The sequence below is a fragment of the Luteibaculum oceani genome, from assembly GCF_007995015.1.
GTDB classification, from domain to species: domain Bacteria; phylum Bacteroidota; class Bacteroidia; order Flavobacteriales_D; family Luteibaculaceae; genus Luteibaculum; species Luteibaculum oceani.
In genome coordinates, this window is record NZ_VORB01000008.1 from 115,344 (window position 1) to 164,264 (window position 48,921).

Below are 48,921 nucleotides of genomic sequence, written 5' to 3' on the forward strand. Positions count from 1 at the left end.
AAGATCTCTGGAAAGGTGTTATCCGCATCCGAAAACCATGCCATCCCCTATGCTACCGTTGTAGTTTACAACAATTCAAAGGAGATAATCGGAGGAGGATCCACAAACGAATCTGGCTTTTTTAAAATTCAAACCGAAGAAGTAGGCAGCTACATTGACTTGAGTTTCATTGGCTTCGAAAAACAACGAATTAACACTGGTTTCGACAATCAATACGAGTTAAATCTCGGAACTATAAAACTAAAGTCAACAACTCAACAGCTAGGAGAATTTGAGGTTCAAGCTGAAAAATCGACAACCGAATTTAAGCTGGATAAACGCGTTTTTAATGTTGGCCAGGACATTAGTAGTACTGGGATGAGCGCCATGGAACTACTTAATAATGTACCCTCTGTTCGTGTTAATATAGAAGGACAAATTAGTTTGCGAGGCAACACGGGTGTCCAAATTCTAATAAATGGAAAACCATCTGTTTTGGCAGATGAAGGTGGAAATGCACTGGGAACCCTAACCTCCGACATGATAGAAAAAATAGAGGTTATTACCAATCCCTCTGCAAAATACGATGCTGAGGGAAGTTCGGGTATCATAAATATTGTCCTTAAAAAGGAAGAGAAAAAAGGCCTTAATGGGTCTATTTCGGTTAATACGGGAATTCCAGATAACCACAGCTTGGGATTAAGTTTAAACAAGAGAACTAATAATTTCAATCTCTTTACACAAATGGGCGTGGGGTATCGTTCTCTTCCACGATTTGAGGAAAATATAAATAGAAATATCAGCTCCAATCGAGAGATTTCAAGTGATGGAACTTCTTATCGCAACGAAACCTTTTACAACCTAACCCTTGGTACCGATTATTATATCAACGACCTAAATGTCATTACCCTTTCTGGAAACTTTGCCTATGAAATAGAAGATCAACCATCGGAATATCTATTCACCGATCAAGATCCTGAGAATAATAGTTACGCACAATGGATACGTACTGAAAACACCTCGGCCACCAATCCAAAATACCAATACGACCTCCAATACAAAAAGGAATTTAAGAACAGCGAAGACCACACCCTCCTTTTCTCAGCACAGGGAAACTTCTTTGGAAAAGATTTGGATTCAGAGTTCCAGAATAAAACTTTGGTAGGTTCTACCCAGGATGCAAAACAAAAAAGTAATAGCACCTTTTCTCAGGCCGATTACCTCTTTAAACTGGACTACACAAATCCAATTACCGATCACATAACATTAGAGACTGGCGGACAATACACGCTAAACAATGTTGAAAACGATTTTGAGGTAAGTAACTTTAACGGAAGTGAATTTGTAATCGACTCAAACTTTACCAACAATTTCGATTTTAATCAAAGAGTCTTGGGTGTTTATACCACCAGTAGTTTTGAGAAAGGATTGTGGGGGCTAATGCTTGGATTACGCATTGAGCACACCCTTTTGGATACCTACTTAGAACAAGGCGACTCCACCAACCATCAGAACTATACAAATCTGTTCCCTTCCATCCACAGTTCGTATAAAATATCTGAGCTTTTCTCCATTCAAGCTGGATATAGCAGAAGAATTTATCGACCCCGCCTCTGGGATTTGAATCCGTTTTTGACCATCCGAAACAATTTCAATATCAGAACTGGAAACCCCCAGTTGTTGCCTGAGTTCTCTGATTCATATGAAATTGGGGGGATATTTATTTTCCCTAAAGTTTCATTAAATGCTTCGGTTTATCGGTTAAACACTACACAAATTATTGAACGCGTTTCCAGAGTGGAAAATGAAATTGTTTACACTTCACCATACAACATAGGAACAAAGGAAAGTACGGGCATAGAAATTAACGCTAAGGCGAATATCAGCAACAAAATATCCGTTTCGGGTGATTTTAATTATGGATCTTTTAAACGAAAAGGAAACTTTGCAAATCAAGATTTCGATTTTCAAGCAAACCAATGGAACGCGAGAACCATTACCAAAATAAAACTTCCTCAACAACTAGATTTAGAATTCACACTTAACTACCAGTCGGTAGTAAGAAATTTCCAAGGCCATACCATAGATTATGCCCATTTCGACCTCGGGGCTCGAAAAAAATTCTGGGGAGGTAAAGGTGTTTTAAACTTTGCAATTCGTGATTTGTTTGCATCTAGAATCAGACAGACCATTGTTAGGCAGGGCGACAACAGGCTATTTAGTTTCAGTCAGCGCGGCACATTCTTAACCCTAGGGTTTAGTTACGGTTTTGGCAAAGGCGAAGCAATGACCTATTCGGGTAGAAGAAGATAAAAAGAACAAGCAATTAGGATTTTTAATGAAAAAACTAGAATTTTCCACTGCACTTTCCAGGCTGCGGCTTTTGGCCCTTTTAGAGGGTATCTCATTTTTACTCTTTGCGGTAACCATTCCATTAAAATACGTACAAGAAATTCCTGAACCCAATTACGTGGTTGGAATGATTCATGGGGTGCTATTTATTGGGTACGAATTATTAGTGGTACAAAATTGGTTTTTATTAAAATGGAAGTTTTCCACTGCCTTGTTGGCGGGTTTGGCGGCAATTGTTCCTTTTGGAACATTTGTAGCCGATAGCAAGATTTTTAAAAAATATTCTCAATAAGGGAATTCAAATAAATACAAGTCAACCACTTCCGAGGTAGACATTTATCTGTATTTTCTACAATTGCATTAGTTTTTTACACCTAAACTGAATTTAAAGTACACCCAACAAGGCGCTGTAAATTCAGTCGTCGATAATTAACAATGTAGCAATAAGAAAAGATTAACTTTGCACCAGTGGAAACACTATTTCCTATATCCCAAATGTTAATAGGAATTATCCGTTAAGGAATTAATTATGAGTATAAATCAATTTACCCGCTACAAGTTCTGTAGCGAATCCAATCAAGAGTTTGCCCAAACACTTTTAAAAAGGGTAAACAACTATTTCAAACAAAACAACATAGAGCGCTTCGGTGATAGATCCATGATTGTGAAGTCTATTTTCGCATTCGGAATTTACTTTGCTCTTTTTGCTGCGATCTTGTTTGGAGATTTTAGCATGCCAGTTTTATTCCTTCTATGGAGTTTACTCGGACTTGGTGCTGCAATTATTGGAACAACTGTTTTTCACGATGCGTTACATGGGACTTTTTCTAAGAACAAAACGGTAAATAAGATAATGGAGTTTTCAGCTGCTATCCTAGGGGTTAGCGGTGAAATGTGGAAAATTCAGCACAACAACCTACATCACAACTACACCAATATCGAAAATATGGATACGGATATCGATACGCATAACGTGTTGAGATTCACTCCGAACCAAAAAAGACGATGGTTCCACCGTTTTCAATTGTTTTATGCCCCTGTGCTTTACGGTATAATGACACTTGTATGGATTTCTTTTAAAGACTTTGTAAGCCTAGAAAATTACAAGAAAAGAGGGCTTATTAAAACTAAGCAGAAGTACACCAAAGAAATGTGGAAAAACATTTTTGTTAAGGTGGGGTACTTCGGAACTATGGTAGTTCTGCCCATTTTTGTCCTACCACATGCATTTTGGATTACTATCTTAATGTTTATCACAATGCACTTTGTTTGTGGATTCTTTTTGAGTATAGTTTTTCAAACGGCTCATGTTATGCCACACACCAAGTTCCTAGAAACTGAGATTCCAGAAGTGGAAGAAAACTGGTTAGTTCACCAGCTAATGACCACCTCAAACTTTGCTATGAAAAATAAGGTTTTGTATTGGATAATTGGTGGATTAAACTACCAGGTAGAACATCACCTTTTCCCTAACATTTCGCACATTCACTATCCTAAACTTTCTAAGATTGTGAAACAGACTACAGCGGAGTTTAATATTCCTTACTACTCCCACAAAACATTTGCTGGAGCTATTTACAGACATTTTCAACACCTGTACCAATTAGGTAAAAAACAAGTGGCTATGGTTCCTGTAGGAGCTTAATAACTTTTACCAAACAATATTTAAATGGATTCCAAAATGAATAATTTCGGAGTCCATTTTTTGTTTTATGGCCTTTAAGATTATTCCCTACGACCCAAGGTACCGCAAAGATTTTGAAGCAATAAATCTAGACTGGATTTCTAAGTATTTCGTTGTCGAAGATATCGATAGGGAGGTACTAAGTAAACCCGAAGAATTTATACTAAACAAGGGCGGTAAAATTTTATTTGCCCTTGTTAAAGGTGTTGCCGTAGGTACCGTTGGCATTATGAATACCGAATCAATGTTAGAAATAACAAAGATGGGGGTATTAGAAGAGTTTAGAAACCTCGGTATCGGTAAAGCCCTATTCGAAGAAGCATTAGTAGAATGCAAAGGAATGGGGCACAAGAAAATTGACATTTTCACCAATACCAAATTGCTTAAAGCCTTCCTTTTATACAGGAATTACGGCTTTATTGAAATCCCTTTCGATCAGAACATTTACAAACGATGTGATGCCCGCTTGGAAAAGTATTTCATCGAAGATATAGACAACTCAGATATTCCCTTTTTTCTAGCTGAGTACAAAGCTAGAGTAAAAGATGTGGAAGATCTCATTCCTCAAATTCACCCCTCTTTACTCCAGAAATCGCATCCTGCGAGTAAGATGAAACTTATTGAACATTTTAGACATCTGGTTGCATACGAAATGGAAACTCGTATGGCTGTAGGCTGCTGGTTAAATGGGGATAATCAAAAACGGAATTCCCTTTTAAAATTCCCCCTTCCACAGGGCCAAACCGTAGAGAATGAAATCTCATTCAATTTTGAGGTGTATAAGGCATTGCGATATTTGAATCTCAATTTGCTTAATTCAATAGAAGCAGAGCATTTTTTCACAAGGGCTTTTTATTTTGGCGACCAGCTATATCCTAGCCTCTTATCCTGGTTATTGGAGGCTAAAAATCATAATCGTTACGGGCACATTAAGCGTATTATTAATAGGCAATCATAATTTCTAGTAGATTACTAAGACCTCAACTTAGTTAACACGGTATCACATAGTACAGAGGGGATTACGAATCCAATACACGACCGGGTCCGGTCTTTAAACTATTAAAACCGCTCCTTCCTCCTTTACAAACCACCGAAAAACGTCAACACAAAATCCCTTTTCGAGTAAAATCAATTTTTTATCCAGAAGAATTATCCGTTCGTCTTTAAACTAAAATGCAGGAGATACTTCGCACTTAAATTTGAAGCATGACAAGGTTATTTTTAAGAAAACCAAGGTTATAAGTTGTATAATATAAATCCTTCCCAATGAGTTCGATCATTTTAATCGACGATGACAGAATCGTTAATTACATCAACAGAAAAATCATTGAAATTCAAAATCCAGATATCGTAATTCACGAATTTCTATGTCCTAAAACTGCGCTGGAAAACATTTCGATTGAAGAATCACTCAGAACATCCACCATATTTCTGGATTTAAACATGCCCGTAATGTCAGGGTGGGAATTTCTAGCTGCTATAAAAAACCGAATACCGAAGTTCACCGGTAAGATTTACATTCTCAGTTCCTCAATTGATAGAGATGATAAAGAGTCGGCTAAAAACGATCCTTGGGTAGAAGACTTTTGCTCTAAACCACTGAACCCTGAGCTTATAAAACAAATAACAAGCCCCTCCCCTACTAGTGCCCGACAATATGGTACGCTGTAGGTATCAGTTATTACCCCAAAATAATGACAACTTCCTCCTGCTGTAACAAGGTAATCCCGAGGTAATTTTTGCCAAAATATTTTTGCTAACTGAAGAGGAACCATTATCTACCTAGATTGACTTCCTAAAAAACCAAAAATTATCCTCTCCAACTTGACTTGGATATTTTATCATCGTATTATTGCGATATAACATTATGCCTATGGGTGCTAGTAAAGACATTTTATTCTCTGATCAGCAAAATCAACTTGCCACGGCGGCAAAAGCCCTCTCCCACCCTGCTCGTATAGCCATCCTTCAGCATCTATTCTTACATAAAACCTGTATTAACAATGAACTAGTTAATGATTTAGGGTTAGCGCAGGCCACCGTTAGTCAGCACCTAAAAGAATTAAAAGCATTGGGAATCATAAAGGACACCATCACTGGTAAAAAAATTTGTTACTGTATAGACCTAGAAAATTGGAACGCATTTAAGGAGAAATTCAAGCTCCTGTTCGATCAAAATAACCTAACTAATAATTGTTGCAATGACACTAAATGAATTTAAAACTCACCTGAATTCAACAAACCAAATTGAATTCCATCTACCTAACGGGTCCGTAGTACCCCAGCATTTTCACATTACCGAATTGGGACTTAATACCAAAACCTTTATAGACTGTGGAGGCACCATAAGGAAAGAAAAGAAAATCATTTTTCAACTGTGGTATGCTAACGACACCGACCACCTTCTTACTCCAGAAACATGTTTGGGCATAATTAAAAAGGCAGAAAAGCATCTCCCTATTTCGAATTATGAAATAGAGATAGAATACCAGGGTAACACCAAAGAACTCTACGGTCTGGAATATAAAAATGGAAATTTTTCACTGGCCCCAACCTACACAGACTGCTTGGCCAAAGAGCAGTGTGGTATTACCGACTCTAAGGAACCAACTTCCTGTTGCCCACAAACATCAAATTGCTGTTAGCCATGAATTCAACTTTAAAAAAATCCCTTGACCTAGTCTTAGCAGAGATCGGAAAACTACCAGAGCAAAGAAGGGAGCTATTATCGGACCTTGCAAAGAGAATTGCTGATAAAACGAACACGGAAAATAAGCTAGGCCTAGTATTTGTATGCACACAAAATAGTAGAAGGAGCTTCTTCTCGGAAGTCTGGGCCCAATTAGCCATAGAGCATTTTAAACTTGGTAAATTGTTGCAAGCATTTTCAGCAGGATCCGAAGCAAGCGCCATTCATCCAAACACCATTTCTACCCTTGAATCACAAGGCTATGTAATTGAAATAGGCAATGGAAATAACCCTTTACTGAAAGTTTTCACCGATGAAAGCGCCCCTTTGATTGCAAGCTTCTCAAAGGACTTGAATGACAAAACGCTCCCTAAAGAAAACTTTATCGCCATTATGGTTTGTTCAGATGCCGACAAAAATTGCCCATTTGTTCCCGGAGCTTTATTCCGTCAACCCGTCACCTTCGACGATCCTAAAATTGCAGATGGTACCCCTGAGCAGAAATCAGTTTATGAAGTCCGTAGTTTGGAAATAGCTCGAAACATGTTTTTTCTAATGTCGGAAATAGACAAAAGAATCAATTAACATTTGTTTTGATTAAATCCTCATCCGATTAAATCCAGAATAAAGTTTGCCGCGTAACTGAGACAAACAAATTTTAATCATGAAAAAAGCAATTTTATTATTCGGAATTTTGATCGGTGCAATGGGAACCATCAATGCACAAGACATTACTATCGTAGGTGGTGAGCCAATGTATCCAGCTAAAGATATTGTAAGCAACGCGGTTAACTCTAAGGACCACACTACTTTAGTAGCAGCGGTTAAAGCAGCCGGATTAGTTGAAACGCTTCAATCTGCAGGACCATTTACAGTTTTCGCTCCTACAAACGATGCTTTTGAAAACCTTCCAGAAGGAACGGTAAGCACTTTACTTAAACCAGAGAACAAAGGATTGTTAACTTCTATCCTTACTTACCATGTATTAGCAGGAAACTATACTGCAGAAACTTTAATGAAAGAAATTAAGTTTAGCGGTGGTTCTAAGAAATTTAAGACTGTTGAAGGGTCTAAGATTACTGTTAGCCTAAACGGTAACAACCTAATGATTACTGATGAAAACGGTAACACCAGTAACGTAACTGTAAAGGATGTAATGCAAAGCAATGGTGTAATTCACGTAATTGACGCAGTGATTACTCCTAAAAACTAAAAAAACCTAAATCTTATAAAAAAGTCCTCTTTGAGGGCTTTTTTTTTTGCCCTAACATTTTTGGAAAACTAAATTTGTCCAAAACCAGTCCCGATGAAATATATTATTGCCACTTTAATTAGCCTTTCTTCTGTTTTCGCCTTTGCCCAAAATGGTAAATTTTACGGAAGTGAATTCGACATTGTTGAAGCTACCTCCGTTCATGAAATCCCAGAATTACTGAAGGACAAGGAAACAATAGCAGGTGTTTTTCAAGGAGAAATTGTAAAAACCTGTGCTAAGAAAGGATGTTGGATGACCATTTCACTAAAGGATGGTGAGGACATTAGAGTCACTTTTAAAGATTACGGATTTTTTGTTCCTACCGAAGGAGTTACGGGTAAAAAAGTTTTGTTTACCGGAACGGCACAAAAGAAAGTGATTGATGTGGATACGCAACGTCACTTTGCTGAAGATGCTGGTAAATCTAAAAAGGAGATAAATAAAATTTCTAAAGACAAACTAGAAATTACTTTTGTGGCCTACGGGGTCTACATTATGTAATACACCTCATTATAAAGAATTTAAGGTCCCAATCGGGACCTTTTTTTTTGTCCAAAACATGCCTTTATCACCAATTAACTCAGATTCTCGTTGGATGCTTGGGTTTGGTCGTTTAATGATAGGGGCATTTTTATGACCGCTAGCGATATTTGTACTAAACAATCCACTAATACATTGTATCGACTAATATTATTCACCACAACCCTATTAGTATTTATTTCCTGTACTAAATATACCGACCAGGAAATAGCCTCTCAAGATCCAAATGAATTAAGTATTCCAAGTGACTTTAATTGGACCACGACAACCAATTTAGAAGCCAAGTTAGACTTTGATTTTGCGCTAACTGCTCTGGAGTTGGAGTTGGATTTACTTGATGAAAACGGAAACAGAATTATGTTGTTAACCAAGGAAATTGGAGTTAATTCCATTTCTTTCAATCAAAGAGTCTTGCTGCAGTCTAATAATGCAACGCTGCATATTCCGCAACTCGACGAGTACTATGACATACCCTATGGAAAAAGTAATCATCAGATTTCTTTTCCTGGGGAATTAAGAAACGACTCAGGAAACATAAATAACGACTTCTTCGCCACCAGAAAATCGGGAAAGGATGATGATGACGATGGTGACGATGGTGCTGACGATGATGACGACGACAAGGAAAGGGGGAAAAAGGTAGGTAACCTAAACTTTCCATCATCTGGATTTGCATACAGAGCATTCGAAGATCTTTGGCCTGCGAGAGGTGATTATGACTTTAATGACCTGGTTATAAAATACAACTACACCGCAACGGCAGATAAGAAAAACAACCTTGTAGAAGTAACTTTTAGAATTTCGCTGCCTGCTATTGGCGCTGGTCACCACAATGGTATTGGACTACAGTTATTGAATCTTGAAAACAATCAATATGAGGCTGTAACTGGCGATATTTTCACTTCAGAAAATACAGACATAACCATAGATAATGCACATCCACATATTGCCATTATCAGCGAAAATGTTTTTAAAACCATTCCTTCCTATTACACCAATGTTGGGGACGGGGCGGATGCTACACCACACAGTTTTGAAGTAACCATATACTTTGATAAGAAGGATAAAATTAAAATTCAAAACCTAGTTTTTGACCTGTTCTTATTCCGTACTAATCTAAGAGGATTGGAAATACATTTACCTGGTTTACCTCCAACGTCTGCTGCTGATAACAATCTATTTGGGACGGTAGACGATCTCTCAATATCGAATGGTTATTACAGAAGCGTTGATAATTCACCTTGGGGGATAGAGCTTACCGACGACCAAAATTGGAAACACCCTTTATCTAGAGTGAAAATTTGGGATGCTTACCCCGAATTCACTTCTTGGATTGGATCTGGAGGGAATCAATTCACCGATTGGAATAAAAATCCGGTTAACAGCCTCGTATATCCGTACTAGACTCTGTTAATTTTGAAAATTAAGGAATCAGCTTAATAAATGACAACAACCCATCAGGATTAAAACCTTGGTCATACTTTTTTGAAATAGAAATTACGCACTTGTGGGAGTAAAGTTCTCAACAGTGAAAATTTCAAGTGAATTTCAAGCGCTAATTAATTTAGAATTAGGTCAAACCATATATTTTACAAGGACCTTAGGAGAATTTATTCAAAATTTCCCTAGGGTCTTTTTCTTTTCTAGGGGACATATGTTTTTTTCGGAATTTAACTTTTCAACAATTGAAATTCCATTTTCACCCAAGTTAGGTGTTCCATAAATCCTATTTTAGCCACCTGACAATCCTGAAAAACCCCTTGCTTTCCAACTACAATTAATAACCAAGAATTCATGCCATGATAAGTCAATTAGGAAAGCTAAACTATCTCACAGAGCTGGTTGGAATGAAATCATTTCAAGTTGCGAAATATGCTTGGAATTACTTTTTAAATAAACAATTGCCCGACCAAGATCTCATCATAGAAAACCCAGTTATGGGAAAGGTTTTTTGCCGGGCCGAAACAACCGACTTAATGTATGCCTTTTACTCCTATGAGAAAAAGGTTAAGGATTTAATTAAAAAACACGCCTCGGAGGCGGATATATTTATTGATGTAGGTGCTTGTATAGGAGAATTCAGTGTTTGGGCCGCCCAATTAGGACTAGATTGCTTCGCCTTTGAACCCTCCACTGAAAATTTTTGCATTCTAGAGAAAAACATAGAACTGAACGATTTTACATCAAAAATAAAGCCCTTCAATTTTGCCTTAGGAGCAGAGGATGCGGAAACAGATATAAGAATACACCCCACCAACAAAGGGTACTCTGGTAAATACGTTGCCCATAAGCAAGGCCACTTTGAAACCATACAGATTAAGCCGCTTGACAATTTAGTTGAGCAGCTAGAAATCCCAACAGACTGCAAGTGCATCATAAAGATAGATGCGGAAGGTATGGAACCCGATGTTATAGATGGGGCCAGGCAGTTTTTAAATGCAACCAATGGTGGAGTAATCATTTTTGAGGCACACAATGCTCACAGTTCACCAACGGCAGAGTTAATTAAAAGCATAACCGAAGCGGATGCTTTTATTGTTGACGAATTAAACATGGCCGTTTGTTATTAACTAATTCGAAAAACTGCTAGCTTTTAAATTCCTTCCTGAGTAAAAAATCGAATAAAATTTTTGGCGTAGGTAAATCTTTTACTCAAATTTTCGATTTTCGGCTCGAGTTATGAGTAGTCCAACCACCGCGTATAAGTTTTTTGCAAGAATTGAATCCATGCCCAGTAAAGTCTTTAATCGGCACTTGCTGGTTCCAGAAGAAATAGCGGAAACATTACTATCTGAGCATGATCGATTTATATGCCGCATAAATGCCCTTGAATTTCCGTGTGCCATTCTAAAAAATAAAGGGCTATTTCAAGTTTTAATGAACAAGGAGAATTGCGACCAACTTGCAGCGAGTATTGGCGATGAATTAGAGATTGAAATAAGGCCCGACACCAGTAAGTATGGAATGCCCCTTCCCGAAGAACTAGAGTACTTCCTTGAAGAAGACCCAGAATTCGAAAATTTCTTCGAAAAATTATCGCCAGGAAAGCAGCGTAACCTCATTTACTTAGTAAATAAGCCCAAGAACAAACAATCGCGCTTAAATAAGGCGTTAGCAATAGTTTCTCACCTTAAAGAATTTAAAGGAGCAATAGATTTTAAAGCTTTAAACGAGACCATAAAGTTCTATAACAATAAGCAATCACTTAAATAATTTCCATAGTGGAAAAGCCCAAAAACGCCGCTCTCCTCTTCATTTTTATCACCCTGCTTATCGATGTTATTGGTATAGGGATAATTATACCTGTAATTCCAAGTCTTATAATGGAGTTAACGGGAGCAGGAATAAGCCATGCTTCAGAAATCGGTGGATGGTTGTTATTTAGTTATGCCATCTTTCAATTTTTATTTGCTCCTATTATAGGTGGTCTTAGTGATCAATTTGGTAGGAAACCCGTATTGATTTTATCCCTCGTAGGTTTCGCCATTGACTATGTATTTATGGCCTATGCCCCCACCCTATTTTGGTTGTTTGTTGGACGGGTAGTCGCTGGAATTTTTGGCGCATCGTTTACCACCTGTAGCGCATTTATAGCCGATGTTTCCACCCCCGAAAAATGAGCCCAAAACTTCGGTTTAATCGGAGCAGCTTTTGGTTTGGGTTTTATAATTGGACCAGTTATGGGTGGATTATTAGGTGAATATGGCCCAAGAGTTCCCTTCATTGCTGCAGCTATTTTAACTGGGATAAATGTTCTTTATGGAATCATTGTACTTCCAGAAAGCCTACCAAAAGAGAAAAGAAGAAAATTCGACATAAAAAGAGCCAACCCTGTGGGAAACCTAAAACAACTTAAAAGGTATCCCGTCCTTGCTGGATTAGTTTTTGCCATGTTCTTTGTGTACATCGCATCTCACGCAGTTCAAAGTACTTGGTCCTTTTTTACCATGTATCAATTTGAATGGAGTGAATCAATGATTGGATATAGCTTGGGCTTTGTGGGAATTCTTTCTGCCCTAGTGCAAGGACTACTAATTAGATGGTTAATTCCCAAAATTGGTCAAAACAATGCCATCTATTCGGGTCTATTTCTTTACACCATTGGTCTCATTCTGTTTTCTCTTGCACAAGAAGGCTGGATGATGTTTGTTTTTCTCATACCCTATTGCTTGGGTGGAATATGTGGTCCGGCATTACAGGGAATTATGTCGAGCCAAGTGCCCGACAATGAACAGGGCGAACTACAAGGCGCCTTAACAAGTGTAATGAGTATTACGGCAATTATTGGTCCACCTATGATGACTTGGATATTTGCCACATTCACAAACCCAGACAATTCAGCTCCAATTTTTGGAGGTGCGCCCATGCTCGCTGGGGCTATATTTTGTTTGTTGGGTTTAATCTTGTCAAGGAGAACCTTAAGAAAGGTCGTTGAAGTGAAAAACTAATTTTCAGGTATTCCAACATATTCAAGTTGCACCAATTCTCCGGAGCCGGCTATACCTGAAAACTTAAATTTAAAAGTTCCATCCTCCTTTTCAAGAATTAAGGCTCCTTCTTCTATCATCCAAAACTCCTGGGAAGATATACTCCCATCCCGGTTAATATCGTATTCCACCGCGAGAGTGCAAAAAATTAGTTGCTCTGAATTTTCGACCTGGCAAGTTGTATTACTTGGATTTTGATAAGTAGTATCCACCAACGGTGTCCCAGACGGTACGTATAAAACCATTTCAGCTTTTACACCAAATGGATCGCTTACCAACTCCCCTCCGGCATTAGATGCTTGTGAAAAAAATTGAATTGTATGTTTATCATGGAGAAAAGATTGGGTCGAATCCAAACTGATATTCTCATCGTAATTCACTTTACGAAAGGAAAAATTTAGATCACCCTGAACGATACCTAAACTAATTTTTCCAGCTGGGCGACTTGCGGTGTTCAACCCATCGTCCTTTGAGCATTGAGCGACAAAAATTGAACATATAGCGAAAATGATTGTTGTTCTACAAAAATTCATAGGATATTTAGACTTAAAGACACAGGTATTGTGTTACCACATCACGCTACCTGCACAGAATTCCAACCAAAATAGAAAAAGTTAAGTTATTGAAGCACATAGACTAGCAGTCATTATATGTAAATAATTTATCTACTTTTGCCAACCAACCAACCGATCATGCAGAACAGCAAGACCATTATAGTTTCACTATTCAGTCTATTATGCATTGCATTGTCATGCAAAAAATATACGGTCCCAGTGGACTCCAATCGTTCTACTAATTTTGTAGATGAGATTAGAGCTAGCGATGATTTCAGCTGGGCTACATCGAAAAGTCTCAATCCACAAATAACATTTGAAGGGGATTTTGCGACACAATTTCTGGTTCTTGAAATTTTAGACAAAAACTACAATAGAATTCAGAAATTTTTCAAACCTAGTACAGTAAGTAGCCTTCGTTTGGATAAGCAGATTAGCGCAAGAACTGACAGTGCCTACCTGTTTTGCAACAAAGCAAATATTTTCCTTCCATTTAGTACCGACAACGAAAACATAGTTGTAAGAAATAGTACCGAATTAAGCCGACCATTACCTCAACCCAATGCATCAGAATCTACCTCATCGAGAAAATCATCTTGTAACCCAAGTAATTGCGACCGCATAATCAACTCAAGTAGTGGGGATATTATTGTAGGAAAAAGAGAGGACATATGTATCAACTCTAGCTTTTCTGGTAGCATAAAATTTACCGACCAAGGATCGGTTACCATATGTGCTAATGTTGCCTTAACTAACTTAACGGTTAATGGGAGTAAGGGTGCTATAATCATCATAAACGATGGCGGTAGACTTTCTGCAAGCAATCTTAACATTAACGAAAAGACTAAGATTATCAACCACGGTATTGTGGAGTTGGCAGCCAACCTTAATTTGTCCGCAGAAGTTGAGAACTATGGGAGTTGGACCAATTCCGGCTCTTTAAACCTAAATAGCTCTGGTGAAATTCAGAATTTCGCGAATGCCAGTATGAGTTTTTCTGGAGGAGGTAATGTAATCGGCAATCTTAGTAATGCGGGTAGACTAATCTTTTCGGGGAACGTTAATCTCAATAATTCAGGGAAAATTGAGAACTTTTGTTCCTTGGAAATTGCTGGCAACCTTATATCGAATGGTGAGCTTTATAACAGCAGCTATATAGACATTACCGGCAATTGTATTTACAATAGCGGTTCCCTTATTAATTTTGAAGACAAGGCCATCACTCACAATGGCTCCCTTACCATCAACGGTGGAAAATTCGATATGGGTTCTGGAACAGGAGTTGGAGTATTCGTTGTTGCAAACAACACAACCATTAATTCTGGAATTGATATTTACAAAGGGTTTTTAGACATCTGCGATAACAACGGAATTGAAACCAATAACGCAAGCACTGCGGATAAAGCCCAAATTAAAGAGTGTGCAACAACTGTATTGAAAGATGCCTGTGTTTTAAAAGGAATTGAATCTAGTACAGACCCAGATGGGGATGACGATGATGACGGGGTTAGCAATGGGAATGATGACAAAAAAGGAGATAAAGACGTTGCAGCAATCTTCAACTATCCATCAACTGGCTATGCTTATCGCGCATACGAGGATCTTTGGCCATCGAGAGGAGATTACGATTTCAATGACCTTGTTTTAAAATATAAGGTGGAATTTGAAGCCAACTCCAAAAACGAAATTACTGGTGCAAATTTTGAAATTACCATAAACGCTATCGGCGCTGGGCATCTTAACGGAATTGGTATTCAGTTCCTTGAAAAAACCGGAGACTCCTACACCCGCTACGCTGGGTCTATATATGAAAATCTTCAAGGAGCTTCTATTGATGGTAGTGATCCATCCGTGGCCTTAATTACCAGCAACATTTTCGAATATTTAGGGTCGGAAGTTTATAAGAATGACGGACAAGGACCCGATGGAGACCCTGTAACAATAAACGTTGAAATAGATTTTACCAAAGGTGCCAAAATAGATGCTTCTTCAGTAATCCCGGATATTTTTATGTTCCGATTTGAGAATAGAGGATTAGAGGTGCATTTACCAGGAATTCCTCCTACCAATGCAGCGACCTCCTCATTGTTTAACACCAAGGAGGACCAATCTGAAATAAAGGGATGGTATAGAACAAAGGATAATTTCCCATGGGGAATGGAAATTCATGGAGTTGATGGATTTTTACATCCTAGATCTAGGGTTGCCATTAACGCAGCATATCCTGAATTCACCAATTGGGTAAATTCTGATGGCACGCAAAATACCGATTGGTATCTAAACCCTGTAATTGGTTTGGTTTATTAATCGTATCATAGCTGACATCCATTATCAGCCGAAAATGTTTAACTCCCTCCACACAAATTCAAATTGTCGAAAAATGAAGGCTATCTCTTCTGATATTCGCTAAAATTCCCTCCGATGAATAGCCTTTCACTACTAAACAGTTTAAATTCTGTGGAAGCTACTGCTTTCATGAAGTTAAGCTTGGTTTCCTCGGATGTATATATGATCCTATCCAAAAAGGGAACCATTCTATACGGGAACAAGGGATTCAAAAAACATTTAGGTTACAGTAAAGCGGAGTTTTTAAATAAGAATATTGGAGAATTCTTATCCCCCCAAGATCTTAACGAAAGTGAAAAAGATCTACACCAAGAACTTAAAGAACGCAAATACATAAACGATTGGCGCGCCAGAGTTATCTCCAATACTCAGGAATTAATCTGGTTTTCTTTTACCGCGGTCTGTATAGAAGACAACTGGTTTGTAACGGCCAAAGACATCAATGAGCTCATATACTTCGATCATGAACTCATTAAGGAAAGAGAAAGATTTAAATTTTTTACCGACTCCTCTTTCGAAGGAATTGCCTTGGAAATTGATGGTAAAATTGTGGACTGCAACAAGATGTACACCAAGATCTTCGATGCAGAAGTTTCGGATATTATAAACAAGGAATCCAATCAATTTCTTATTCTAGACCCAAATGAAGACTGGGATTCCTTATTTAATAATCCCTCCGTTACCACCTATGAGGTAGAAGCCAAAACCAAGCACGGTAAAAGAATCTTTATTGAGGTAAATAGAAAATCTGCTTTTCATAAGGGAGCTAGAGGCAAACTTGTGGCGGTAAGAGATATTACCCAAAGAAAAAGTCTAGAGTCTGAGCTCCACCAGCAAAACAATCTGCATAACTCAATTCTAAATTCTAAACACATATTATTTGGAGTACTAGATGCTGAGGGAAAGATTATTGAGCTAAGTAAGGGTTTAAGCGAGTTATTAGAGGTAGAAAACCATAATGCATTAGGTAAATACCTGCATCAAGTTCTCGGTACGGAAATTCCGGAACAAATAGATCCAGAGAGTAATTTACAGCTCATTGATGGAGAAAGGATATTCTTCCTGAAGGAGGATGCACACAAATTTGATTGCGAAATAAGGGTAACCAACCCAGACCGAAAGAATATATATCTAAAGCTAACTCTGGCTCACCTGGGTGGAAAAGCCGCAGGACAATTGGTTGTAATCCGTGATGTTACGGAGCAAAAGGAAAGTATTGTAAAACTGCAACAAACCCAGGAGGAACTTCGAAATACCATCAAATCGGCTAAACTGGCCGCATGGTCTTACGATTTTGAAAAGTGGACCCTTAAGTTAACGCCAGAAAGTAAAAATATCCTCGATCTAGAACAGCTAGAAATGCCCTTCGATGTATTTCTTAATAAAATTCACCCCGAAGACATCGATCACACCGCACAAGAAATGACCAAAGCTCTTGAGGGTAAGGAGTTTAGTTGTGACACAAGGATAGTTTTAGATGGTAAAACCAATTACATTCACCTTCAGGGGTTTGCCAGTAAAAGGGAAGTTAACGCAACCAACAAACCTATAATTAAGGGGATCTTTCAGGATATTACCGAGAGAAAATTACAGGAAATAGAACTACAAGAAGCCAAACAGCAAGCAGAGCAGCATACCCGTGCTAAAAACCTCTTTTTGGCTAATATGAGCCACGAAATCAGAACCCCGCTGAACTCTATCCTTGGTTTTTCCCAAATACTTGAGCAAAAGATTGAGAATCCGGAGGCACAAAAACTTCTCGGTTCAATAAAAACCAGTGGAGACACACTTCTTAAACTCATTAATGATATTTTAGATCTGTCCAAGATCGAAAGCAGTAAAATAGATCTGCACTTGGAGGAATTTTCAATTGAAAAACTGATAGAATACCAAAACAGTTTATTCAAAAACATTGCATTAGAGAAAAACATCTACTTCAACATTGAAAATGAATTAAATCCTTCCGAGGTATTTAAAGGTGATTTCTACAGGATTAATCAAGTACTAATGAACTTGATTAATAACGCCATTAAATTCACCCCAAATGGTGGCGTAACCCTTCAAATTGCCAGCCAGCCAACAGAAGGTAATCTTGCCCGACTTAAATTTAAAATCGTAGATACCGGTATTGGGATAGATCCAAAATCTCAAAAACAGATTTTCAAAACATTTGAGCAAGCAAACTCCGAGATAACTAAAAATTTTGGTGGAACCGGGCTGGGATTAGCTATTGTTCAAGGTCTTGTAGATCTCATGAATGGGGAAATAAGCTTAGAATCTGAAAAAGGAAAAGGGTCAACCTTTTTTGTAGACATCCAAGTTGAAGCTATCGGTTCAAAAATACAGAAGGAGAAAAAGATTCTCGAACAGGCGCTTAACCATATTCCCCCAGGAATAAGAATACTACTTGCCGAGGATAACACCACCAACCAGCTTTTGATGCAAGAGGTATTTGCTCAATTAAACGTTGACTATCAAATTGCCAATGATGGTATCGAGGCACTTGAAATTCTTAAAAAGAATCCAAAATTCGATCTGGGTATATTTGACATACAAATGCCTAGGCTGGATGGTACAAGCGCTATCAAATTAATAAGATCACAACCAGAACTCTATCCACAATTCCCTATCATAGCACTTACTGCAGACGCTACAACGCAGGAAAAACAAGCGGCTTTTAGTAATGGTTTTAACGGGTTCTTACCCAAACCATTTATCATAGGTGATTTGGTTAAATGCATTAATCAAATTCTAACCAGTCCCAACAATAAACTCCCTAAAAAAGAAAGTGAAAAACCTAATAAAGAACTAATAGCATTGAACTGGAGTTGGAACCTAGACATGACCTACATCGAGCAGGTAACCCAAGGAAATACGGAAGCCATTGTTAAAATACTTGGACGTTGCTGCGACGGTCTACCGGAAAAAATAGATCAAATGGAAAAGGCTCTTGTAAAAAAGGATGTGAAAGACATTGTGGATGCTGCACATGCCATAAAGGGGCAAATAAGTTTATTTATATCAAAAGGAGACCAAGATAGGGTAGCAGATTGTTATCAGAAAATACGGTCATTTGAACAACTTAATGATGAAAATGCCATCATAATTGATACTTTGGCTTCCGAATTAAAACATTTAAATAATCTACTCAGAGCGCAGCTGGTGAATTATGAAGAAAAAATTAGTCATAGTTGATGACGAACCCTCAATCTCCATGATAATCGAACTCAATTTGAGTAATGATTACAGCATAGAGTCTTTTCTGGAAAAAAGTCAATTCATTGAGTACGCTAATCAAAACGCAATTGATGCGCTTGTTTTGGATCTAAATTTAAATGGGGAAAGTGGTAAAACACTTATTCCATTAATTCGAAATGGTGAGTTCGAAAAAGTGAACCCCTTAATTCCTATAGTAGTGTTATCTGGAGAAGACAGTACGGAGGAGAAAATCAACTGCCTGGAAGATGGGGCAGATGATTACCTAGTAAAGCCATTTAACCCACTGGAATTAAAGGCCAGAATGAAAAGAATTTTTTCCAGAATGCATGGTTGATACCCCTAGAAATATTCTGTTGATAGGCTTTAAGGAGCCCAACCTATCTCATCTAAGAGAGTGGATTGGACCTGGTCATCAAGTGAAAAATCTAGAGAGTATTTACAGCCTTATGCACGTGGATTTAGGGCTGGTTGAATTAATATTTATAAACCTGGAAAGGATTCCAGAATCCTACGAGAAAATCATTACTTCCCTTGCCTTATCCAAACCAAAAACTAAATTGGTTGGCGTACATCGCGGCAAATTTCTAAGGGTTGAAAAAGCGAAAAAATATGGGTTTTCTGCTGTTTTTCGTTTCGACAAGCTAGTTCAAAAAGACTTTTCGGATGCCGAAGAAGAACTTCTAAATCTTCACTTAAGCGATGATAGGCGTAAGCAACTTGCCAGTATTCGTAAATCCTTTTATTCTTACAAAATACCAAGGGGAAAACGCATTTTTGATGTGTGCTTTGCAGCCGGTTTAATACTGGTACTCTCCCCTATCCTATTATTGTTAATTGTAGCCATCTATATTGAATCTGGCAAACCCATTTTTTACTCTTCGAAAAGAGTGGGTTCCTCCTATCAAGTATTCGATTTTTGGAAGTTTAGGAGTATGTACCCCGATGCGGACAAAAGGCTAAAACAATTACAACAACAAAACAACCAATACAAACAAGAAGATACCGACATAAATGATTTAGTGGGAGTGCAATGCCAGCAGTGTTTGCAGGATTCTGCGGCTTGTCAGCGTACGGTTTTTACTGATAAAGGTCGTGTTTGTGAAAAATTATATCGCGAATTTAAACAGACTGAAGGGGTAAATAATACGTTTGTCAAAATCAAAAATGACCCTAGAATCACAAAAATTGGTAGGTTTATACGTAAAACCAGTTTAGACGAGTTACCTCAGTTATACAATGTTTTAATTGGTGATATGTCTGTTGTGGGAAATCGGCCCCTTCCACTTTACGAAGCGGAAAAGTTAACAACCGATTTTTTAGCCATACGATTTATGGCCCCAGCAGGTATCACAGGATTATGGCAGATTACAAAAAGGGGGAAACCGAATATGTCCTATGAAGAAAGAGTTGAGCTCGATAATAGATATGCATTGGAATATAACTTTTGGATGGATCTCAAAATCTTGTTCAAAACCCTACCTGCTGCAATCCAGAAGGAAAATGTATAAGTTCCCCATCCTGATGGCAATACTTATGTTGCCATCCCTCCTCAACGCCCAAGATCAACCGGGTATTAAAATCGAAAAACAAAGCACGCTTACGGAAGAGCAAAGAAAAATGTTAGCCGACAGCCTTATGGTTGACAAAATGGTGACAACAAGAACTCCTCTTCTAATAGATGAGCCTCTTGAAGAACAACTTTTGCCAAAGGATTCTTTAATTGAAATTGCCATAAGGAACAATCCTGATATTGATGTTCAACAAAAGAGAGCAGAAATAGAATGGGCCAATGTAAAGCACGAAAAAGTGCAATGGACCAGAAACATCTATGGGACTGGATTCTATTTTCAAGGATCACAAAATGCTTTAGTTACCTCAACTTTCGATGCGAACGCAACCTCTAGCCTATCAAACGGAGCCAGATATGGGCTTACCGTTCAATTACCCTTGTACGATGTAGTTGGAAGAAAGAGAAAGATTAAGATGGCCAAACTCGCGCACGAGGCTGAACAACTAAAAATGGATCAAACCCAACGTTCAGTAAGGCAGGAAGTACTGATAGGTTACAACCAATTAATTTCGGCACAAAAACTATTCTTTATTGCAACCGAGGGCCTGCAAAACTCAAATATGAATTTGGAAAACGCCCGGAACCAATTTGAGTCTGGATTAATTACCATTAACGAGTTCTCAAGAATACTAGAGATTCAATATCGAATGCGAGTAGACTACGAGAATGCTAGAGCCCAGTTTTATCAATCCTATTACCAATTTGAAATTATAATGGGAACCGAATTAGTGAACTTAGTAAATAGACGTTAATGAATATTTTCAGCTGGATTCGATTATTTATTAGGCAGTGGAAATACACCATTCTTATGCCGCTAATTGCCGCGGTGCTTACTGTTTATTTTACACGCGACATCGAGCGCACTTATAAAACCAATACGCTTATTTACACAGCTGTTGGTTCTGGTTACGACGTATTATCCGACCCTATGTCCAAAGTAGACCGCTTTGGAACCATGCTAAATTTCGACAACTTAATTGCATCTATCAACTCGAGAACCTGTTTAGAAAATACTGCTCTAAACCTATTAGCATGGAGGTTAACCACCGGAGAATCCTATAATACAAGAGCATGGAATCAAGAGGAACAACTGTTGGTTAAAAGCCTTAGTGAAGACATCTTAAAAAAAGCCCGTGAATTCTCTCAGGAAGAAATGGCGGACTATTTATTAAACGCCTATCAAAATAATTTAGACCCCCAACTAGTTAAGTTTGTGGAGTCGGTACCCAGTAATTACAACATAGACAAAATCCGTTCTACCCTTAAGGTTAAGCAAAAGATGAGTTCGGATATGTTGGAGCTCATTTTCGAATCGAATATTCCCGTTGTAGCCAAAAAAACACTCGACTATCTCGTTATTTCCTTCAGAAACACCTACCTAGGAATTAAAAATGCAGAAGCTCAAAGTGTGGTAGATTACTATGAGCAGGAACTAAATAAGGTTAGCAATAGATTAAAACTTTCGGAGGAACGACTTAAAAACTACAAGTCTCAGAACAAAATCATCGATTTTAATGAGCAAACCAAAAGCATAGCCAACGAAAAAGAAGAGGCACAAGCGGAGTTATATAATCAACAAAGTCAAAAGGAGGCAGCACTAAGAGCCTTACAAAAAATTGAATCGAGAATTAACAATCAGCAACCCTTATATCTATTCAATAAAAAGCTGACGCCAATTTCAGAACAACTCTCCAGTTTAGACGCAAAAATCGCCTCACTAGAAATGATTGGCGACACATCCAATACTCGTTATCGAAGTTTAAAGAAAGAATACCGCGACCTTAAATCTAAATCCAAAGAACAACTTAAAACCTTCAATTCTGGAGTAGGCTCTGGAATGACTCCGCCAGAATTAATGAACACTTGGTTGGAAACCACCCTTGAACTTAACAGAGCGGAAGCCAAAATCAAAGTTATCCAGAACAGAATTAAGAGTTTTGAAAAAACCTTTGAAGACTTTGGTCCAAAGGGTACTGTTATTAAACAATTGGAAAGGGATGCAGAACTTGCTGAAAAAGAATACGCAGCAGTTCTACAATCCTATCAAACAGCAGTATTAAAGTTAAAAGACACCCAATTAACCAATGCACTTAGCATTGTAGATCCCCCATTTGTACCGCAAAATGCACAACCATCTCCAAGAATGAAGCTGGTTATTCTTGCGGCCCTTGTAACCTTCATCCTTTTTGGGTCTATACTAATTATAGTAACCTACCTAGATAACTCTATTAAGAGCATTGATAGAATTAAGCAGTTTACCAACAACGAGGTAATTGCCGCTGTTCCACACTATAATTACGATACCAACGAAATAGACTGGGAAGAATTAAAATCCAATCAAAAGCTGAATATTGGAAACTCCATCCTCGCTTATTTTGCTCAGCACCCTGTATCCTCTACCAAAACAAAATTCATTGGTATTACAAGTAATCATGAATCTGAAGGGAAACACTTTGTTGCTGAAATGCTTTGCGATGAATTAGATCGCTTAATGTTTAATTACAAATGTTATTCCCCCAAGCCGGGTAAAAAGTTCGTTCAATACAACAAAGACTTACTTTTTAATTTCCTCACCTTTTCATCGGAACAAACTGCAAGTTTAAACAGAGTTAGAAAAAAGCTTGCGGAGAAATTGCAGCTATCTGGAACGGAGGATTTTGTAATATTTATTTTCCCCGCTTTTGTATCCAGCGAAATTCCACTTCCCCTTTTAAATGATTTGGATATCCAGTTAAAAGTAGTGGATGCCACGAGGGAATGGACAAAAAGTGACGATTACCTTCACAACCTTAACTCTGCGCCAGGCGACAGACAAGGAATGCAGATTATCCTTAATAATATGAACCCTTGGGAGGTTGAGGAGATTTATGGCGAAATCCCAAGAAAACGTTCCTGGATTAGACGTACGACCAAAAAATTGTTTGGGAAACTCATTAAGAAGTAAAATCATAAATGTCGGCAACCGACTCTACATTTAAGCGCTTGGTTTTAATGCTCGGAGCATTAATCCTTGCCCTTATTGTATCTCTTTGTATAACCAAGTTTGGTGTAACTCCAGCCGTAGCATTAATGGCCATTCCTATTGGCCTTATTTATGTTTATTGGGTAGTACAAAAACCCATGATTGGTGTTTATTCTACTCTAATAATTGCCTTCTTTTGCTTAGGCCTTGCTCGCTACAAGGACGGAACTTGGGGATTACTAATAGACGGAACCGTCGCACTGACATTAGTAGCGACTTTACTGAACACCAGAATAGACAAGTCTTTATCAAAACTTTCCAATGTTGGCTTTGCTACTACCGCAATATGGTTTATTGCCACCTTCTTAGAACTATTTAACCCAATTGCACCAACCATGGCTGCATGGTTTTATGCAGTTAGAGGGGTGTCTCTTTACGCAATATTATTTCTTCCTGCCTGTCTGTGGTTACTTCAAGACGAAAAGAACATAAAGGGGATAATTGCAGCATGGTTAATTTTAGCAACCCTCGGAGCATTATGGGGTATCAAGCAAAAATATATTGGATTAGATTGGGCCGAAACCGCTTGGATTAATGGACCCAATGGTAAAACCCACATGCTTAGGGGTAAACTGCGGGTTTTCTCTTTCTTTTCAGACTCCGGCCAATATTCTGCCGTAATGTGTCATGCTTCATTGGTAGCTTTTATTTTATTTACCGGTCCTTTTTCTAAGCAGAAAAAAGCAATTTTCCTTGCTATCGCTTTAGTAACCTTTTATGGATTAGTAATCAGTGGAACCAGGGGTGCTTTTGCAGTGGCAGCCGGAGGTGGATTATTGTATTTATTAATCATTAGAAACTTTAGACTATTTGCCGCCGGGTTAAGTGGCATGATATTATTCTTTTGCTTTCTAAAGTTTACTTCTATTGGTTCTGGTATATACGACATTCAGCGAATGCGAACCGCCTTGGACCCTAATAACCCTTCGCTTCAAGTAAGAATTGAAAATCAAAAACTGTTAGCCGCATACTTAGTAGACAAACCCTTTGGAAAAGGAATAGGATCTGGAGGTTCTTGGGCGAAACGATTTGCTCCCAACTCATTTCTAGCAGATGTTCCCCTAGACTCGTGGTACGTTAAAATTTGGGTTGAAACAGGTGTCGTTGGCCTTGCGCTACATATATTCCTAATCCTAGTGGTAACCTTTTATGGGGCCCGGCGAGTCTACCTTATGGACCCCTCCCCTTACCGAACCATTTTAAATGCCATGGTATCAGGATATTTCGGGATAGCTGTGGCCAGTTATGGTAATCAAATCTACGGCCAAGCACCTACTGGAATTATCATTATTATTAGCATCGCAATATTATCAACTGACATCACTAAAAATAAAGAGATTGCTATCCGTAATAATCATTAATTACAACACCTGGGATTTAACCCTAAAATTGGCACAGTCGATATTAGATCGGAATGAAATTTCTGATACGGAGGTAATTATAGTGGATAATTTATCTGACGAAAAGATGCCGGACAGCATCCAAGATTCTGAATGTCTAAAAATTGTTTTCAGCAAAACGAATTCAGGATTCGCAGGTGGAATTAATCAGGGAGCCGCAATTGCTAAACATCCCCATATCTGTGTCCTCAATAGTGATGTTAGCCTTAAGGATGATGAGCCATTTTTTGGACCACTTCTTAAGACTTTGAGGGATGGAAAGGTTGCACTAGTCTCTCCAAAAATTATTTACACCAACGACTTAAAAATTCAATTTGCTGGTTTCACTCCTATTAATCCATACACTGGAAGAGGTTTCGCTATTGGCTATAATGAAATTGACCGAGGACAGTATAATATAGCCCGCAAAATGCCCAGAGCTCACGGTGCGGCTATGATGTTTAAAAAATCTGTTTGGGAGGAAACCAATGGTATAGCTGAAAAGTATTTTCTCTATTACGAGGAAATGGATTTTTCGGCCAAACTATTAAAGGCTGGATACGAAATTTGGTATCAACCGAAGAGCACGGCCTACCATATAGGCTCCTTTACCATGGATAACAACGAAACCCCAAAAACCTTTTACTTAAACAGAAATAGAATATGGTATTTGAGAAATAACACTTCCACTACCCACTTATTAATTTCTATACCCTACCTTTTCGTAACGGGTATGATTAGAGGATTTTTAGCACTTTTAAATGGTCGAATTAAAAAAGCCGACTATATTTTTACGGGTACTTTTAAAGGAATTTTCTCAAAATGGAGCTCTTACTAATAATAGCCACTTCCATAACAACGCTGATATTGATTTGGTGCCTTGCTTGCAGTTTGTATCTATTGCTCCTCAGTCTCGGAAATTCCTACCCCAGAAGAAAAAAAGTATTTAAAAAGGCCGATAAACCGATTAAAAAAATTCATTTCCTGATTCCTGCGTATAAAAACGATGCTGTACTTATAAAGTCGGTAGAAAAGAATTTTAACATTCTATCCAAACTTACCCTTGATTGGGAATATGTGGTTCTTGGGGATCAGTTAGAAAATGAGACCAAATCTCAGCTGAAATCCCTTGGGGTAGTACTCTTTGATGTACAACTAGAAAACCCAACCAAATCGAGAGCAATAAATCAATGGTTAGAAAAAACAGAGCTTGAGCAGGGAAGCTTTATCTTTTTGCTGGATGTAGACAATCACTTAGTAGAACAAAACCTCCATGATTTTTTACTAAGTGTTGACAGGGAAGGTGCAGATTGGTACCAGTTTATGCGAACTGCTGCAAATCAAAATAGTGACATCGCAAGCTTAGACGCCTGGAGCGAAATGGTGAATAACAAATGGTTTAGAACAGGAGCGCAAAAGCTAGGTATTCGCCCCGCTTTAATTGGATCGGGAATGCTTGCCCCAGCAGATTCATTTGAAAACATACATGCTAAAATAGACGTTACTGGAGGATTTGATAAGTGGGTGGAGCACTATCTTATTAAGCAACGAATTCCGTTGGTATACTTACCTGAGCTGCAAGTTTTAGATCAAAAAACGTCCAATATAGATGCTTTGCAAAAGCAAAGAACCAGATGGGTTTCCGCCCAATTTGAAACGGCTAAAAGCCTTTTCGCAGAACTTTTAAAAGCACTCATTAGTCTACGGATTACTGACTTCCTTAAATACGCACAGCTGTATCTTATCCCTAGAGTTCTTCATATATTTTTAAGTGTCGCGCTACTATTCAGCTTCTTTTTAAATGAAAATTTAGGTCTACTAGCACTGGTTAATCTCACCGCCCTGCTATTAGCTATTTTCTGGGTTACTCCTATTAGTTGGTTTCCAAAAATTGCAATGGCGGTGGTTAAAAATGGCTCGAGGATAATATGGAACTACCTTTCGATGGGTAAAGATTTTAAAAAGGCAAAGGAAAAATTCTTAGTTACCGACCATGGAAACAGTGAAGACAATAGCAATTGAAGCACAACGTGTAACCCGTGCCAAGAAACATGGCATGGATTTCGTTGCGCTTAACTACATTAATGCTTTGGGTAAAAACTACCCCAATCATAAGTTTATTGTTTTCACTAAAAAGGGTGACGATGACAAAATCATACCCCATTTACCTAACCTCAGAATTATCTACATTCCCAATTTACCGTATCCAATTTGGGAACAAATAGCTCTACCCTACTACTGTAAAAAATTTAAGGTTGATGTGCTGCACTGCACCTCCAATACCGCGCCAATTTTCCTAAAAAGCAAGCTGGTACTTACCCTACACGATATCATCTTTATGGAATCAAACCCCTTAAAGGATGGTAGTTTATATCAGAGATTCGGTAATCTATACCGCAGGTGGATAGTACCCAACCTCGTAAAGAAAGCTAAAAGCATTATTACGGTAAGTAATTACGAAAAGGAGAATATTAAACGCCGTTGGCCAAAACACGAGGATAAAATAGAAACTGTTTACAACGCTGTTAACGATCATTTTTGGTCTTTTCCTTCAAATGAGGAGATTAACAAGGCCAAGGAGCTATACCAATTACCCGACCGGTATTTTGTATTTCTGGGGAATACAGACCCTAAAAAAAATGTAAGTAACCTTTTCAAGGCTTTCTACAATTTATGGAAAGACTTTGGAGACAAAACACCCAAGCTAGTAGTACCCGACTATCCTGCGTCTTGGTTAAATGAGTGGTTTCTAGAAAATGGAGCGGACCAAAATTTTAAAGACTTCATTTTTTGTTCCTCCTACATCCACAATAAAGATTTACAATGCATTTTAACCAATGCCATTGCTTTTTTATATCCGTCAAAAAGGGAGAGCTTCGGCATCCCCATTTTGGAGGGATTCCTTTCTAAAGTTCCAGTAATTACAAGCGGTGTAGCAGCCATGCCCGAAGTGGCTGGAGATGCCGCAATTCTTGTTGACCCTCTTAAACCAGAGGATATCAAAAAAGCTTTAATACAAGTTTTAAATCAAAGCTCAGAAGAACGGGAAACGATTGTTGAGCAAGGCTATTTGAGAGCCCACCAATTTAACTGGGACAGCAGCGCCAAACAACTTATGGCGATTTACAAACGAGTTTAAATTATTTTTTCCAAGCGGTATTCCAACCACTTGCCTTTTCGTTTGGAAGTTGATCTGCCCGAAGACAGTCTTTAGCTTTCTTTTCCATGTTGGATTTATGCCATAAGGATTGTGGAAAAGCCTTTTCCACATAATTAGCATTACCAAATTCAATAAGCTTTAACGCTCCTCCTTGTTTCACAACCTCTATTAATTCATCCTTTCTAAAGAATTGAATATGTGTAAGATCTGGGTTAGAACTTTGAGCCGTAGCTCCCCTGTAACCCATTAGCCTTTTTACCATAGCTATAATCCTTCCAAAACCTAATTTGTATAGTTTCTGAACGGGTTTTGTAACAGTAACCTCCCTTGGACCGAACCCATTTGGAGTGGTAACAATCAATTTTCCTGTCTTTGAAAGGAATGGAAATAAATGTTTCACCATTTCCGTTGGCTGCTCCAAGTGTTCTAAAACTTCGGAGCAAACAATAAGATCAAAATGTTCAGGTGAAAAAAACTTACCCAACTCAGCAACATCCAATACCTTAAAATTGGCCAACTCTCCGTAATGTTCATTAGCCGTAGCAATACTTTGCGCATCGATATCAATTCCAGTCACTTCGCACCCCAAACGCGCTAAACCAATACTAATATGACCATTACCGCAGCCTACGTCGAGAACCTTGGGTACTGAAAGGTTTAGCTCCTTAACGTGATCTGCAATGAAAAGGAAGCGTTTTATATCCTCTGGCTCGTTATAATCCGTTAGAATTTGGATACGCGGGTCTAGCAAATCTTCTACTGATTTAGCCCTTGAAATTTCGCCAATACTTATAAAATCCGTCATGGTTTTAATTTGAGGGTATATGTTGCTTTATTTGCAACAAATAAAATATTTCATCTTGGATTGGTTCCTGATTTTATCATTTTCTATCATTTTATTTGGGTATGGATTGTACGCCCTTCCTCTTCCAAGGAGAAAAAAACTCTCTGATACCATCCCTAGGGAATGGCCAGCAGTGTCTTTTATCATCCCGGCCTATAACGAACAAGATTTTCTCCAAGACAAAATAAATAACACCCTTTCTTGTGATTATCCAACTGATAAATTAGAGATTATTATTGCTGCTGATGGTAGCAATGATGATAGCGAAACAATAGTAGGTGGTTTTAAAGTTCGCTACGAGAATAACGGAAGTAGAAAAGGTAAAGGTGCTGCCATGAATAGAGCTGCACAATACGCTAGTCACGATATTTTAATTTTTTCCGATGCAAACGCCATGCTCAATAAAGGGGCTATCAAAGAAATTGTGTTACCTCTTCTTTCCGATGAGTACGCCATGAGCAGCGGCGAGAAAAAAGTGATTAAAAAGTCTGAAGCCGAAAACGCCTCAGCAGGTGAAGGACTGTACTGGAAATATGAATCCTACTTAAAGAAGAGGGATGATGAATTCCACACCCTGGTGGCGGCAGTTGGGGAACTTTTTGCCATCAAAAAAGAAAATTTCACCACCATTCCCGAAAATGTTCTTCTAGACGATTTTTTCGAAGCCGCAAGCGTTCTGTTACAAGGAAAAAAAATAAGTTACGTACCAAAAGCTCTAGCAACCGAGTTTGGCTCCCTTAATTTTAAGGAAGAAATAAAACGAAAAATAAGAATTGCGGCAGGTGGATACCAGAGTATGGCTATGTTTAAAGACTTATTCAACCCAATTCGAGACTGGAAAGTGTGCTATCTTTTTATTGCCCACCGTGTATTGAGATGGACTATTATCCCCCTTCTTTATTTCCTCCTCCCTTGTTACATCATTTATCAAGCTGTTGTAAGCCCTAATCTTGTTTATATCACTTTAGCTGTTGCCTCTGTTGCTTATTTCATCGCATCACTTTTTGGATTATTTATCAATATCGCTAATCGAAAAGCTCCTTTTTTCTTGAATATTCCCTTTTATATTTCGTTAATGAATTACTGCGCGTTGCACGGAGCTTTTCGTTATATAAATGGAATACAGAGTGGCGCCTGGGAAAAAGTGAAAAGATCATAGTGAAGAACCTATTATTTTACCTATTTACACTTAGCACCTTTTACACCCTACAAGCGGAAACATATTTGCTTCCAAATGGGGAACAAATTCTTGACGGAAAGGATAATTATAATTTCATCCTTCCCGGGGACAGCATTATATTACAGGGTAGTGCAAGCTTTTTAATTATCAGAAACTTTGCGGGCACCAAAGAGGCTCCCATTGTATTTACCAACCAAAAGGGATCTGTATTTAACATTGCCAGTGAAATTGGTTTTGGAGTAAGCATTCAAAATTCTAAACACGTTATCCTAAGCGGGCAAAAGGTTGGAGAATTGCATGGCATCAAAGTAGCGGTTCCGAATGGTTCGGGAATTGGGGTTGGATACCTCTCCGAAGAGTGGGAATTGAATGGTATTGAAGTTGGTCCAACCAAATCTCCAGGCATTCTTGCCAAAACTGACCCCAATTGCGACTTTAATTCCACACGAGAAAAGTTTGTTCAATCTGGTGGTAAAATTCTCAATTGCTTTATTCACGACACAGGTACCGAGGGCATTTATTTTGGAAGCACTGCGTATAATGGACTTAAGGTTAACTGCAACGGAAAGGACACCACATTGATGCCTCATTTTATTTTAAACGGTGAGATTGCGTACAATACAGTTGTCAATTCAGGTTGGGATGGAATACAAATGTCATCAACCCTCAATGGAAAAGTACACCATAACACCGTTTTATCCGATAGTAGATCAAACCAATCATTTCAGAAAAACGGGATTATAACGGGCCGTGGATTTAGTGGAGAAGTGTACTCCAATATAGTCCTAAATGGAGAGGGTAATGGGATTTTCTCTATGGGAAGAGATTCTCTCTTTTACGAAAACAACATCATTTTTAACCCAGGATATTCGAGTAGAAATGGAGGGCAATTTGGCATCTATGTGAGTATAGATCATGGCGAAGCGAAATACCTTCAGGTCAATAACAATTTAATCGCTAACCCTAGGTTTCAGGCTTTTCATTGCATCCTAGGCAGCGATTTATCAGATGCTATCTTCGTAAATAATATTATCAGTTACAACGACTCATTACATGGCAAAAAAATAGAGGATATTATTTCCACCCCTCGAGCACCTTTAACCCTCAATGCAACCAATCATATTACTGAGGAGAACAACCTATATAACTATTACTACTTAAACGACAGCTTGGATCAAAGGCAAAATGGGTTTACAGTAAACCAAGGGACTCCACTTTCCTTGCACAACCCCTTGGATTATTACGACAGAAATAGAATTGATATTAGCGGGAAAATTGATATTGGACCCTTTGAGTACCATCCCACTACATCCATAATTAAAAAAGGTGAAATAGACCGTCAATGCATTTCGGCATTGATCCAAGAATTAAAAAAGGGTAGCGCCCAGCTTCTCATTTACCATATAGATGGAAAAAATTATACAGGCTATCCCGTGGAAGAACTGAAAAAAGGAATTTATATACTTACCAATATAGAAACCGGTTGTTCTGCGGTAATAAACAATCGCTAAAGTTTCGGGTTGAACAAAAAAAAGGACAGGTGTCATTAGCCACTCTAATTGCTCAAGGAGAGCACGATCAGCAAGACTTTAAACTAAGAATTGACGATTCTAAAAAAATAGCCATTACCCTTAGTGCCTTTGCCAATACCAAAGGGGGCAGATTGCTTATTGGGGTAAAAGACAACGGTAAAGTGGCAGGCTTAAAATCCATTGACGAAGAGTATCATATGATAAAGGCTGCCGCTGAAATGTATTGTAAACCGACGTTAGATTTTAGTGCCGAAACTTCGCTGGAAACAGGAAAACAGGTTTTAATCATAACCATAGCAGAAAGTGAAACCAAACCAGTTCTGGCAAAGAACCCAGAGTTAAAATGGCGCGCATACGAAAGAGTTCATGATGAAAATTTCATGTTAAATTCTGTGGTGGTAAAAGCGCTGGGAATGAAAAGGTCCACCGCAAAACCACTAAATCTAGAACCCAGGTTTATCCGCTTTCTAAAGGAAATCGAAAACCGAGAATCGTTTTCATTCAGCTTTTTAAAGCGTGGACTCAAAATAAGTAATCGAGAAACGGAATTCATGTTGGCCACACTAATCCACTGGCAGGTAATTAATTACAATGTGGGACCAAAGGGAATTGATTACTCCATTAATCGAACTCAGAGAACTAATCATCTATTATCAGAGAGTGCTGTGCGAAACTAAACCTAAGTTAGTTTCATGAAAAAGCCAGTTAATAAATTTGAACAGTTGGTTTTGGAAAGCCATACCCTCTCCAAGATAACAGACATGATGATGGAAGTAATTTACCCTGAATACAAGGATAAGCAGGTCACTCTAGTCCTTTGTAGAGCATCGAATAAAAAAATTTGAGATTTTTTTTGCAGAAATAAAAAAAGCTTCTATCTTTGATATAACAAAGAACTAGATATCGATTTGTGGTAGGGTCGATGTCTAGGAAGGGCCTCCAAAAGAGGCCCTTTTTTTTGCCCAATATTTTCCCAAAAAAAGTTTACGTTTTTCTTTAAGCGAAATTCACAATCGCCTTTAAGATCCATGCAGGAATAGGTTTGCTTTTATACTTGTTTAGATCTAGGCTTAAGCCAAGCTTTTTACTTACTGGAATTTTATGCGTTTCTACCAATTCTATCAAGGTACCGTCAGGATCCTCGATGTACCCAAAACGTCCTGCAGCATCAGACATCCCAAAACTTTCTGCACTATCCACCTTTAAACCATACCCAGAATCATTTGCCCTGTCTGCGAATTTATCCATACCTGGACATTCAAAACACAGGTGTATAAATCCCTGATCTCCCCAGTACCTGTTTTCGAAATGGTGCTTTTTAGCATCGATTTCCACAGCTACTAATTTCAATTCCATGCTACCAAGAAGTCCGGAAAACAAGGCTGGCTTTCCTTCCAACACATAGCTATTTACCTGGCACGGAATACCATCCCATAAATGTTCTTCCTCCCTAAACTTTTTAAACCCAAGGAGGTCACAATAAAAAGACTCCGATACCTTTAAATCACTTACCGCTATAACTGCTCCGCGAATTCCAGCTTTTCCTCCCGGAATATCCGAACCAGCAACAAAAACATTTCCAAAGGGGTCCTTAACCCCCAGACTTCCTGTCCAAAGAACATCTGCAGAAATTTCTGTACGTGGCAGATCGCCACATATTGCACCTAAAATACCGAGCGATTGTGGAGTGATAATGGGTTGGGCTACAGGTTTTCTGTCCTTAAACTGCCAAATTTCTAACCCGCCACCACCGGCCTTTTTCAGAGCCAAAATAGCCCTTCTTTTTTCGGCTTTATTACCTGTATAATCGGTCATCAATGAAGCTGTTGCCACATCATCGAAGAACTTAAGACTGAAATGAAATTTGTTTTTATACCAATCGTATGCCTTTGAGGCATCTTCTACCCCAATACCTATTTGTTGAACCCCAGAAAAAAACTGCATTTCGGGCTTAGTTTTGTAACATTTTAGAATATAGTTTTCTCAGTTTCATTGTTGGATATCCCAAATGAAACAGAATAAATACCAAAAGATTAACCAGGTTAACCTTTACATACGCGTTGCCATCGTACTTTCTACTCGACACAACTACCGCTTTTGGCATGACCGTAAAACTAGCCTTTTGTTTTAACTTTTTAATCAAGGGATATTCTTCCATCAAAAAGACCTCTTCATCGTACGGACCAATTTCAAAAAACAGCTCTCTTTTAACCCATAAAGTCTGATCTCCTCCCCTAAACATTTGTCCTCGAAAACGGGTAAAACTGGAGTTTATCATAAGCGGGATTACATCCTTATCAAATTTAAAACGATAGCATCCTGAGTCATAGCCTGCATTCAAAGCAGACTCTATGTCGCTAGCCGCTGTTTGGGGTATCATTGTATCGGCATGGATAAAATATAGAACTTCGTGCTTTGCTATAGCAGCAGCCTTATTCATTTGAATAGCCCTAGACTGCGCCTTACTCTCTACAAAATCAACCCCTAGTTTCTTACATAGGCCCTCCGTATCTTTACAGGCCGTCGCATTACACACTATAATCTCATGAGTTCTATTTTCAAATGATTGAACCAACTGAGGTAGTAAACGAGTTAAGTTTGGATACTCGTTTAGACAAGGAATTATTATGCTATAGCTTATTTCTTTACTCACTAAAAAGCCTCCAATACGGTAAAATAAAAGTTGGATTCACCGGTTTGGGTAAACCCAAGATCCAACCTTAAATTAATGTTTGAATTTTTCTGCAATTTATACCTCAATCCTACTCCACCAGTATACAGAAGCTCCTGATATTTGAATTGATCAAAGGTATTTGCAACCGCTCCAATACCGACGAAGGCAACAGCCCCGAATCTATTGGGTCTATATCGTAATTCGCTTTGCGCGAATGCCGCCAAGCGATCCCTAAAACGATCTGCATAATATCCCCGTAAAACTCTACTTCCACCTACGCTCGCCATCTGGTAAAAAGGAACTGCTCCATTTACGGATTCCCATCCCACTTGGTTTGCTAATACTAAGTCATTCCACGATAAATAGTTCGATACGCTTATAGATAAATTAGTAAAGGCACCGTAACTAGTAAATGAAGATGGAAAGGATACAAAGCTCGCACTGATCAAATTACCACTGTTTGGAAAAAAATTATCGTTTCTGTTGTCCCATACTACAGCCGGACCTATTCCCAGAAAACCAGCTCCATTTGAACCGAGAAATCGATCCTTTTCTAAAAGTCCTCCTTCTTCAACAGATAACATCTTAAAGTTATCTCCTACTAACCTAGCCCCTAGATATAAGTTTTTGAATCGATGGTATGCAGATACTCGTATCCTTGGATATTGCACTCGATATTTTTCCTTTATAGACATCCCCTGTTCGTACCCAACCCCATAAAAATCGTAGGTATATCTGTAAAATCCTGCTTCGCCCTCTATTCTCCATCTCGACCCCATAAATTGGAAAGGGGCGTATACAAGAATTTGCTTTAGGGTAGTGTATGCCAAGCCCAATTGAATTTCAGATTGCAATGGAGCATCATTTAACGTAAAGGAATAAATTCCCGCAGCGCCTAGACCAAACCCAGTTTCTGGAGTGTAAAAAATTAAAGGGATTATACTGGTACTTTTGCTACTATCAACCGCCGCCTTTTCCTGTGCCAAGGAAAAAAAAGACCACATGGTGAAAACAAGCAGCAGGTAAAAACGTAGTTTAGTCAACAAAGCAAAATTTCTTTCGGTTGGATAAGTGGTTTACCCCAAAAAACGCTCGCAAAGTACTATTTGCAGCAGGATTTCTGGTTCTTCTTGCAGCATTTACGCTACGGAATCTAAACTTGGATTACGATTTCGAGCGATTTTTCCCTCAAAACGACCCTGCCTTAGATTTCTACCTCGAGTATAGAGAAAAGTTTGGTACCGACAACGATTTTTTGCTCATTGCTGCAAAGCCTAAATCTGGTGATATTTTAAATGAGGATTTTATATCGGCCGTTGCAGCTGTGGAAAAGGATTTAAATGCTTTAACCAAGGTATCCTCTACACTGAGTCCGTTTTCTTTGAAAATTCCTGTGCGCTCCGCCCTTGGCGCCAAAAATAAATCTGTAATTCCCAGTAACCCAGAACTCAACAGATATGAGATTTTCTCCGACCCACTTTTAGATCGAAAGTTAATCTCTGAAGACCGCCAATCCATTTCCATCCTCGTACAACACCAGCCCTATCTAAGTAAAGTAAAGTCCGATTCCCTTTTAAGCGAAATCACCTCTATTCTCGACCACAATATCCCCAATCAATATCGGATGGCGGGAAAAATCTACGGTCAGAATTATTACATAAAAACCATGGGGAAGGAGCTGGCATTTTTTGCTTCAACCTCCTTTCTCCTTTTGGGAATTTTCTTATTTATTTCTTTTCGTTCAGTCTGGGGAGTATGGCTCCCCATGTTAATCGTTGTCATTACAGTTTTAACCGATTTGGCACTCATCACCCTATTCGGATACAGCATTAGCGTTTTGTCCACCATTTTACCCACCATCCTTTTTGTTGTGGGCATATCTGATGTAGTGCATTTAACTGAAAAATATCTTCAAGAATTAAGGTCTGGAAAAACCAAAATAAAGGCCATTATCTCGGCATACAAGGAAATTGGTTTAGCTACGCTTTTAACCTCGGTAACCACTTGCATTGGCTTTCTTACGCTTCTCACTTCCAGCATTGGTCCCATTGCCAATTTTGGTTGGTTTGCGGCGCTTGGAGTAATGCTGGCCTTTGTATTTGCTTTTAGTGTTTTTCCAGCTTTTCTAATCCTCCTTCCAAAACCAAAAAAACTATTGGAAAAAGCCAATGGAAATCAGTTTTGGGATAAAATTCTAATACGTGGTTTTACTTTTTCGCTCAGAAATATCCCCATCCTTTTCCTTTTATTCACTGGGATAGTAGCTGCTTCGTTGTATGGAATTTCGCGACTAGAAATCAATAATTACTTATTAGAAGATCTTGCCGAGAGCGATCCTCACCGTCAGGACTTCGTGTTTTTTGAAGAGCAATTTGGAGGCGTTCGGCCCTTTGAGCTAGCTGGGAATTTTGACACATCCATGCACTCTTTCACTAATTATGATAGTTACGTGGCCATGGAGCGCATGATTAATTATTTGGAGGAAAGCTATGGGGTAAACAATGTATTAAGTCCGCTTAACGCAATTTATTTGGCACACCGAGCTTACATGGGTGGAAACAAAACCTACTACTCCCTTCCCGACTCCAGTACTTTTGAAAGAATAAAGCCCCTACTAAAACGTGGGTTAAACAACCCAAAAATTTCTCAATTGTTAGACAGACAAACTGGGGAGTTTCGAATTTCTGGAAACGTGGTGGATCTTGGTGGAGCTATCTTTCGAGAAAAAAACAAAGAATTAAATGCCTATATCGACCGATTGAGCAAGGAAACTGGCATGCAGTTTCAACAAACTGGAATGCCCATGTTGATAGACAAGAACAACGAAAGTCTATCTAAAGATATGCTGCTGGGATTATTAATCGCCTTTGCAGCAGTTGGTCTGTTGATGGGATTGTTATATCGGTCTCCCAAAATGGTTCTCATTGCCCTCATTCCAAACATTATCCCCCTTATTTTAATCGGAGGGCTTATGTACCTATTTGGCATTGACTTAAAACTTTCCACAGCAATCATCTTTACCATAGCCTTCGGTATAGCGGTAGATGATACCATTCATTTTCTTGCAAAGTTTAGAATAGAACTTGGGAAAAATAAACCCTTAATAATTGCCTTAAAAAACACCTATCTGGGCGCTGGAAAGGCCATAGTTATCACTTCCTTAATTCTTTTTTCAGGGTTTATTACACTGGTATTCTCATCCTTTGCAAGTACCTTTTATTTAGGGTTACTGGTTAGCATTACCCTTTTCTTGGCTGTGATAACGGACCTTCTTCTACTACCCGGGCTACTTTATTTGGGCTATTGCAAAAAGAAGATGCAGACTAATTAGACTTTTTAAATTCCGTTGTTTTGGCGGTTACACCCACAAATTTTTCTAATTGGGTAACCACTTTTAGAGCAGCATCAGTTCTCCCCTTCTCTTTGAGATAGTCCGCATGCTCAAGCATTGCATACTCAAGGAAGTTTTTCTTATCCGAAGCTTCTTTAGACCAGTCCGTAACGTTCTCAATCATTCTATTGAACTCGGCTTGCATCTCATTTTGAGTATAGGTATCCCCTTCTCTGGCCGCCAACTGTAGCTGCATATAAATTACCGAGTAATCATTCTCATCCAACCTTAACAGCTGCTTAAAATAATACTGGGCTCTACTGTCCTTCCCCTCCTTTAATTCGAAAATAGCCTCGTTTTTAATTTCAGCTCGCAGTTTGGCAATAAAATCATCACCTTCCTCGGCGTAAGCATTTGTCCGATCGTAACGGACAAATTTTGTAGCCAATTTTAGAGACTCCCTTAATGGATTTTTATACACTTCAGACAACTCCTCATTGTCTTTAATATCGAAGTAACCCATTGCCGCATAAAGATATGGCAGGGCATCCTTACGGGTTTTATCATTATCCATATACTTTTCTGCCTTCTTCAACAATTTCTCGTAATCGGCATCCAAGTACAGCATCAATAAATCAAAGTACTCCTTCTTCTCGTCTTGAGCCTGTATATTTGCAACGGAAATCAATCCCAATAAAAGTAATAGCACCAATTTTTTCATAGGTCTTACTAGCTTAATTTTTTAACAATGCGCATCGATATCATTTCTGCGGTACCCAGTTTATTAGAGTCTCCATTCAATGATTCTATCCTTAAACGTGCCAAAGAAAATAATCTTGTGGAAATAGGCATCCATAATATCCGTGATTACAGTCAGAACAAACACCGTACCATAGATGATTACGCATTTGGAGGTGGTGCTGGAATGGTTTTAGAAATAGAACCCATCGATAGATGTATTTCCCAATTGAAGGAGCAAAGGGATTACGACGAAGTAATTTACATGTCCCCCGATGGTGAATTATTCGACCAGCCCATGGCGAACCAACTCTCCCTTAAAAAGAACTTAATCATCCTTTGTGGACATTATAAAGGGGTAGACGAAAGGGTTAGACAACATTTAATAACTAAGGAAATATCGATTGGAAACTTTGTTTTATCTGGAGGAGAGCTAGCCGCGGCAGTTGTTAGTGATGCCATTATTAGATTACTCCCTGGGGTGCTTAATGATGAAACTTCTGCACTTTCTGATAGTTTCCAAGATGGGTTGGTGGCTCCCCCCGTTTATACACGCCCAGCGGAATATAAAGGTTGGAAAGTACCTGAAGTATTGCTAAGTGGAAACTTTAAAAAAATAGACGCCTGGAGAATGGAGCAATCCATTGCCAGAACAAAAGAACGACGCCCTGAAATGGAGGAATAATTTTTTTTAATTGAAGTATTTCTGCTTTGAAATAAAAAGTGTAAGTTTGCAAGCCAATTTTGAGAGGGAAAACCCGGTATAAATATTTAGTGAGATGGACATTATAAAAGAAATCGAGGCAGAAATCAATCCAAAGAAAGAATTGCCAGAGTTCAACGCAGGTGACACCATTGCGGTTTCTTATAAGATTAAGGAGGGAAACAAAGAGCGTATTCAGCAATTTACCGGTGTTGTTTTACAGAGAAGAGGAAACGGATCAACTGAGACTTTCACCATAAGAAAGATGTCTGGAAATATCGGGGTAGAGCGTATTATTCCTGTTAATTCTCCATTCATTGAGGAAATTAAGGTATTAAAGCGCGGTAAAGTGCGTAGAGCTAGAATATTCTACCTTCGTGAGCGTACTGGTAAAGCAGCTCGTATCAAGGAGAGAAAATTCTTCAAAAAATAAGATTTTACATTTTTACCATAGTCAGGGGCTTCCAAAAGGAAGCCCTTTTTTTTTGCCCAACTTTCATTTTAATGGATATTCATACTTTTCAGACATAATTCAATTCCAATGCCCTTCATAAAATTTATTTCCCTAACTATTTTGATGCTTTCAATAGGTATTGACCTATTGGCTCAATCCTCCATCGGCTATAACTTTAAAGAACAACAAGTCAAACAAGAACCCATAAAGCACGGAACCCCCACCAGCCTGAAAATCAATAACATCAACACCTTGCGGTATAGTATTGAAATTCAATCGGGGGAAATGCAATATTCTTCCACCCCACCTTCGAAGTTAAGGGAGATGGAGTTCCAAAAAGCTGTTGGCACGGAAATTAATTATACAAATAAGCTTATCGCCGTTATCAATGAAGGGAAAAAGGAACAGGAGCTTCTGAGGACCCTAATGGACAAATCGGTTCAGGGGCTGGTGAAAACAGCTGCAGAGAAACAGCTTCTTCTTCAATACAGCAGGGAAGATTTGAAGCAAATTTTACTGGTCATGGAAGCAGCAGAAACAATAGACTCTAGCTTTTCCCGAAAGAAAGAACTCGTTCGAATAAGAAACAGGGCTATTTCTATTTGTAGAAGCAATTACACGGAACAAGTTCAGGCTCATTCCGATATGACTAAATTATTGCAATCGCTTCCCAACACCGATAACAATTACGACACCCAACTTGTATTGAAGAGTGAAAGCTTTTTACGTGCCCAAAAAAGGATTTTAGAAAAAGCTAAACAACTACCCCAGTTTAACGAGGGTGCATTTAAAACCACTTGTGAACAAATAACAGCGGCCTATGACTCACAGATTATTACCGTTTCGGATGGTGAGTTACAAAAACTATACGATGATATCTATTGGCTAGCTTCTTTGGTTGAAAAACCACAGATTTTCGTAGTGACAACACCCCCGAGTATAGCAAAGGATGACAATGTTTCGTATCAAATAAATGTAAGCACTTCTAACTTGGCCGATGAAAGTACGGAACAGCTTTCGTTTAATGTTAAATGCCCGGTTTACGGCGGACTTAAAGTAAGCTTTAGTGCGGGATTGTCCATAACAGGAGGTCTGTACAATGGCACCATAATGGATATAAGCGGAAATAATCCAGAAGGCAGGATGGGTGTAATATCCCTGAGTGCATTTTCACATTTCCACCGACGCAGCCTAAAAAGCGTGGTTCCAGCCTTTTCTGTAGGTATGGGATTCAATGCTTATAATTTCCCTTATCCTCATTATTACTTTGGCCCCTCATTACTTTTGGAAAGGAACACCAGTTTGTATTTAGCACCGGACTGGCCTTTAGCAGAATGGAAGTTTATGATAATCCTGTTGGAGAGGGTATAACCCCCAACTCTCCTACCCAGCGCGTAATGAAAATGGGAGGATTTGTAGCATTTAGTTACTGTTTGCCCCTCTAAAATGCTGTAAAAATATTGGCAACAAAAAACCCGGCTTGAGCCGGGTTTTATAGTTTATAAAGACTTCAATCTTACCACTTCTTGCCCGCTCTTTTGTAGCGTTGCATTTCATTTTCAGACGATCTGTTGTACTCATACAGATCAAACTTAGAAGGAAGCACTCTTTTTGGCCAGTAGTTGTTTTCCACATCGGTATCTGCAGTTTGCAACCTTGGATCTACTATTACTTCCTTTAACTCCTTATCAAAGATGAAGACTTTAGTGATTACCTCACTATCGAATCTCCAAATCTCTGCAGGCAGTGTTCTGCTTTCCACCGAACCATCCTTAAATTTAAAGTCAAGGATAATTGGCATAGGAATGCCTCCTATATTTCTAAATTTAAGCTCGTAGAAATTGTCCTTAGAATTAAGCATTTCTTTTTGCTCGGCATCTAAACCAGAAAGGTATTTCTTGTACTCCTCTTCATCCAGTTTATTTGGCTTTTTATAATCTACTTGCGTATAAAAGTCTTCTAACCCTTTATCTCTTTCGATATATACGGTCTCTAAATCCTTTTTATTTCGCTCTTTAGAGATATCATAATCCTCCCCTTTACTCTGCTCAAACGCATATTCTTTAGATGGATTTTTAGAATTAATCTGATACCATTTAACATCCTCTAGTGCAATATCCACATGGTCGGTTTCGTAGAACCATGCTCTCCAAAACCAATCGAGATCGGTACCTGAAGCATCTTCCATTGTGCGGAAGAAATCTGCAGGTTCTGGATGCTTAAACATCCACCTTTGCGCGTAAGTCTTAAATGCAAAATCGAACAACTCCCTTCCTAAAATAGTTTCCCTCAGGATATTCAGCGCTGTAGCTGGTTTTCCATAAGCGTTATTCCCAAATTGGAATATACTTTCGGAGTTGGTCATGATCGGAGAAATTCTATCCTTAGAGCCACTCATGTAATCTACTATCTTACTTGCAGGACCTCTTCTAGACGGATAATCTCTCTGGAACTCTTGCTCGGTAAGGTACTGTAGGAACGTATTTAATCCCTCATCCATCCAAGTCCATTGGCGCTCATCTGAATTCACAATCATAGGGAAATAGTTATGCCCAACTTCGTGGATAATCACTCCTATCATTCCGTATTTCATGCGCTCACTGTAGGTGCCATCCTTTTCTGGTCTACCGTAGTTAAAGCAAATCATTGGATACTCCATACCAATTTGCTTGGAGTGAACCGATATTGCTGCTGGATAAGGATAATCGAAGGTATGTTTGCTATATACGTTAAGGGTGTGCGCAACAACTTTGGTAGAATACTTTTCCCAAAGTGGATTTCCCTCTTTTGGGTAGTAAGACATCGCCATTACCGTTCTGTCACCAAACTTAACTGCCATAGCATCCCATAAGAACTTTCTAGATGTAGCAAAAGCAAAATCTCTAACGTTTTCAGCCTTGTAATGCCAGGTTTTAGTACTAGAAGATTTCGATTTTTCCGCCGCTCTAGCTTCTTTCTCCGTAACTATCATTACTGGCTCTACCGTACTCTGCTGAGCCTTTTTCCATCTTTCTTTTTGTGTGCTGGTTAAAACCTCATCCACATTTTGCAACATTCCAGTTGCTCCCAAAACGTGATCAGCAGGAACTGTTATGCGCACGTCGTAATTTCCAAAGGTTAAAGTAAATTCACCTCTTCCTAAAAACTGTTTGTTTTGCCATCCCTCGTAGTCTGTGTACAAACACATTCTCGGATAGAATTGTGCTATGGTAAACAGGTAGTTATCATCCTCCTCGAAATACTCCATTCCCGAACGACCACCTATTTTCATTCTATCATTGATGTTGTACCACCATTTAATATTCAAACGAATTTTTTCTCCTGGTTTAAGGGGTTGATCAAGATCTACACGCATCATGGTTCTGTTGATGGTGTATTTCATATCTCCACCATTTTCATCGCGTACCCAATCAATTTTAAAACCACCATCGAACCATGGCTCCATATTTTTAATACTCGCGAAAGATTCCTTTGAGTTAATGGATGAAGTACTGGTTTTGTATGTATCTGAATCTTTAGCCCTTACATTCTGATCTAACTGTATCCACAGATACTCAAGTGCATCTGGAGATTGATTGTAATAAGTTATTTCCTCATTCCCATAAATTCGTTGCTTCGCCTCGTCTAGCTTTATCTCCATGCTGTAGTCTGCACGCTGTTGCCAGTACTCATGGCCAGGTGCTCCAGCAGCATTTCTGTAGGTATTTGGAGTAGGAAGGGCTGTACCCAGTTGTTGAAATGAATTGGTTACTTTTTCCTGGGATGCCAGTCCTAATACCAGGAAAATGCTCAACCCGAAAATGGTAAGGTTCTTCAATCGCATAGATTTTATTTTAAAGGCGCGAATTTAAAATCTTAAATGCCTCCAACTCGAAAATTTTGCCAAAAGGATTTCCAAATCTTGTAGCTCTATGGTTTCCTTAATAGCTTTACCACCACTTATGAAAGCTAAGTTTACTTTACCCGTCTCATTTACCCTCCTTCTAATTTGGATTATTTGTTCCTCTTTTAGTCACCCCTTTCACGTTAGTGTTAGTCTCTTAGATGCTGATTTTCAAAACAAAAGGATAAAATGCACTCACAAAATTTTTGTCGACGACTTAGAAAAGGGATTGGCTTTGGCCTTTAATAAAAGTATCAAACTGACGAAAAAAACTATCACTTCCGAGGATACCCAAAAACATTTAGAATCCTACTTACAATCAAACTTTAAGATTAGGTTTAAAGATGAGATGCTACCCCAATGGGTGGGCTGTGAAATTGAAAATGATTTAATCTGGGTTTATGTGGCTTATGAAGCTAAGGAGAAATGGGTGGAAACTTTAGAAGTAAAAAACAACCTTCTATTTAACACCTATAGCGACCAGTTAAACATCGTTCACTTTGAATATAGCGGAGAGAAGTACACTCAACATTTTAACCAAAAGGTAAAGGATTTTGCTCCTTTAAAAACGCATGACTAAGAAAGAAAAAGCCGCATTTATAGTAGATAAGTTGGAGCAACTCTATCCAGAAACTCCAGTACCTTTAGACCATAAGGACCCATATACATTATTAATCGCCGTCTTACTTTCGGCGCAATGTACAGACGAACGAGTAAATCAGGTAACTCCTTATTTATGGGAATTAGCTGACAATCCCTTTGATATGGCCAAGCAAACTCAAGAGGATATCAAAGCAATAATTCGTCCTTGCGGGCTTTCTCCTCGAAAATCTGCGGCTATTCTGGAGCTTTCTAAAATCCTAGTAAAAAAATATAATGGTGAGGTTCCCCAATCTTTCGATGCCTTAGAAGAACTACCAGGTGTTGGTCATAAAACCGCCTCCGTGGTTATGGCGCAAGCATTCAATGTACCCGCCTTCCCGGTAGATACACATATACATAGATTACTTTACCGATGGACCATTAGTACAGGCAAATCGGTGGAAAAAACCGAAGCGGACGCAAAAAAGATTTTTCCAAAAGAGTTATGGAACAAACTGCATTTGCAGATTATATTCTATGGAAGAGAATACTGCAAAGCACGCGGACATAATCCAAATGATTGCCCCATTTGTTCTGCCATTGGTAGAAAGAATATGAAATAAAAAATCCCGGTAAAACCGGGATTTCAATTAATTTTTAATGATGGGCGCATCAAAATGAATGCGCTTGAAAACTTGGGTATCAACAGACCTACTATAGCTTTTTAAAAAATTAAGTGTTTTACTTTTAGGTGACACTCCACTACCGTTTAACTCATTAATAAATTCAAAGGAAGTAGCATTATTCATAGGCAATTTGTTTCCTATGAAACGCACCGCAAACGTACTTATTATTGAGGGCTCAAAATTATGTTGTGTTCCTTTATCATTTTCCTAATGTTTATTAGGGCATAACGCATTCTTCCTAAAGCAGTATTTATCGAAACTCCTGTATTTTCAGCAATCTCTTTAAAACTCATATCCTGAAAGCAACGCATCTGAACCACCTCCTTTTGTTCCTCTGGTAATTGCTCCATAAGCTTTTTAACATCAGAGCCAATCTGATCCATAACCAACTGATCTTCTACCGTTAACTCCTCCATGTCAAGCGTTGCAAAAATGTCGTAATCATCGCCACCCGATACCATACGCATTTTCTTTTCACGTCTGAAATGATCTATTACCAGGTTATGTGCTATCCTACAAACCCAAGGCAAAAACTTACCCTCTTCGTTGTACCTGCCACTTTTTAACGTGCGAATTACCTTCATAAAGGTTTCCTGAAATATATCTTCAGCCAATTCGCCGTCGTGAACCATAAAGTATATATTCTGGTATACCTTGGTTTTGTGACGTTCTAATAAAATTTCGAATGCTTTTTCGTTTCCCTTTATATAATGAGAAACCAATACGTGATCGCTTTCCTGCAACATACCCTTACTCTTTTGCAAACCAACACCGTTGGTCCTTGATTTATACTGATTTAAGAGTAAAAGTGTTTTATATGCAGAATTTTTGTTGGTGTTCCTCAAAGATACTTAAAAAATCTACTATGCAAATCCGTTAACAACTTTTTTAGGATTAAAGACTCCTCTTTGACCGCTACATTTTGCATGATACCTATTTTTATAGCTTTAAATTTTACTGCGTGCAAAAGGCAAAAGAAGATTTCATCCATATAAAAGGAGCGAGAGTTCACAACCTTAAGAATGTTGATGTTAAAATTCCGAGAAATAGCTTTACAGTTATTACCGGGGTTTCTGGATCAGGAAAATCTTCTCTTGCCTTCGATACTCTTTATGCTGAAGGCCAGCGTAGATATGTAGAGTCTTTGTCTTCTTATGCTAGACAGTTTTTAGGTCGACTAGAAAAACCAGATGTTGACCAAATAAACGGCTTAAGCCCTGCTATCGCCATAGAACAAAAGGTTATTGCCAAAAACTCTAGGTCTACCGTTGCAACTACCACAGAAATCTACGACTACCTAAAGCTTTTGTTTGCGAGAATTGGTGCCACCATATCCCCTATTTCTGGTCAACCGGTAAAACGGCATACAGTAGATGATGTGATTGATTGCATAAAAAAATGTCCCTCCGAAAGCGCCATAAGTGTTCTGGCGCCCTTTCCCGAAAACGACAGACTGGCCTCGGAGCAACTAAAACTATATACCCAACAGGGTTTTGCAAGAATATATATTGTTAACCAGGGATTTCAGCGCATTGAAAGTGCCGAAGCAGACCAAATAAACAGCCTTACTACAGATAAACTAAAACTCGCCGTAGATCGAATAAGATATAGCGAGGAAGATTTTGATCTCGCTCGCGTTACGGATGGAATAAACACCGCATTTTTCGAAGGGCACGGCAAATGCGAGTTACTAATTGAAACTCCCAAAGGAAAAGAAGAATGGGAGGAATTCTCCAACAAATTTGAGTTAGATGGGATGACTTTCGAGGAGCCTAGCGAAGCCTTTTTCTCTTTTAACAATCCCTACGGTGCCTGCGGTTCTTGTGAAGGATTTGGAAGCATAATCGGTATAGATCCAGAACTGGTAATCCCCGACCCAGAATTATCCGTTTACAACGATGCCATCGCATGTTGGCGGGGGGATAAAATGGGCGAATGGAAAGACCAACTTATAAGGTCTGCTTCAGAATTTAACTTCCCAATACACCGACCCATAAATGAGTTAAGCGAAAAGGAGTATGAGCTGCTTTGGAATGGGAACAAGCATTTTAAAGGATTAAATCGCTTTTTTAAATACCTAGAAGAAAAGTCCTATAAAATTCAATACCGCGTAATGCTGAGTCGTTACCGCGGCAAAACACTGTGCCCAGACTGTAAAGGATCGAGAATTAGAAAGGATGCTGCTTATGTAAAAATTGCAGGGAAATCCATCCAGGAAATCCTGAATTTGCCAGTCTCTAAGGCAAAGGACTTCTTTTCTACCCTCGAATTGAGCGAATACGAAAGACAAGTTTCAGATCGCCTATTGGTAGAAATTAATAATCGTTTGACCTTTTTAAGCGATGTAGGTCTTTCCTACCTAACCCTAGATCGTTTGGCAAATACCTTGTCTGGGGGAGAATCGCAGCGCATAAATTTAGCCACGTCATTAGGTAGTAGTTTGGTGGGATCTACTTATATACTAGACGAACCCAGTATAGGCTTGCATCCACGCGATACTGAAAACTTAATAGGCGTTTTAAAAAGATTACAGAAACTGGGGAATACCGTTGTGGTTGTTGAGCACGACAAGGAAATAATGCGCCAGGCGGATTACCTAGTAGATATGGGACCATTAGCAGGATCTAATGGCGGTGAAGTATGTTTTCAGGGGGATTTAAAAGCATTGGTTAAAAGCAGTACTCTAACCGCAAAATATTTATCCGGAAAGGAAAAATTAGAATCTGAACAAACCAAAGCCGAAAGCAAAAAGCACATAGAAATAGTAGGCGCACGAGAACATAACTTAAAGAATATAGACGCAAAATTTCCTATTAACCGATTTAGCGTGGTAACGGGAGTTTCAGGATCTGGAAAATCCACTCTAATCGGGGATATTTTATATCCTGCTGCTACCCGTGAAAAAGGTCTGGGTGGAAAAAAGCCCGGAAAGCACAAAGAAATTAAGGGGTTACAACATATTACTCAAATAGAATATGTGGATCAAAACCCTATTGGTAAAAGCTCTAGATCTAACCCGGTTACCTACGTAAAAGCCTTTGACGAAATAAGGAATTTGTTTGCCGGACTTCCTGCCTCTAAAACTCAAGGATTTAAGTCCGCTCATTTCTCCTTTAATGTTCCTGGTGGACGGTGCGAGGAATGTGAGGGTGAAGGGTATATTAAGATAGAGATGCAGTTTATGGCGGATGTGCAGCTTACTTGTGAAAGTTGTAAGGGGAAACGCTATAAAGACGATGTTTTAGATGTTCGTTATCAAGATCACAGTATATACGACATCCTAAACAGCACTATAGACGATGCCATAGCACTTTTTAGTTCTGATGAAAAAACTCGGGCTGCGAAGAAGATTGTAGATAAACTTACTCCTCTGCAACAGGTTGGATTGGGTTACTTAAAATTGGGGCAATCTTCTAATACCTTATCAGGTGGAGAAGCTCAAAGAATTAAGCTCGCTTCCTTTTTAAGCAAAGGAAACAGCAAAGAGAAAATCCTTTTTCTCTTTGACGAACCCACTACAGGTTTGCATTTTCACGACATCACCAATTTACTAAAGAGCTTTCGTTTGCTTTTAGCAGAAGGGCATACCATTATTTGCATAGAGCACAATTTGGATTTAATAAAACAAGCCGATTGGATAGTAGATATCGGTCCGGACGGAGGCGAAAACGGAGGGAATTTAATGTTTCAAGGGGCAGTGAATGAGTTGCAGAACTGTAGGGAGTCTGTTACGGCGGGGTATCTTTAATTAACTCAGATTATTTTTTGTCACACCGAGTGATCATGCCCTAGCGTGATTGTATCGAGTTGCACCACAGATAACTCGGATTTACCCAGATTTATCAGATTAGGGATTAAGGATGAGGGATAATTGTGGTTCTGCGATAGCAAAATCTTGTCCTTGTTGATTCGCTTCACATTTCACATTATTCGAAGTAGACTGCCTGAGCAAAGTATAAAGCAAAAAAAAACCCTGACTACGAAGTAATCAGGGTTTTAGATAAAAAGTGGCGGCGACATACTCTCCCGGTTGGTATACCAGTACCATCTGCGCTAGTGAGCTTAACTTCTCTGTTCG

The 48,921-nt window shown here is 38.7% G+C and carries 42 protein-coding genes, 1 rRNA gene and 1 pseudogene (1 of these 44 cut by a window edge); 35 read left to right on the forward strand and 9 right to left on the reverse strand.

Annotated elements, in window-relative coordinates:
• The 14 genes and pseudogenes from FRX97_RS09580 to FRX97_RS09645 form a co-directional block, all read left to right on the forward strand.
• Positions 1–2,292, forward strand: the 3' portion of a protein-coding gene (locus FRX97_RS09580) for an outer membrane beta-barrel family protein (RefSeq protein WP_223266605.1). Its footprint begins 66 nt before the window's first position; the window shows 2,292 of its 2,358 coding nt (coding positions 67–2,358); its start codon lies off the left edge, out of view; it ends in the stop codon at positions 2,290–2,292.
• Positions 2,293–2,317: 25 nt separating this feature from the next.
• Positions 2,318–2,623 carry a DUF3817 domain-containing protein gene (locus tag FRX97_RS09585; RefSeq protein WP_147014992.1) on the forward strand — a complete coding sequence of 102 codons (306 nt, stop codon included), beginning with the start codon at positions 2,318–2,320 and terminating at the stop codon, positions 2,621–2,623.
• Positions 2,624–2,860: 237 nt separating this feature from the next.
• The gene (locus FRX97_RS09590; RefSeq protein ID WP_147014993.1) at positions 2,861–3,976 is read left to right on the forward strand and encodes a fatty acid desaturase family protein; all 1,116 of its coding nucleotides are present in this window, start codon (positions 2,861–2,863) and stop codon (positions 3,974–3,976) included.
• A 67-nt stretch (positions 3,977–4,043) separates the two neighbouring features.
• Positions 4,044–4,973 (forward strand): GNAT family N-acetyltransferase, encoded by a 930-nt coding sequence (locus FRX97_RS09595; protein WP_147014994.1) that lies wholly within the window; start codon positions 4,044–4,046, stop codon positions 4,971–4,973.
• Between the two features lie 308 nt (positions 4,974–5,281).
• Complete coding sequence (locus tag FRX97_RS09600) at positions 5,282–5,686, forward strand: response regulator (protein ID WP_147014995.1); 405 nt, start codon at positions 5,282–5,284, stop codon at positions 5,684–5,686.
• A 202-nt stretch (positions 5,687–5,888) separates the two neighbouring features.
• On the forward strand, positions 5,889–6,230 hold the full coding sequence (locus FRX97_RS09605) for an ArsR/SmtB family transcription factor (RefSeq protein WP_147014996.1): 342 nt from the start codon (positions 5,889–5,891) through the stop codon (positions 6,228–6,230).
• Positions 6,217–6,660, forward strand: coding sequence for a DUF6428 family protein (locus tag FRX97_RS09610; protein ID WP_147014997.1), 444 nt, complete (start codon positions 6,217–6,219; stop codon positions 6,658–6,660). Before FRX97_RS09605 ends, FRX97_RS09610 begins: the two co-directional genes overlap by 14 nt.
• Positions 6,661–6,662: 2 nt before the next feature.
• Positions 6,663–7,289: an arsenate reductase/protein-tyrosine-phosphatase family protein gene (locus FRX97_RS09615; protein ID WP_147014998.1), complete on the forward strand. Its 627-nt coding sequence runs from the start codon at positions 6,663–6,665 to the stop codon at positions 7,287–7,289.
• A gap of 79 nt (positions 7,290–7,368) precedes the next feature.
• The gene (locus tag FRX97_RS09620; protein ID WP_147014999.1) at positions 7,369–7,917 is read left to right on the forward strand and encodes a fasciclin domain-containing protein; all 549 of its coding nucleotides are present in this window, start codon (positions 7,369–7,371) and stop codon (positions 7,915–7,917) included.
• 93 nt (positions 7,918–8,010) lie between these two features.
• Complete coding sequence (locus tag FRX97_RS09625) at positions 8,011–8,460, forward strand: DUF4920 domain-containing protein (RefSeq protein ID WP_147015000.1); 450 nt, start codon at positions 8,011–8,013, stop codon at positions 8,458–8,460.
• A 132-nt stretch (positions 8,461–8,592) separates the two neighbouring features.
• On the forward strand, positions 8,593–9,903 hold the full coding sequence (locus FRX97_RS09630) for an LruC domain-containing protein (RefSeq protein WP_147015001.1): 1,311 nt from the start codon (positions 8,593–8,595) through the stop codon (positions 9,901–9,903).
• Positions 9,904–10,298: 395 nt separating this feature from the next.
• On the forward strand, positions 10,299–11,069 hold the full coding sequence (locus FRX97_RS09635) for an FkbM family methyltransferase (RefSeq protein ID WP_147015002.1): 771 nt from the start codon (positions 10,299–10,301) through the stop codon (positions 11,067–11,069).
• A 109-nt stretch (positions 11,070–11,178) separates the two neighbouring features.
• On the forward strand, positions 11,179–11,712 hold the full coding sequence (locus FRX97_RS09640; RefSeq protein WP_147015003.1) for a YdeI/OmpD-associated family protein: 534 nt from the start codon (positions 11,179–11,181) through the stop codon (positions 11,710–11,712).
• A gap of 5 nt (positions 11,713–11,717) precedes the next feature.
• Positions 11,718–12,947 (forward strand): annotated as a pseudogene (locus FRX97_RS09645) (TCR/Tet family MFS transporter).
• On the opposite strand, the gene FRX97_RS09650 reads toward FRX97_RS09645, so the two are convergent.
• Entirely contained in the window at positions 12,944–13,519 is a 576-nt protein-coding gene (locus tag FRX97_RS09650) for a hypothetical protein (protein WP_147015004.1), read from the reverse strand. The pseudogene FRX97_RS09645 and the gene FRX97_RS09650 overlap by 4 nt on opposite strands.
• Before the next feature lie 159 nt (positions 13,520–13,678).
• On the opposite strand from FRX97_RS09650, the gene FRX97_RS09655 reads away from it, so the two are divergent.
• The 10 genes from FRX97_RS09655 to FRX97_RS09700 all read left to right on the forward strand — a co-directional run bounded on the left by FRX97_RS09655 (position 13,679) and on the right by FRX97_RS09700 (position 28,215).
• On the forward strand, positions 13,679–15,847 hold the full coding sequence (locus FRX97_RS09655; protein ID WP_147015005.1) for an LruC domain-containing protein: 2,169 nt from the start codon (positions 13,679–13,681) through the stop codon (positions 15,845–15,847).
• 114 nt (positions 15,848–15,961) lie between these two features.
• Entirely contained in the window at positions 15,962–19,081 is a 3,120-nt protein-coding gene (locus FRX97_RS09660; RefSeq protein WP_147015006.1) for a PAS domain-containing hybrid sensor histidine kinase/response regulator, read from the forward strand.
• Positions 19,056–19,439, forward strand: a complete 384-nt coding sequence (locus FRX97_RS09665) for a response regulator transcription factor (protein ID WP_147015007.1) — start codon at positions 19,056–19,058, stop codon at positions 19,437–19,439. Before FRX97_RS09660 ends, FRX97_RS09665 begins: the two co-directional genes overlap by 26 nt.
• Positions 19,432–20,613, forward strand: coding sequence for a sugar transferase (locus FRX97_RS09670; protein WP_147015008.1), 1,182 nt, complete (start codon positions 19,432–19,434; stop codon positions 20,611–20,613). The genes FRX97_RS09665 and FRX97_RS09670 overlap by 8 nt, the downstream gene beginning before the upstream one ends.
• A complete protein-coding gene (locus FRX97_RS09675; protein WP_170227092.1) occupies positions 20,606–21,427 on the forward strand; it encodes a TolC family protein in 822 nt (273 codons plus the stop codon). Before FRX97_RS09670 ends, FRX97_RS09675 begins: the two co-directional genes overlap by 8 nt.
• Entirely contained in the window at positions 21,427–23,619 is a 2,193-nt protein-coding gene (locus FRX97_RS09680; RefSeq protein ID WP_147015010.1) for a GumC family protein, read from the forward strand. Before FRX97_RS09675 ends, FRX97_RS09680 begins: the two co-directional genes overlap by 1 nt.
• Before the next feature lie 8 nt (positions 23,620–23,627).
• On the forward strand, positions 23,628–25,058 hold the full coding sequence (locus tag FRX97_RS09685) for an O-antigen ligase family protein (RefSeq protein ID WP_147015011.1): 1,431 nt from the start codon (positions 23,628–23,630) through the stop codon (positions 25,056–25,058).
• Positions 25,036–25,914: a glycosyltransferase family 2 protein gene (locus FRX97_RS09690; protein WP_170227093.1), complete on the forward strand. Its 879-nt coding sequence runs from the start codon at positions 25,036–25,038 to the stop codon at positions 25,912–25,914. Before FRX97_RS09685 ends, FRX97_RS09690 begins: the two co-directional genes overlap by 23 nt.
• The gene (locus FRX97_RS09695; RefSeq protein WP_147015013.1) at positions 25,899–27,098 is read left to right on the forward strand and encodes a glycosyltransferase; all 1,200 of its coding nucleotides are present in this window, start codon (positions 25,899–25,901) and stop codon (positions 27,096–27,098) included. The genes FRX97_RS09690 and FRX97_RS09695 overlap by 16 nt, the downstream gene beginning before the upstream one ends.
• Complete coding sequence (locus FRX97_RS09700; protein WP_147015014.1) at positions 27,070–28,215, forward strand: glycosyltransferase family 4 protein; 1,146 nt, start codon at positions 27,070–27,072, stop codon at positions 28,213–28,215. Before FRX97_RS09695 ends, FRX97_RS09700 begins: the two co-directional genes overlap by 29 nt.
• Position 28,216: 1 nt before the next feature.
• Here the strand turns inward: FRX97_RS09700 and FRX97_RS09705 are convergent, their stop codons facing one another.
• On the reverse strand, positions 28,217–29,041 hold the full coding sequence (locus tag FRX97_RS09705; protein WP_147015015.1) for a class I SAM-dependent methyltransferase: 825 nt from the start codon (positions 29,039–29,041) through the stop codon (positions 28,217–28,219).
• Between the two features lie 55 nt (positions 29,042–29,096).
• Here FRX97_RS09705 and FRX97_RS09710 point away from each other — a divergent pair, with 55 nt between their 5' ends.
• The 4 genes from FRX97_RS09710 to FRX97_RS12270 are packed head-to-tail and all read left to right on the forward strand — an operon-like array spanning position 29,097 to position 32,637.
• Positions 29,097–30,239, forward strand: coding sequence for a glycosyltransferase (locus tag FRX97_RS09710; protein ID WP_170227094.1), 1,143 nt, complete (start codon positions 29,097–29,099; stop codon positions 30,237–30,239).
• Positions 30,239–31,771, forward strand: coding sequence for a right-handed parallel beta-helix repeat-containing protein (locus FRX97_RS09715; RefSeq protein ID WP_147015017.1), 1,533 nt, complete (start codon positions 30,239–30,241; stop codon positions 31,769–31,771). The genes FRX97_RS09710 and FRX97_RS09715 overlap by 1 nt, the downstream gene beginning before the upstream one ends.
• Positions 31,772–31,800: 29 nt before the next feature.
• Complete coding sequence (locus FRX97_RS09720; protein ID WP_170227095.1) at positions 31,801–32,469, forward strand: AlbA family DNA-binding domain-containing protein; 669 nt, start codon at positions 31,801–31,803, stop codon at positions 32,467–32,469.
• 15 nt (positions 32,470–32,484) lie between these two features.
• Positions 32,485–32,637, forward strand: coding sequence for a hypothetical protein (locus FRX97_RS12270; RefSeq protein ID WP_170227096.1), 153 nt, complete (start codon positions 32,485–32,487; stop codon positions 32,635–32,637).
• A 151-nt stretch (positions 32,638–32,788) separates the two neighbouring features.
• Here FRX97_RS12270 and FRX97_RS09725 read toward each other — a convergent pair whose 3' ends face one another.
• The 3 genes from FRX97_RS09725 to FRX97_RS09735 are packed head-to-tail and all read right to left on the reverse strand — an operon-like array spanning position 32,789 to position 35,509.
• Positions 32,789–33,736, reverse strand: coding sequence for a VOC family protein (locus FRX97_RS09725; RefSeq protein WP_147015019.1), 948 nt, complete (start codon positions 33,734–33,736; stop codon positions 32,789–32,791).
• Positions 33,737–33,743: 7 nt separating this feature from the next.
• Complete coding sequence (locus FRX97_RS09730; protein WP_170227097.1) at positions 33,744–34,445, reverse strand: TIGR04283 family arsenosugar biosynthesis glycosyltransferase; 702 nt, start codon at positions 34,443–34,445, stop codon at positions 33,744–33,746.
• On the reverse strand, positions 34,445–35,509 hold the full coding sequence (locus tag FRX97_RS09735) for a BamA/TamA family outer membrane protein (protein WP_147015021.1): 1,065 nt from the start codon (positions 35,507–35,509) through the stop codon (positions 34,445–34,447). The genes FRX97_RS09730 and FRX97_RS09735 overlap by 1 nt, the downstream gene beginning before the upstream one ends.
• A 20-nt stretch (positions 35,510–35,529) precedes the next feature.
• On the opposite strand from FRX97_RS09735, the gene FRX97_RS09740 reads away from it, so the two are divergent.
• Positions 35,530–37,797 carry an efflux RND transporter permease subunit gene (locus FRX97_RS09740; protein WP_147015022.1) on the forward strand — a complete coding sequence of 756 codons (2,268 nt, stop codon included), beginning with the start codon at positions 35,530–35,532 and terminating at the stop codon, positions 37,795–37,797.
• On the opposite strand, the gene FRX97_RS09745 is transcribed toward FRX97_RS09740, so the two are convergent.
• The gene (locus tag FRX97_RS09745) at positions 37,790–38,518 is read right to left on the reverse strand and encodes a hypothetical protein (protein WP_147015023.1); all 729 of its coding nucleotides are present in this window, start codon (positions 38,516–38,518) and stop codon (positions 37,790–37,792) included. The genes FRX97_RS09740 and FRX97_RS09745 overlap by 8 nt on opposite strands.
• A gap of 27 nt (positions 38,519–38,545) precedes the next feature.
• Between FRX97_RS09745 and trmD the strand changes: the two genes are divergently transcribed.
• The 3 genes from trmD (at position 38,546) to FRX97_RS09760 (ending at position 41,063) form a co-directional block, all read left to right on the forward strand.
• The gene (gene trmD / locus FRX97_RS09750; RefSeq protein WP_147015024.1) at positions 38,546–39,220 is read left to right on the forward strand and encodes a tRNA (guanosine(37)-N1)-methyltransferase TrmD; all 675 of its coding nucleotides are present in this window, start codon (positions 38,546–38,548) and stop codon (positions 39,218–39,220) included.
• Positions 39,221–39,314: 94 nt separating this feature from the next.
• Entirely contained in the window at positions 39,315–39,671 is a 357-nt protein-coding gene (rplS, locus tag FRX97_RS09755; protein ID WP_147015025.1) for a 50S ribosomal protein L19, read from the forward strand.
• Positions 39,672–39,779: 108 nt separating this feature from the next.
• Positions 39,780–41,063 (forward strand): hypothetical protein, encoded by a 1,284-nt coding sequence (locus tag FRX97_RS09760; protein ID WP_147015026.1) that lies wholly within the window; start codon positions 39,780–39,782, stop codon positions 41,061–41,063.
• Between the two features lie 145 nt (positions 41,064–41,208).
• Here the strand turns inward: FRX97_RS09760 and FRX97_RS09765 are convergent, their stop codons facing one another.
• Positions 41,209–43,515 carry a M1 family metallopeptidase gene (locus tag FRX97_RS09765; RefSeq protein WP_147015027.1) on the reverse strand — a complete coding sequence of 769 codons (2,307 nt, stop codon included), beginning with the start codon at positions 43,513–43,515 and terminating at the stop codon, positions 41,209–41,211.
• A gap of 118 nt (positions 43,516–43,633) precedes the next feature.
• Here FRX97_RS09765 and FRX97_RS09770 point away from each other — a divergent pair, with 118 nt between their 5' ends.
• Entirely contained in the window at positions 43,634–44,155 is a 522-nt protein-coding gene (locus FRX97_RS09770) for a DUF6702 family protein (RefSeq protein ID WP_170227098.1), read from the forward strand.
• The gene (nth, locus tag FRX97_RS09775) at positions 44,148–44,780 is read left to right on the forward strand and encodes an endonuclease III (RefSeq protein ID WP_147015029.1); all 633 of its coding nucleotides are present in this window, start codon (positions 44,148–44,150) and stop codon (positions 44,778–44,780) included. Before FRX97_RS09770 ends, nth begins: the two co-directional genes overlap by 8 nt.
• Positions 44,781–45,007: 227 nt before the next feature.
• Here the strand turns inward: nth and FRX97_RS09780 are convergent, their stop codons facing one another.
• Positions 45,008–45,589, reverse strand: coding sequence for a sigma-70 family RNA polymerase sigma factor (locus tag FRX97_RS09780; RefSeq protein ID WP_147015036.1), 582 nt, complete (start codon positions 45,587–45,589; stop codon positions 45,008–45,010).
• Positions 45,590–45,804: 215 nt separating this feature from the next.
• Here FRX97_RS09780 and uvrA point away from each other — a divergent pair, with 215 nt between their 5' ends.
• Positions 45,805–48,591: an excinuclease ABC subunit UvrA gene (gene uvrA / locus FRX97_RS09785; RefSeq protein WP_147015030.1), complete on the forward strand. Its 2,787-nt coding sequence runs from the start codon at positions 45,805–45,807 to the stop codon at positions 48,589–48,591.
• 257 nt (positions 48,592–48,848) lie between these two features.
• Here the strand turns inward: uvrA and rrf are convergent.
• Positions 48,849–48,921: ribosomal RNA gene (gene rrf / locus FRX97_RS12515) — 5S ribosomal RNA — on the reverse strand; the annotation flags it as partial.

Bases quoted from the DNA above. Each gene is read 5' to 3' on its own strand.
- FRX97_RS09585 (WP_147014992.1), top strand. From the start codon at position 2,318: ATGAAAAAACTAGAATTTTCCACTGCACTTTCCAGGCTGCGGCTTTTG.
- FRX97_RS09590 (WP_147014993.1), top strand. From the start codon at position 2,861: ATGAGTATAAATCAATTTACCCGCTACAAGTTCTGTAGCGAATCCAAT.
- FRX97_RS09595 (WP_147014994.1), top strand. From the start codon at position 4,044: ATGGCCTTTAAGATTATTCCCTACGACCCAAGGTACCGCAAAGATTTT.
- FRX97_RS09600 (WP_147014995.1), top strand. From the start codon at position 5,282: ATGAGTTCGATCATTTTAATCGACGATGACAGAATCGTTAATTACATC.
- FRX97_RS09605 (WP_147014996.1), top strand. From the start codon at position 5,889: ATGGGTGCTAGTAAAGACATTTTATTCTCTGATCAGCAAAATCAACTT.
- FRX97_RS09610 (WP_147014997.1), top strand. From the start codon at position 6,217: ATGACACTAAATGAATTTAAAACTCACCTGAATTCAACAAACCAAATT.
- FRX97_RS09615 (WP_147014998.1), top strand. From the start codon at position 6,663: ATGAATTCAACTTTAAAAAAATCCCTTGACCTAGTCTTAGCAGAGATC.
- FRX97_RS09620 (WP_147014999.1), top strand. From the start codon at position 7,369: ATGAAAAAAGCAATTTTATTATTCGGAATTTTGATCGGTGCAATGGGA.
- FRX97_RS09625 (WP_147015000.1), top strand. From the start codon at position 8,011: ATGAAATATATTATTGCCACTTTAATTAGCCTTTCTTCTGTTTTCGCC.
- FRX97_RS09630 (WP_147015001.1), top strand. From the start codon at position 8,593: ATGACCGCTAGCGATATTTGTACTAAACAATCCACTAATACATTGTAT.
- FRX97_RS09635 (WP_147015002.1), top strand. From the start codon at position 10,299: ATGATAAGTCAATTAGGAAAGCTAAACTATCTCACAGAGCTGGTTGGA.
- FRX97_RS09640 (WP_147015003.1), top strand. From the start codon at position 11,179: ATGAGTAGTCCAACCACCGCGTATAAGTTTTTTGCAAGAATTGAATCC.
- FRX97_RS09650 (WP_147015004.1), bottom strand. From the start codon at position 13,519: ATGAATTTTTGTAGAACAACAATCATTTTCGCTATATGTTCAATTTTT.
- FRX97_RS09655 (WP_147015005.1), top strand. From the start codon at position 13,679: ATGCAGAACAGCAAGACCATTATAGTTTCACTATTCAGTCTATTATGC.
- FRX97_RS09660 (WP_147015006.1), top strand. From the start codon at position 15,962: ATGAATAGCCTTTCACTACTAAACAGTTTAAATTCTGTGGAAGCTACT.
- FRX97_RS09665 (WP_147015007.1), top strand. From the start codon at position 19,056: ATGAAGAAAAAATTAGTCATAGTTGATGACGAACCCTCAATCTCCATG.
- FRX97_RS09670 (WP_147015008.1), top strand. From the start codon at position 19,432: ATGGTTGATACCCCTAGAAATATTCTGTTGATAGGCTTTAAGGAGCCC.
- FRX97_RS09675 (WP_170227092.1), top strand. From the start codon at position 20,606: ATGTATAAGTTCCCCATCCTGATGGCAATACTTATGTTGCCATCCCTC.
- FRX97_RS09680 (WP_147015010.1), top strand. From the start codon at position 21,427: ATGAATATTTTCAGCTGGATTCGATTATTTATTAGGCAGTGGAAATAC.
- FRX97_RS09685 (WP_147015011.1), top strand. From the start codon at position 23,628: ATGTCGGCAACCGACTCTACATTTAAGCGCTTGGTTTTAATGCTCGGA.
- FRX97_RS09695 (WP_147015013.1), top strand. From the start codon at position 25,899: ATGGAGCTCTTACTAATAATAGCCACTTCCATAACAACGCTGATATTG.
- FRX97_RS09700 (WP_147015014.1), top strand. From the start codon at position 27,070: ATGGAAACAGTGAAGACAATAGCAATTGAAGCACAACGTGTAACCCGT.
- FRX97_RS09705 (WP_147015015.1), bottom strand. From the start codon at position 29,041: ATGACGGATTTTATAAGTATTGGCGAAATTTCAAGGGCTAAATCAGTA.
- FRX97_RS12270 (WP_170227096.1), top strand. From the start codon at position 32,485: ATGAAAAAGCCAGTTAATAAATTTGAACAGTTGGTTTTGGAAAGCCAT.
- FRX97_RS09725 (WP_147015019.1), bottom strand. From the start codon at position 33,736: ATGCAGTTTTTTTCTGGGGTTCAACAAATAGGTATTGGGGTAGAAGAT.
- FRX97_RS09745 (WP_147015023.1), bottom strand. From the start codon at position 38,518: ATGAAAAAATTGGTGCTATTACTTTTATTGGGATTGATTTCCGTTGCA.
- trmD (WP_147015024.1), top strand. From the start codon at position 38,546: ATGCGCATCGATATCATTTCTGCGGTACCCAGTTTATTAGAGTCTCCA.
- rplS (WP_147015025.1), top strand. From the start codon at position 39,315: ATGGACATTATAAAAGAAATCGAGGCAGAAATCAATCCAAAGAAAGAA.
- FRX97_RS09760 (WP_147015026.1), top strand. From the start codon at position 39,780: ATGCCCTTCATAAAATTTATTTCCCTAACTATTTTGATGCTTTCAATA.
- FRX97_RS09765 (WP_147015027.1), bottom strand. From the start codon at position 43,515: ATGCGATTGAAGAACCTTACCATTTTCGGGTTGAGCATTTTCCTGGTA.
- FRX97_RS09770 (WP_170227098.1), top strand. From the start codon at position 43,634: ATGAAAGCTAAGTTTACTTTACCCGTCTCATTTACCCTCCTTCTAATT.
- nth (WP_147015029.1), top strand. From the start codon at position 44,148: ATGACTAAGAAAGAAAAAGCCGCATTTATAGTAGATAAGTTGGAGCAA.
- FRX97_RS09780 (WP_147015036.1), bottom strand. From the start codon at position 45,589: ATGTTGCAGGAAAGCGATCACGTATTGGTTTCTCATTATATAAAGGGA.